This is a genomic window from Pseudomonas sp. P5_152 (assembly GCF_033989915.1).
Classification (GTDB): Bacteria; Pseudomonadota; Gammaproteobacteria; order Pseudomonadales; family Pseudomonadaceae; genus Aquipseudomonas.
This window is the reverse complement of sequence record NZ_JASFAH010000002.1, coordinates 1660078-1714341: the sequence shown is the minus strand read 5'-3', so window position 1 is coordinate 1714341 and position 54264 is coordinate 1660078. Positions and strand designations below refer to the sequence as shown.

Here is a 54264-nt window from a genome sequence, read left to right as displayed (position 1 = left end):
ACGTCACCCACGACCAGATCGAAGCCATGACCCTGGGGGACAAGGTGGCGGTGATGAAGGACGGGATCATCCAGCAGTTCGGCACGCCGAAGCAGATCTACAACGACCCGGCCAACCTGTTCGTCGCGAGCTTCATTGGTTCGCCGCCGATGAACTTCATCCCCCTGCGCCTGCAGCGCAAGGACGGCCGCCTGCTGGCCCTGCTCGACAGTGGCCAGGCGCGCGTCGAGCTGCCATTGAGCATGCAGGACGCTGGCCTCGAGGATCGCGAAGTGATCCTCGGCATGCGTCCTGAGCAGATTGTGCTGGCGTCTGGCGAAACCAACGGCTTGCCGACGATCCGGGCCGAGGTCCAGGTCACCGAGCCGACCGGGCCGGACACGCTGGTGTTCGTCAACCTGAATCAAACCAAGGTCTGCTGCCGCCTGGCGCCGGATGTGGCTCCCGCCGTGGGCGAGACCCTGACCCTGCAATTCGATCCGGCCAAGGTGCTGCTGTTCGATGCCAAGACCGGTGAGCGCCTGGGGACGGCGGGTTTGCCAAGGATTGAGGCACACAGCGCCAACGTGACCCAATTCAAAGGCCGCTGAAACACAAGACTGTCGTGAACCATGGCGTGCACCGCCTGAACAAACGCGGTGCAGTTGAGACCATCGCGACGTACAAGTGAATTCAAGCCGCAAGCGGGCGCTCGCTCCCACAGGGGATGCCAGTTAATAACAATAAAACGAGGAAGTAGGGATGAAGATCAAGAACAACGCTCAACTCATCTGCCAGCTGTCGGCGGTCGCAGCAATGTGCCTGGCAGCCAACGCGCATGCCGCTGACGCGTTCAGCGCTGACTCCAAGTGGATGACCGGCGATTGGGGCGGCGAGCGTACCCGGCTGATCGAGCAAGGCATCGACATCAAGGCCGACTACGTGGGTGAAGTCGGTGGCAACCTCAACGGTGGCTACAACGACGACAAGACCGCGCGCTATGCCGACCAGTTTGGCCTCGGCGTGGCGCTGGACCTGCAGAAACTCTGGGGCTGGGACAACACCCAGGCCAAGATCCAGCTGACCAACCGCAATGGCGAAAACATCTCCAACGACCGTATCGGCGACCCGCGCGCGGGCACCTTGAGTTCCTCCCAGGAAGTCTACGGTCGCGGCCATATGGTGCGTCTGACCCAGTTGTGGATCCAGCATCAGTTCCTCGACAACAAGCTCGACGTCAAGGCCGGTTACTTCGGCGAGGGCGAGGACTTCAATACCTTCCCGTGCGAGTTCCAGAACCTGGCGTTCTGTGGTTCCCAGGTGGGTAACTGGGCCACCAACATCTGGTACAACTGGCCGGTCAGCCAGGCGGCGATCCGCGTGAAGTACAACATCACGCCAGAGTTCTTCGCGCAGATCGGTGCCTACAACCAGAACCCGTCGCAACTGGAGCACGGCAACGGCTTCAAGCTCAGCGGCAGCGGCACCCAGGGCACCGTGTTGCCGGTCGAATTGGTCTGGTCGCCGAAGGTCAACAACCTGCCGGGTGAATACCGTGTGGGCTACTACAAGAGCACGGCTGCAGCCAATGACGTGCGCGAGGACGACAACGGCCAGGATGCCGCAACCAGCGGTGACAGCTACCGCGAGCACAGCAGCAAGCACGGTTACTGGTTCGTCGCCCAGCAGCAACTGACCAGCCACAACGGCGACGCTTCCCGCGGCTTGAACATCGCGGCCAACGCGACCTTCCACGACAAGGACACCAACGTCGTCGACAACTATCAGTCGCTGATGTTCGTGTACAAGGGCCCGTTCGATGCACGGCCAAAAGATGACGTCGGCATCGGCTTCGCCCGTATCCACGTCAACGAAGACGTGAAGAAAAACGCCGAGCTGGTCAACGCGGCCAATGGCGTCAGCGACTATGCCGATCCGCTGTTCTCGCCATTGCGGACCACCGAGTACAACTACGAGATCAACTACGGTTTCCACGTCACCAACTGGCTGACGGTGCGTCCTAACCTGCAATACGTCACCCACCCGGGCGGTGTCGATGAAGTCGACAACGCGCTGGTGGCCGGCCTGAAAATTCAGTCGGTGTTCTAACGCGGTTGCGATAAGCTCTTCTCCATGTGCGCATTTTTGCGGACAGCCCAGGCTGTCCGCTTTTTTTTGGGGTCGCGCGCCCTCTGGTTACCGCTGATTTTCAGGACCGTGGCACATGCAAGAGCATCCGCTACAACGTTTCTTCAAATCCTTGCGCGAACGTCCGGTGTTTGCGTGGGAGCGCTATCAGAAGCGCGATGTGTTGGTGATCGATCATCCGCTGTGCCAGGCGGTGTTCAGTCGCCAGGGCGCGCAGTTGCTGCATTTCCAGCCCTCGGGGCACAAGCCCTGGTTGTGGTGTGCGGCGAAGTGGCCACAGGTCGGCGCCATCCGTGGCGGCGTGCCGGTGTGCTGGCCGTGGTATGGCCGCCACCCAAGCGAAAACGCCTGGCCGTCCCATGGTTGGGCGCGGCTGATCGACTGGAAGCTGATCGACAGCAGCAGCGATGCCGACGGCGTACGCCTGCACTGGCAGTTGCAGCTGTGTGACTGGCAAGTGGACCTGCACGCGCACCTGGGCGAGCGCATGGAATTGCGCCTGAGCACTGAGCACCAGGACAGCCTGCCGTGCCAGTTGAGCCATGCTTTGCACGCTTACTGGCGTATTGGTGACGTCGGTGAGGTAGCGCTGTCTGGGCTCGATGGCGCCCAGGGTTATGACCAGCTCAAGCGGGAAAATTGCCAGCAGCAGGGCGAGTTGCGGGTCGAGGGCGGCTGTCAGCGGGTGTTCCAGCACGAGGGAGAACTGCAGCTCAAGGACCACGCCTGGCAGCGCCAGTTGTGCATCGACACCGGTGCCAGCGCTGATACGGTGGTCTGGCATCCCGGCTCACGGCCGTTGCTGGGGGTGAGCTGGAACGAGATTTCCGAATTTGTCTGTGTCGAAGCCGCCAGTGGTGGCACCGACAGCTTGTGCCTGGCGCCGGGGGAGCGGGCGCATTTGAGCCTGCAGGCGCGGGCGGTGGCTTAGTTTAAGATATTGCGGTGTCTGGACTGGCCCCTTCGCGGGCAAGCCCGCTCCCACAGTGTCCACGTCGAGCACAAAACCTGCGGCTGCCATTGAACCTGTGGGAGCGGGCTTGCCCGCGATGAGGTCTGAGCGGGCAATGAAGCTGTTGGATCAGTTGAACTCGTCACCTACCGGATAGCGGCTGGCGTTCAAGCTTTCTTTGATCTTGCGCAAATGTGGCTGGAAGTCGACGCCGCGGCGCAGGGTCATGCCGGTGGCGAGGACGTCGAGCACGGTCAGTTGAATGATCCGCGAGGTCATCGGCATGTAGATGTCGGTGTCTTCCGGCAACGGGATGTTCAGGCTCAAGGTGCTGGCCTTGGCCAGTGGCGAGCCCTCGGCGGTCAGGCCGAGGACCGAAGCGCCATTTTCCCGAGCGATGCGCGCCACTTCCACCAGTTCACGGGTGCGTCCGGTGTAGGAAATGATCACGAACAACTCGCCGGTGTGGGCCACTGAGGCAATCATCCGCTGCATCAGTACGTCGGCATGGGCGGTGACCGCCAGGTTGAAGCGGAAGAACTTGTGCTGGGCGTCCAGGGCCACAGGGGCGGAAGCACCGAGGCCGAAGAAGTGGATCTGCCGGGCCTGGATCAACAGGTCGACGGCGCGGCTGATCAGGTTCGGGTCCAGTGCCTGGCAGGCGCTGTCGAGGGAGGCGATGGCGCTGCCGAAGATTTTCTGGGTGTAGGCTTCGGGATTGTCATCGGCCTCCACCGCGCGGCTGACGTAGGCCGCGCCGCTGGCCAGGCTCTGCGCCAGTTGCAGCTTGAGCTCCGGGTAGCCGCTGACCCCGAATGAACGGCAGAAACGGTTGACCGTCGGCTCACTGACCGAGGCGGCCTGGGCGAGGGCGGCGATGCTGAAGCGAGTGGCCTGCTGTGGGTTGAGCAGGATCACTTCGGCGACCTTGCGCTCGGCCTTGTTCAGGTCGGCAAGGCGATTCTGGATCTGTTCCAGTAAGTTCCGCACGCGGTCCATATGAAATTCCTTGGTTCAGCTCTGCAAAGAGGGGGCTTGGCTATGCCAATTGAGACTTTGATCGGGCCCATAACGGTGGCCTATCCTACTGATGGCCCCGACTGACCACCACTCGGAATCTGTATTTTGGAAAAATGTTGTGGTTATTACTACATTTTTCCTTGAGTGATGCCTTGAAAAAAGGTATTTGTAGCTTAACTTGATAAAAGAACAAACATCATGCCTTCGATTACGGTTGAACCGTGCACCTTTGCCTTGTTCGGCGCCCTCGGCGATCTGGCCCTGCGCAAGCTGTTTCCTGCCTTGTATCAACTTGATGGCGCGGGCCTGCTGCATGAGGACACGCGCATTATCGCACTGGCCCGTGAAGCGGGCACGGAGCAGGAGCACCTGGCTTTCATCGCCCGGGAACTGCGGCGCTATGTAGAGGCCAAGGAGCTTGACGAAGCCGTGGTCGAGCGCTTCCTGGCACGCCTGACGTACCTGCACGTCGACTTCCTCAAGGCGGACGACTATGTCGCCCTGGCCGAACTGGCGGGCACCGCGCAGCGGATGATTGCCTACTTCGCTACCCCGGCGGCGGTGTACGGCGCTATCTGCGAGAACCTGGCGCAAGTGGGCCTGACGGAAAACACCCGGGTGGTGCTGGAAAAGCCCATCGGTTCGGACCTGGAGTCCTCGCGCAAGGTCAACGATGCCGTGGCGCGGTACTTCCCGGAAAACCGTACCTATCGCATCGACCACTACCTGGGCAAAGAGACGGTACAGAACCTGATCGCCCTGCGTTTCGCCAACAGCCTGTTCGAAACCCAGTGGAACCAGAACTACATTTCCCACGTGGAAATCACGGTCGCCGAGAAAGTCGGGATCGAAGGTCGCTGGGGCTACTTCGACAAGGCCGGCCAACTGCGCGACATGATCCAGAATCACCTGTTGCAGCTGCTCTGCCTGATCGCCATGGACCCGCCGGCCGACCTGTCCGCCGACAGCATCCGTGACGAGAAGGTCAAGGTGCTCAAGGCGCTGGCGCCGATCAGCCCGGAAGGCCTGACTACCCAGGTGGTGCGCGGCCAGTACATCGCGGGCTACAGCGCGGGCAAGCCGGTGCCGGGTTACCTGGAAGAAGAGAACTCCAACACCCAGAGCGATACCGAAACCTTCGTTGCGCTGCGGGCCGATATTCGTAACTGGCGTTGGGCCGGCGTGCCGTTCTACCTGCGTACCGGCAAGCGTATGCCGGACAAACTGTCGCAGATCGTCATTCACTTCAAGGAACCGTCGCACTACATCTTCGCCCCCGAGCAGCGCTTGCAGATCAGCAACAAGCTGATCATCCGCCTGCAGCCGGACGAAGGTATTTCCTTGCGCGTGATGACCAAGGAACAAGGTCTGGACAAGGGCATGCAGCTACGCAGCGGACCGCTGCAGCTGAATTTTTCCGATACCTATCGCAGTGCGCGGATTCCCGATGCCTACGAGCGGTTGTTGCTGGAAGTGATGCGCGGCAATCAGAACCTGTTTGTCCGTAAAGATGAAATCGAAGCCGCGTGGAAGTGGTGCGACCAGTTGATCGCCGGATGGAAAAAATCCGGAGATGCCCCCAAGCCTTACGCGGCGGGGTCCTGGGGGCCGATGAGCTCCATTGCACTGATCACGCGGGACGGGAGGTCGTGGTATGGCGATATCTGAATTAAAACTGCCCGAGGGCGTCAGCGCCCATGCATTCAAAAGCCCGGTGCTGCTGGCCGAGAGCCTGGCGCTGGCAGTGGCCCGGCAACTGGGCGACGCCATCGAAGCCCGGGGCACGGCGACCCTGGTGGTCTCCGGTGGGCGCAGTCCGGTGGCGTTTTTCCAGCATCTGGCCAAGCAGAAACTCGACTGGGCCAACGTCGTGGTCAGCCTGGCTGACGAACGCTGGGTGCCGGTCGAACACGCCGACAGCAATGCCGGCCTGCTCAAGCGTTATCTGCTGCAGGGGCCGGCCGCCAAGGCGCAGTTCCTCAGCCTGTACAGCGCCAGCGCGAACCTTGAGCAAGCCGCCGAACAGGCCGACCGCCTGCTCGCCGAGCTGCCGAAGATTGATGTACTGGTGCTGGGCATGGGTGACGACGGGCATACCGCTTCGTTGTTCCCCAACAGTCCGCACCTGGCCGAGGCCCTGCAGGTCGACGGCACGCGCCGGTGCTGGCCGATGCTGGCGCCGACCGTACCTCATCAGCGCCTGACCATGAGTCGTGCGTTGCTGGCGTCGGCGCAGGTCACGGTTCTTTCGATTTCCGGTCAGTCCAAGCTGGCCACCCTGAGTGACGCACTGGCCGGTGACGATGTCGCCGCAATGCCGATTCGTGCCTTTCTGCAACCTACGTTAGAGATTTACTGGTGCCCATGAGCCAAGGATCAGCCGCTATGAAAAACCCATCCCCGACCGTTTCCATGGCGGACAAAGTTGCCCTGATCGACAGCCTCTGCGCCAAGGCGCGGATCCTGCCGGTGATTACCATTGCCCGCGAGCAGGATGTCCTGCCTCTGGCTGACGCCCTGGCGGCCGGTGGTCTGACCGCCCTGGAAGTGACCTTGCGTTCGCAGTTCGGCCTCAAGGCGATCCAGATCCTGCGTGAGCAGCGTCCGGAGCTGGTCACCGGTGCCGGCACGGTGCTGGATCGCACCACGCTGGCTGCCGCTGAAGCTGCGGGTTCGCAGTTTATCGTCACTCCGGGGATTACCCGTGAGCTGCTGGAAGCCAGCGTGGCCAGCTCGATCCCGTTGTTGCCGGGGATCAGCAATGCCTCGGGGATCATGGAGGGTTATGCCTTGGGTTATCGGCGCTTCAAGTTGTTCCCGGCCGAGGTCAGCGGCGGTGTCGCGGCCATCAAGGCCCTGGGCGGTCCGTTCGGTGAAGTGAAGTTCTGCCCGACGGGTGGGGTGGGTCCGGGGAACATCAAGAGCTACATGGCGTTGAAGAACGTGATGTGTGTGGGCGGGAGCTGGATGCTGGATCCGGAGTGGATCAAGAACGGTGACTGGGCGCGTATTCAAGAGTGTACGGCTGAGGCGCTGGCTCTGTTGGATTGATGGTTTTTGCAGGATCGTTGTAGTTGTTCTGTGTTTTACGGCTATTTGGCGCACTTGGTCGGTGCGCCTTTTTTTTTGTTCTCGTTGGCGTCTCAGCTCAATTCGATCAACGCCTGTGCCAGCAGCCGCATGTCCCGTGCGGTGCTGGTCAGGCCCGGGGTGATGCGGATGCACGGGCCGCAGGCCGAGCCGCTGCGGGCCACGGTGAATAGGTTGTAGTCCTTGAGCAGGCGCTCGACCATCGGTTGCTGATCCGCCTGGTGGGTAAACCGTACGGAGCTGATCGCGCAGTACAGGCGCGGGTCATCCGGGGTCATGACTTCAATCCCCGGTACCTTGCGCACGGCGCTGACCCACAGGTTGCGCAGGTAGTTGAGGCGCGCGCCTTTGGCTGCGGCGCCGCCCATGGCTCGATGCTCTTCGAACACCAGGGGCAGGGTCAGCAGGGCTGGAATGTTCGGGGTGCTGTAGGGCGTGCGGCAGCGGATGTCGCTCGTGGGGAAATGGAACTCGCCCATGTCCGGATCGATCGCGCCCAGGCGCTGCGGCGCGATGTAGATGAACCCCAGGGTCAACGGGCCGCCGATCCATTTGTGCAGGTTGTAGCCGGCAAACTCGATGCCCAGTTCATCCAGGTCGAACTCGATCTGGCCGAGAGCGTGGGCGCCGTCGAGGATTACGTCGATCCCGTGTTCTCGGGCAGCGCTGGCAATGGCCTGGACCGGCAGCACCAGGCCGGTGCGGTGGGTGACGTGAGTCAGGGCCATTAGCTTGAGACGCGGATATTGCTCGAATGCCGCGCGATAGCTCGCCAACAGGGTCTCGAAACTCGCCGGGTGGTCATGCTGGATTTCAATCACTTCCACGCCACGATGGCGGGCCAGCCAGCGCATCGCACTTTTTACCGTGTCGTATTCCAGGTCGCAGAGCAGTACCTGGTCGCCCGGTTGCAGGCCGTTGTAATTGCGAATCAGCGCTTGCAACCCATCGGACGCGCAGCGGGTGAAGGCGACCGCCTCGGCGGGTACCCGCAGCAAGTCGGCCAGATGCTCGCGCACGGTCACGCTCTCGAACTGTTCGAAGCGCTGGCGCACATGCACCGAGTTACTGCGGTTGATCAGTTCGATATTGCGCTGGTACTCGTCGATCACCGTACGCGACATACGGCCGAAATAGCCGTTTTCCAAGTTGATCGGACCAGGCTGGACATCGTAGCGATCAGCGAAGGTTTGCCAGAAAGCTTCATCACGGGCGCGTAGCGTGTTATCGGGCATGGGGCGACTCGGTGCGGGTTCAGTGGCTCAGTGACGAGGTTTGGGTTTGCCGTGTTTGGCCCGCAATGGGTCCAGCAGATCGGACAACCCGTTGTGGTCGATTTCCTGCATCAATGCCAGCAGGCCGCCGAGTTCACCGTGGGGGAAACCCTCGCGGGCGAACCAGTTGAGGTAGGGGCCAGGCAGGTCGGCGATGATGCGTCCCTTGTATTTGCCAAAGGGCATTTCGCGGGTGATCAGTAATTCGAGCTTTTCAGGGTTCATCGGTCAGCGGTCCTGGTTCAGACACTTTGGAAAATACAGGCATTCTGCATGCAGGCCAATTGACAGATCATGCAAATAGCGTGGATACAGATTCCATCTAAAATACTAAGTCATTGAAAAATAACGGAAATTTATCAATTCAAAAGCTGGCACACGAGCTGCAACTCCTTATGCAACTCTCTCAACCCGCAAGGAATTGAAAAATGACCGACATTAATAAAGAAGCGATTTCAGTCCTCAACGACTTGATCGAGACCAGCAAGGACGGCCAGGAAGGGTTCAAGACCTGCGCCGAAGACATCAAGCATCCTGAACTCAAGGCGCTGTTTGTCAAACGTTCTACCGACTGCGCCACCGCCGCCGCGGAACTGCAGAGCACCGTGCGTTCGATGGGTGGCGATCCGGAAACCTCCACCAGTGTAAGCGGCGACCTGCACCGTCGCTGGGTCGACCTCAAGTCGCTGGTGACCGGCAAGGACGAGGAGGCGGTACTTAACGAAGCCGAGCGCGGCGAAGATCATGCCCTGAAGGCTTACAAAGAAGCGCTGGAGAAAATCAACAAACACAACCTGGTGAACATTCGTGACCTGGTTGAACGTCAGTACCACGGCGTGCAACGCAATCACGATCAGGTCAAAGCCCTGCGCAACCAGGCGCGTGCTCGCTCGTAAGCTTGTAGCTGTGTAAAAACGCCGCTCGTCCAGCCATGGACGGCGGCGTTTTTTTTGGCCCAGCCACTGCAATCAGGTTGGATTAAATCCGGTCCACAGCCAGACGACTTTTTCACCTTCAATCCGTGGCATCGCAGTGGCGTAGTCGAGCCAGTGTCATGGGCAGTCGGACGGGGCTGTCATGGATGTAAGGTTGTTTTAAGAAGTGGCGATGTACAGGTAGGCGCGGGCTAGCGGTTGGCCTGGATTAATCTCATGGACATAAAAAATCCGCAGGCCTTATCGGGCTGCGGATTTTTCTTGGCTGCGCGGATCTATCAACGCGGACCGCATTGCGCTCAGGCGGACACCTTTGTGGGTGTCAGGGCCTGGTGCGAGGGCGAATCAGCCGATGCTGATTGCGGGCAGGGTTGGCAGGGTCACGGTCTGCTGCTTGCGCGGGGCGAGGATCTCGGCTTCGCCATCGACCACCAGTTCATCACGCTGGTTGAACACGCGAGTGGCGATGCGTACGCGGAACTTTGGCAGTTTTTCGAGGATTTCCAGGCGCACGGTCAGGGTGTCGCCGATCTTCACCGGCTTCTGGAAACTCATTTGTTGACCGAGGTAGATGGTGCCCGGCCCAGGTAGTTCGCAGGCGACTGCGGCGCTGATCAGCGCACCGCTGAACATGCCGTGGGCGATACGTTCCTTGAACATGCTGGCGGCCGCGAATTCAGGGTCCAGGTGCACCGGGTTGTGGTCGCCGGACATCGCCGCGAACAGCTGGATATCGCGCTCTTCCACGGTCTTGCTGTAGCTGGCGGTCTGGCCGACTTCGAGGGCTTCGTACGGCGTGTTGGTAACCTGGGTCATGTGTCTTGGATCCTGTGACGAGTTAAGTGAAAAAAACCGAAGGTCATTCGGTCCTGGCGGGACGGCGATGGCTCAAGGCCCCGGCCAGCCAGGTGAGCAGGTCCGCAGTCACTTCATCGCGGTTGCTCTCATTGAACAGTTCGTGCCGGGCTTGGGGGTAGATCTTCAGCTCCAGTCCCTGGCTGCCGGCGCGGCGTAGCGCCTCGGCCAAAGAGGTGAGACGCTTGCCCTCACTCACCGGATCACATTCACCGCCGATCACCAGCAACGGCAGGCCCGGATCGATCTGGGCGAGATTGGACGCTTTGCTGATCTGCTGCAAGCCGCCCAGCATGTCGATCCACAGCTGATTGCTGCAGCGAAAGCCGCAGAGCGGGTCGCGGACGTACTTGTCGACTTCGTCGGGATCGCGGCTGAGCCAGTCGAACGCGGTGCGATTGGGCTTGAACGCCTTGTTGAATGAACCGAACGATAACCACTCCAGCAACGCACTGCGCCCGGTAGGGCCCTGGCGCCAGCGTTCGAAACGGGCGATCAGGCGCGCTGCGCGGTACAGCGCCACCGGCTGGAAATTCGAACCGCTGAGGACCGCGCCATGCAGGCTGGCGCTGTGGTGCAGCAGGTACGCCTGGGCGATGTAGCTGCCCATGCTGTGGCCCAGCAGCACGATGGGCACGCCCGGATGCTGTTGGCCGATGTGCTGGTTGAGGCTGGCCAGGTCACCCACCACTTTGCACCAGCCGTCGACGTCGGCGTAGTGCCCCAGGACTCCGTTGTTGGCAGTCTGGCCGTGTCCGCGCTGGTCCAGGGCATAGACGCCGTACCCCTGGTTACACAATTGTTCGGCCAGGCGTGCGTAGCGTGCGCTATGTTCCGCCATTCCATGGGACACCAGGATCACCGCCTTGAGCGTACCCTCCGGCAACCATTGGTTGACGAACAGTTGGCTGTGGTCGTTCGCGGTCAACCAGAACGTATCGTGGATCATGGCGATTCCTTTGCGCGGGGTCGCAGCATTGTATAGCGCAACAACCCGGGGACGGGTAATGCGCAAAGCCCGCGGCAGCAAGATTCACGCGATCAATGACGCCGGTGCTGATATTTGCCTGATTCGCCATAACTGCTAGTGTCCCAGAAGCTCCGCTCAGGCGGCCCGGATTGGCTCAGGTATAGAGGACAATAATAATGCAAGCTGATTTCTGGAATGATAAACGCCCGGCCGGCGTACCCATCGATATCGACCTGGGTGCCTACAAGTCGGTGATCGAGGTGTTCGAACGTTCCTGCAAGAAATTCGCTGATCGTCCCGCGTTCAGCAACATGGGCGTGACCCTGACCTACGCTGACCTCGAACGCTACAGCGCGGCGTTCGCCGGCTTCCTGCAAAGCCAGACTGACCTGGTGCCCGGCGATCGCATCGCGGTGCAGATGCCCAACGTCCTGCATTACCCGATTGCCGTGTTTGGTGCCATGCGCGCCGGCCTGATCGTGGTCAACACCAACCCGCTGTACACCGCGCGCGAGATGCGCCACCAGTTCAAGGACTCCGGTGCCCGGGCGCTGGTGTACCTGAACATGTTCGGGCAGAAAGTCCAGGAGGTGCTGCCCGACACCGAGATCCAGTACCTGATCGAAGCGAAGATGGGTGACCTGATGCCTACCGCCAAGGGCTGGCTGGTCAATACCCTGGTGGACAAGGTCAAGAAGATGGTCCCGGCCTACAATCTGCCCCAGGCGATCTCCTTCAAAAGTGCCTTGCGCATGGGCCGTGGGCAGAGCATCAAGCCGCTCCAGGTCGGTCTCGATGACGTCGCCGTGCTGCAATACACCGGCGGCACCACGGGTCTGGCCAAGGGCGCGATGCTGACCCACGGCAACCTGGTCGCCAACATGCAGCAGGCCCGTGCCTGCCTGGGCCAGTTCGGTCGCGACGGACAACCGCTGTTGCGCGAAGGCCAGGAAGTGATGATCGCGCCGCTGCCGCTGTACCACATCTATGCCTTCACGGCGAACTGCATGTGCATGATGGTGACTGGCAACCATAACGTGCTGATCACCAACCCTCGGGACATCGCCGGCTTTATCAAGGAACTGAAGAACTGGCGCTTCTCGGCCTTGCTTGGGCTCAACACCCTGTTCGTCGCGTTGATGGATCACCCGGACTTCAAGACCCTGGATTTCTCCAGCCTGAAGCTGACCAACTCCGGCGGCACGGCACTCGTCAAGGCCACCGCCGAGCGCTGGGAAAAGCTCACCGGTTGCCGGATTACTGAAGGCTACGGCCTGACCGAGACGTCGCCGGTGGCCTGCACCAACCCCTATGGCGACCTGTCGCGCATCGGCACCGTGGGCATGCCGGTACCGGGCACCACGCTGAAGGTGATCAACGACGATGGTGTCGAGCAAGCCATGGGCGAGCGCGGCGAGTTGTGCATCAAGGGCCCGCAGATCATGAAGGGCTACTGGCAGAAACCCGAGGCCACCGAGGAGGTGCTGGATGCCGAGGGTTGGTTCAAGTCGGGTGACATTGCGGTGATCGATCCGGATGGTTTTGTGCGCATCGTCGATCGCAAGAAAGACATGATCATCGTCTCGGGTTTCAACGTGTACCCCAACGAGATCGAAGACGTGGTCATGGCCCACCCCAACGTTGCCAATTGCGCGGTAATCGGTGTGCCGGACGAGCGTTCCGGGGAAGCGGTGAAGCTGTTCGTGGTGGCGCGTGAAGCCGGGGTCAGCCTGGAAGAGCTCAAGGCCTACTGCAAAGAGAACTTCACCGCCTACAAGGTGCCCAAGCACATCGTGCTGCGAGATTCGTTGCCGATGACCCCCGTGGGCAAGATCCTGCGGCGGGAGTTGCGCGATATCGCGTAATGAATTGTTAGCGATGCAGCAGCAAGAAGGGGCGCTCGAGTTGGAGCGCCCCTTTTTTTGTCCCAGTAAAAGCGCGCGGAGCCCTGTAGAACGGGGCTTTCACGGCATATAGAATTTTTACTCTAAAAATGACCATTGATTGGTCTTGAGTCATTATCGTGACCGTAGAGCCTTCGTTTGGCTCTAGTAGGCCCTTGGCAAAGCTGCTACTCTCGGCGCGCTTTGTGACTTCTCGGCCTTGAGTAAAAGCCAGATTCACCAAAAAACACACACCAATAATAATCGCATCAAATGCGGTGAAGAATTCGCGTTGCTGAGGAGTGGGCTTCCATGATCGAAGACTTTTGGAAGGATAAGTACCCAGCTGGGATTGCTGCCGACATCAATCCAGACGAGTATCCGAATATTCAGGCAGTGTTGAAGCAATCCTGCCAACGCTTCGCCAACAAACCGGCTTTTAGCAACCTCGGCAAGACACTCACCTACGGTGAGCTGTACGAACTGTCCGGGGCATTTGCCGCTTATCTGCAACAGCATACCGATTTGCAGCCCGGTGATCGAATCGCCGTACAGTTGCCTAACCTGTTGCAATACCCGATCGCCGTGTTTGGTGCCATCCGCGCCGGCTTGATCGTGGTCAACACCAACCCGCTGTACACCGCGCGGGAAATGGAACACCAGTTCAACGATTCCGGGGCCAAGGCCCTGGTCTGCCTGGCGAACATGGCGCACCTGGCCGAGGCCGTGGTACCCAAGACCGGCGTCAAGCATGTGATCGTCACCGAAGTGGCGGACCTGCTGCCGCCACTCAAGCGCCTGTTGATCAACAGCGTGATCAAGTACGTGAAGAAGATGGTGCCGGCGTTCAACCTGCCCAAGGCCATCAAGTTCAATGACGTGCTGAGCAAAGGCCAGGGGCAACCCATGACCGAGGCCAACCCGGCCAGCAGCGACGTCGCCGTACTGCAATACACCGGCGGCACCACCGGCGTGGCCAAGGGCGCAATGCTGACCCACCGCAACCTGGTGGCGAACATGTTGCAGTGCAAGGCGTTGATGGGCTCGAACCTGCACGAAGGCTGCGAGATCCTGATTACCCCGCTGCCGCTGTACCACATCTATGCCTTCACCTTTCATTGCATGGCAATGATGCTGATCGGCAACCACAACATCCTGATCAGCAACCCGCGCGACTTGCCGGCGATGGTCAAGGAACTGTCGAAGTGGAAGTTCAGCGGGTTTGTCGGCTTGAACACTTTGTTTGTCGCGCTGTGCAACAACGAAGCCTTCCGCAAGTTGGACTTCTCGGCGCTCAAGGTCACCCTGTCCGGTGGCATGGCCTTGCAACTGGCCGCCGCCGAACGCTGGAAAGAAGTCACCGGCTGCCCGATCTGCGAAGGCTACGGCATGACCGAGACCAGCCCGGTGGCCACGGTCAACCCGATCCAGAACATCCAGATCGGCACCATCGGGATTCCGGTCCCTTCGACCCTGTGCAAGGTTATCAACGATGAAGGCGTCGAGCAGCCGCTGGGCGAAATCGGCGAACTTTGCGTGAAGGGGCCGCAGGTGATGAAGGGCTACTGGCAGCGCCAGGACGCCACCGATGAAATGCTCGACAGCGAAGGCTGGTTGAAGACCGGTGACATCGCGCTGATCCAGCCGGACGGCTACATGCGCATTGTCGATCGCAAGAAAGACATGATTCTGGTCTCCGGTTTCAACGTCTACCCCAACGAACTGGAAGACGTACTGGCGACTCTGCCAGGCGTCCTGCAGTGCGCAGCCATCGGCGTGCCGGACGACAAGTCGGGCGAGGCGATCAAGATTTTCATCGTTGCCAAACCTGGCGTGACCCTGACCAAGGAACAGGTGATGACGCACATGCGTGCCAACGTCACGGGTTACAAGGTGCCCAAGGCTGTCGAGTTCCGCGATGCGCTGCCGACCACCAACGTCGGCAAGATCCTGCGTCGCGAACTGCGGGACGAAGAGCTGAAGAAGCTCGGTTTGAAGAAGGTCAGCGCCTGACCCATAAAAAACCCCGCCGATGCGGGGTTTTTTGTGGGTGGAACGTTACTGCTGGAACTGCGCGAAATTCACATTGGTGCCGGCCGGACGCATGTCCTGCAGGTACGAGTCCTTGTCGGCACTCAGCTCCAGGCTCAGCGCAGCCTTGCGCTTGCCTTCGTTGCGCACCACCAGGCCTTCGAGTTTTTCCCGCAGGAACACGGTTGGCACTTTCAAGTGCAGCAACTGGTCGGTGTCCGGGGTGTGCATCAGCAGGTGAATCCACTCGTACTGACCCACGGCCAGGCGGGCCACCGGGATATCGAACCACCAGATGTTGCGGTTGCGGTTCAGTTCAGTGAAGTGGCAGTTGTTGACGCCAAGCACGGCACCACCCAGTTCCTGGTTTCTGCGGGCAATGGCCTGCTTTTTATCGAGTTTCATAACGTTCCTACGGGATTGGACGTTCAGCGCCAAGGCCTGAATACGTTGCGCATTCTCCCGGCAAAGCCCACAAACATAAAGCCCAACCTGCATCTGGCGATGAAATGACGCAGTGAAAATAAATGAAACTCCGCCTGACGCCCGCCGGTCAACCTCTACGTAACGACACTGACCTTTGAATGTTCACAGGAGCAAGACCATGAGCAGCACTGGCGATAAAGCGAAAGGTTTGGCCAACGAAGCGATCGGCAACATCAAGCAGGGTGTCGGTAAAGCCACCGATAATCCCAAGCTGCAGACCGAAGGCAAGATCCAGGAAAAGAAAGGTGAGGCCCAGCAAGCGCTCGGCGACGCCAAGGACGCAGTCAAGAAAACAGTCGACAAGGCCTGATAGCCGCAAGGCAGGGCGACGGCCATCCGCGGGTGGCCGTTTTTTTGTCGACTATGGTTAAGCAACGCGTGGAAATTGTTTCAAGGTCGCCAAACAGGTTACCTTGTTGTAGAAAACGGCCCCTGAGTCGCCCCCGACTACAACCTGATTGCGGCGAAAGGAGACGCTATGATTTTCCCGGATTTGAAAGGCTTGCCCCTGCATCGCGTGATGATGCGCACGGTCACCGAGTTCGTCGACGACGAGATGTCGACCTATGCCTCGGCGCTGGCCTATCAGATGCTGTTCTCGCTGTTTCCTTTCATCCTGTTCCTGATCGCCCTGATCGGGTTCCTGCACTTGCCGGACTTCTTCTCCTGGCTGCGCCTGCAATCGGAACTGGTGTTGCCGCCCCAGGCCCTGGAGCAAGTGAACCCGGTGATTGACCAGTTGCAGCAATCCAAAGGCGGGTTGCTCTCGGTGGGTATCGTCATCGCCCTGTGGACCGCCTCGGCCGGTGTGCGGCTGATGATGAGCGCGATGAATGCCGCCTACGACGTGGTCGAAGGACGGCCGATCTGGAAGCGCTTCCCGCTGTCGATTTTCTACACCGTCGGTATCGCCGGCATGCTGCTGGTGGCCGCAGCCTTGATGGTGCTTGGCCCGCAGGTGATGGAATGGATCGCATCGCAGATTGGCATGCAGGAATTCATCGTCACGGTCTGGACCATTCTGCGCTGGCCGGTGATCGTGATTCTGCTGATGATCGCGGTGGCCTTGATCTACTACGTGATGCCCGACGTAAAGCAGGAGTTTCGCTTCATCACCCCAGGTTCGGTGCTGGCGGTGGTGGTGTGGATCATCGCTTCCCTGGGCTTTGGTTTCTACGTGAAAACCTTCGCCAACTACAACGCCATGTATGGCAGTATCGGCGCGATCATCGTGCTGTTGCTGTACTTCTATATCTCCGCTGCGGTGCTGTTACTGGGGGCGGAGATGAATGCGGTGATCGAACACATGTCGAGCGAAGGCAAGGACCCTGGCGAAAAGGTTCCGGGCGAGCACGACCACGCACATAAACACCACGTTTCGGGACTGGGACGGGACCACTCGCTCAAACCGACCACTGACGAAGCCTGACCATGATCCGTGAAATTCTCAAAATGGGCGATCCGCGCCTGCTGCGTATTGCCCCGCCGGTTCCGGCGCAGATGTTCGACAGCCCTGAGTTGTGGCAGTTGATCGACGACATGTTCCAGACCATGGAAAGCGTCGGCGGGGTCGGCCTGGCCGCGCCGCAGATTGGCGTCGACCTGCAACTGGTGATCTTCGGCTTTGAACACAGCGAGCGATACCCCGACGCGGAAGCCGTGCCGCAGACCATCCTGATCAACCCGCTGATCACCCCGCTGGAGCCCACCCTGGAGGAGGGCTTCGAAGGTTGCCTGTCAGTGCCCGGGTTACGGGGTGCGGTGCAGCGCTACCAGCACATTCGTTATGAGGGCGTCGATCCCAAGGGCGAGCCGATCGTGCGTATGGCCTCGGGGTTTCATGCCCGCGTGGTGCAACACGAATGTGATCACCTGATCGGCCGTCTGTACCCGTCGCGGATCAGCGACTTTGCCAAGTTCGGCTTTACCGAGGTGATGTTCCCCGAACTCGACCCAGCGGCGGACGACTGATCCCGATCAGTTACGCCCCATGGCAATCATCGGCTTGCTGCGGCTGTAGCGCAGCAGGCGCTCGGCCAACGCATAGGGCAGTTGCGGGCCGGCGCTGAAGCCGTTGCCCTGATAGAACTCACGCAGGTCCGGGTGGCACAACAGCCACACCGGCTGGGTGACCGTTGCCAGCGCCTCGGCCATCAATGCCGCTGCCACGCCCTGGCCGCGACAGGCCGGAGCAACCAGCAGGCCCGTCAGCCACAACCCTTCGGCCATGGGTCGCAGACACAGGCCGGCGACTATCTCATCACGTTTACCGACCCACAATTGTGCATCCCGTACCGCTTTCATCGATGACTGATGACGGCGGTAGAACTTGTTCATCAAGGGCCACAGCGCGTCATCTAGCTGTGTGTACTGGGTGTGGGGCATGAAAGAGGCCATCGGTGCGCAAAGCCGTGGATTATAAAAGAACGGGCGCTCTGCGATAGGTGTATACCTGAACTCACATCCTGTATGAGTGGAGTAAGTATCATGGCCAAAGGCATGGATTCAAAAAAAGCCGCGAAGAAAAAACCGGCAAAAAGCGCCGATGAAAAACGCGCAGACAAGAAAGCCAAGAAGGTCGGCATATTCGGCCACTAGTCAGACCCATCTCGACGGAGCCCGGCAAGCGGGCTCCGTGTTCAGTTCCAAGCCAACAACCCCTCGCTGCCGGATTTTCCTGCGCTGATGTACTGACGCCGGGCGGTCTGACTTCGCCTGCATTTTAATCCTGGCGTCTGGCAGGTGCTGAACCGATTTTGTCCTCGATGGTGGCTTATTAATGGCCTTGCATCCATGCCGAGCCTGTCTATGCTCAGCACTGATCTTCCTGATCAGGATGTCCGGGCCAGAACGTTGCCCCCACGGACTCTCCGATTACCCATCATTTATCACCTTATCTGTCCTTGCGCTGGAGGAAGGCGTGTACCTGTTCCATGGAACGTTGTGGTGGATCCGTTGAAAGACCGAAGTACTTTCATCAATCAAAAGACCGCGCTTAGGGTGATATGACCATGTTTAACCTACATCACAAGTCTGACCTGCTCGAAATCCAACGCTTCAGTTGTGCTTTGAGCGAGGCCAACGCCAAGCTGGCGGCGGTCAGTCGCTCGATGGCGATGATCGAGTTCGACCCTGCCGGGGTGATCCTCGATGCCAATGAAAACTTCTGCAAGGCAATGGGTTACTCCCTCGAAGAAATACGCGGCAAGCACCATCGGATCTTTTGCGAGGGCGATTACGCCAAGAGCGAGCAATACCAACGCTTCTGGCGTGAACTGGAGCGTGGCGAACCCAACAGCGGGACGTTCCAGCGCCTGGACAGGCATGGGCGGGAGGTTTGGCTCGAAGCCAGCTACATGCCGGTGATCGGTGCCGACCGGCAGGTGCACAGCGTGATCAAGGTGGCCACGGATATCACCGCCCGAATCATCAGGGAACATGAGAACCAGGCACTGGTGAATGCCTTGGGCCGGGCGATGGCGGTGATCGAGTTCTCCCCCGACGGCAAAGTCATCAGTGCTAACGATAACTTCCTGCAGACCATGCATTACTCCGCGGGCGAAGTGATGGGCCAGCACCACAGCCTGTTCTGTCACCGTGCGGAAAGCGAGTCGTCGGCCTACAAGGCATTCTGGGCCTCGCTCAACCGTGGCGAATATCACTCACACCGCTTCGAGCGGGTCGACAAGTTCGGGCGCATCGTGTTTCTGGAAGCCTCCTACAACCCGATCTTCGACGCCAAGGGCCGGCTGTACAAGGTGGTCAAGTTTGCCAGCGACATCACCCAGCAGGTGACCACCCTGCAATCTGCTGCTGAAGCCGCGCATTCGACCTCGGTGCAAAACGACGCCTGTGCCCAGAAGGGCTCGCAGGTGGTGCAGCAGACGGTGCAGATCATCGAGCAGATCTCCCAGGACTTGAACGAGGCTGCGCTGAGCATCGATGCGGTCAGCAAGCAGTCAGACATCATCGGCACCATCGTGCAGACCATTCGCGGCATCGCCGACCAGACCAACCTGCTAGCCCTCAACGCCGCTATCGAAGCCGCGCGGGCCGGGGAGCATGGACGCGGATTTGCCGTGGTGGCCGACGAAGTGCGCAGCCTGGCGGCGCGCACCAGCAAGGCGACCCTGGAAATTGTCGACGTGGTGCGCAAGAACCACGACCTCTCGTTGAGTGCGGTGTCGAGCATGCAATCGAGCTTGAGCCGTACCGGGTTGGGGGTGGAGTTGGCCAACGAGGCCGGCGAGGTGATCCTGGAGATCCAGCAGGGCTCACGGCATGTGGTGGATGCCATCAGCCAGTTCAATGAGACCCTGCAGTTGCACTGACGGGTGAGGGGGGCGAAGGCTGCGCAAGTGTTCGCCAGCCTTGTCCGCACCTCTGGCTTCAGGCTGGGTCGGGCAGTGCCGAGGTTGGCAAACCAAAGGTGCGGTCGAACAGCCAGTTGAAGGCAAAGGTGTAGCAGGGGATGAAGATGATCAGCGCCAGGTCCAGCAGGAAGGCCTGCACCAGGCTGATGTGCATCCACCAGGCAATTAACGGGATCAGGAATACGATCAACGTCAGTTGAAAACCGACGGCGTGGGCGATCCGCCGTTTGACGGTGCGGGTACGTGATACCTGGCGGCTTTCCCAGCGCTCGAACAGCGAGGTGTAGATGAAATTCCAGCTCACCGCGATGCTGGTGATGATCACCGCCAGCGGCCCGGTGCTGCCTGGCGAAGTGCCGGACAGCAAGGCCAGGCCGAGGGCGGAGAAGGTCATGCCGATCACCTCGTAGAGTGAAACGTAGACCAGTTTGCGTTTGACGCCTTGCATGGATTTGCCTCTTTTTCAGTGCTTGATGGCCAGTGGGGCTGGCGCAGGCGGCGAAAGATAGCTTCAATGCAGGTGACAGAAAAAGTCAGTAGCTTTCAGTTTTATTGATAGGTTGATTTAGTGAATTTCAACAGCGACAGCATCGAACTGTTTCTCGCCGTGATTGAGCGCGGCTCTTTTTCCGCGGCCGCCCGGGCCCTGGGCAGGGTCCCTTCGGCGGTGAGCATGGGCATTGCCAATCTGGAGGCAGAGCTCGGTTATCCATTGTTCGACCGCAGCCACCGCGAACCCCAACCCACCGCCATGGCCAATTCGCTGGTGCCCCACGCACGGCTGATTGCCGGGCAGCTCAAGCAATTGCAGGTGCACGCGGTGCAGTTGTCGCTGGGGCTGGAAAGCAAGCTGTCGATTGGCGTGGTCGCGGACATCGATCGGCGCCGCTTGCTGGCGGCGATCAAGGTGCTTGCCGAGCGCCATCCGTTGCTCGACATCGAAGTGCTGACGGCGCCGCAGGATGACGTGCTGGCGATGCTGCACAGCGGGCGTGTCAGCTTGTGCCTGGCGTTTGCCGGACTGAGCATGAATGTGCTGGAGCGCTTTCAATTCGTCGGCAGCGAACGCATGATCGCCACGCTGGCGGCGGACAGTCCGTTGCTGCAGGGACAGGATCTGTTTCTCGAGGACCTGGTGCACGTGCGGCAGATTTTCGTCGCCAGCCGCGATCTGCCGATCAGCGAGACCCGGCCGCTGGTGGCCGAATCCTGCTGGCGCACCGACAACCTGGAAACGGCACTGGAGATGGTCGAGGCGGGGTTGGGCTGGGGCAATTTCCCGCTGTCGGTGGTGCAGGCACGCCTGGATTCAGGGCGCTTGAAACGGCTGAATTTCCGCAATATCGAAAACGGCCTGGTGCTGCCGGTGCATGCGGTATGGCTCAAGAGCCAGCCGCTGCAAAAGGGCGCATTGGCCCTGGTCGATCTCCTCACCCAGACGGTGTAGGCGCCAGTCTCAGCTGCTTTCGCGAATCTTCAGCTCAAACCCCATGTCTTCCACCGGCCGCGCCACCTTGTTGCCCGCCATCAACGTCAGCATCTGTTCCGCCGCGCGCCGGCCAATGGCTTCGCGGGGGGTATAGATGCTGCTCAGGCGCGGCACCATGTGCTCGGACATCGGCAAGTCGTTGAAACCGAGAATCGCCACCTGCTGGGGAATCTGGATGCCATGGCGCAGGGCCTCAAGCAATGCGCCCTGGGCCAGGTCGTCGTTGCCGAAAAAGATCCCGTCGACATCCGGCTGGGCCGCCAGCAGTTGCAGGAACAACTCGCCGCCCAGGCCCACGGATGACGCGCGCGGGGTCAGTACTTCCAGGTCCGGGTCGTAGCGACCGGCCTTCTGCAAGGCCCGGCGGAACCCTTCACCGCGCAGCAAGGTGCGCTGATCCAGCTGCGCGCCGATGTACGCCAGGCGCTTGCGGCCGCGGGACAACAAGTGCTCGGCCGCCGTTTCGCCGGCGCTGAGTTGGGAAAAACCGACGCAGTTCACCCCGGCAGCGTGGTCCAGTTCCATCATGTACACGCAGGGGATGTTGCTGGCCTCGATCATCCGTCGCGAACTTTCGGTGCGATCAAAACCGGTCAGCAGCAAACCGCGTGGCTGATAGGCCATGTAGTTGCGCAGCAGGTTTTCTTCTTCGTCACGGGAGTAGTGGAAGTTGCCGATCAGCACTTCGAAGCCTTTGGGCCGCAGTACCTGGTGAATGGCTTCCAGGGTTTCGATGAACAGCAGGTTCGACAGTGAGGGCACCAGCACCACCACCGAATGGCTCTGGGCCGAGGCCAGCGCACGCGCGGCCGGGTTGACCACATAATTGAGTTCGAGGGCGGCCTGCTGGACCTTTTCCACCAGTTCGGTGGCCACCGTACTGACCCCACGCAGGGCGCGGGAAGCGGTGATCGGGCTGACCCCCGCCAGGCGAGCAACTTCATTGAGGGTAGGGCGGCCAGTGGTGCGGGGATTTTTATCGTTTTTAGTGGAGGTCATCGGGCGGCTTGCCAAACAAAATTCAAGGCACTAAGGTAGCGCTGTCTCGATGCGTCTGCAAATGAATGAGCGGGGGTTGCCTGATCCCTACAATTTGGCGTTGAGCAAGAACGTGCTGCAACCCATAAAAATGACAAGAAGACGTCGACGATGGCTGCGTTTGCACTAGAGTCTCAATGAGCAAAGGTAGCGCTGTCTTCGCGCTGAGGTGTTACATGAGTCAACCAATCTCCGCCCTGGTCATCATGGGCGTGGCCGGCTGCGGCAAGTCCAGCGTCAGCGAGGCCTTGTGCCAGCTCAGCGGCGCGACCGGCATCGAAGGCGATAGCTTTCACCCTGCGGCCAACATCGAAAAGATGAGCGCCGGTATTCCCCTGAACGACGACGACCGTGCCGGCTGGCTCGACAGCCTGTGCGCCGAATTGCGTCGCGTCGACGCCACGGGCCAGCGCCCGGTGCTGACCTGTTCGGCGCTCAAGCTCAGCTATCGCGAGCGCTTGCGTAGCGCCTTGCCGGGCCTGGGCTTCGTGTTCCTGGAACTGACCCGGGAAGTGGCCGCGGATCGGGTGTCCCATCGTCCGGGCCACTTCATGCCGTCGACCCTGATCGACAGCCAGTTCGCCACGCTCGAGTCCCCGGTCGGCGAAGCGCTGACCCTGGCGCTGGATGCTTCGACCCACAGCGTCGAGCAATTGGCCGCGCAAGCCCACCATTGGTGGCTTGGGCATGGCCTGAAGCTCGCCGTATGAGTTTTGTTTTTAAAGGTAGCGCTGTCCTGATGGCTTTCGAATTACCCGCTTTAATAACAACAACAACCAGGAGTCACCCCTAATGTTCGGCATGTCCCACGACTCGTTCCTGCTGCTTGATGCAGTGGTCACGGTGATCGGCTTGATTGTCCTGATCACCAAGTTCAAGTTCCACCCCTTCATTGCGCTGATCATCGCCGCGGCGTTCCTCGGCCTGACATCGGGCATGCCGATCGGCACCATCATCAAGGCGTTCCAGGACGGCTTTGGCGGGGTACTGGGGTTTGTCGGCATCATCCTGGCGCTGGGGACCATGCTCGGCAAAATGATGGCCGAATCGGGCGGGGCCGACCAGATCGCCCAGACCCTGATCCGCTCGTTCGGTAAAGAGCGGGTGCAGTGGGCGATGATGTTTGCCGCGTTCCTGGTGGGCATTCCGCTGTTCTTCGAAATCGGCTTCGTGCTGCTGATCCCGCTGGTGTTCATCGTGGCCCGGCGCACGGGCGTGTCGATCATCAAGATCGGTATCCCGCTGCTGGCCGGCCTGTCGGCGGTGCACGGGCTGGTGCCGCCACACCCGGGGCCGTTGCTGGCCATTGGGGTATTTGGCGCCGACATCGGTAAAACCATTCTGTACGGCCTGATCGTGGCTCTGCCGACGGCGATCATTGCCGGTCCGATCTACGGTACGTTCATTGCCAAGTACATCCCCGGTCACCCTAACCAGGAACTGGTGGATCAACTGGCCCGCGAACCGGATTCGGCCAGCCTGCCAAGCTTCAGCATCACCCTGTTCACCGTGCTGTTGCCGGTGTTCCTGATGCTGCTCAAGACCTTCGCTGACGTCGCGCTGCCGGACGGCAACTTCTTCCGCACCTGGATGGACATGATCGGTCACCCGATCTCGGCGCTGCTGCTGGCGTTGCTGCTGTCGCTGTACACCTTCGGCCATCGCCAGGGCATCGACTCCAAGCGCATCCTCAAGCTGCTGGATGCCAGCCTCGCACCAACCGCCGCGATCATTCTGATCATCGGTGCCGGTGGTGGCTTCAAGCAGATGCTGGTGACCAGCGGTGTGGGTGATGTGATCGGGCATATGGCCGTAAGCGCCCAGATTTCACCGATCCTGCTGGCATGGCTGGTGGCGGCAGTGATTCGTATCGCGACCGGTTCGGCGACTGTCGCAACCATTACCGGTGCGGGCATCGTGGTGCCAGTGGTGGGGATGATTCCAGGGGTCAACCGTGAGCTGCTGGTGCTGGCCACCGGTGCCGGCTCGCTGATCCTGTCCCACGTCAACGACGCGGGCTTCTGGCTGGTCAAGCAGTACTTCAACATGACCGTGGCGGAAACCTTCAAGACCTGGACCGCGATGGAAACCATCCTGTCCATCGTCGCGCTGGGCTTTATCCTGCTGTTGTCGTTGTTCGTCTAAGCGTTTCGCAGCCACAAAAAAACCGCAGCGATGCGGTTTTTTTGTGGCTGATCGTCTTACTTAGTGACTAACCCATCCGCGCGGAACATCCCGCGAATCCCCCGCACCGCCTGGCGAATCCGGTCCTGGTTCTCGATCAGGGCGAAGCGCACGTGGTCGTCGCCGTACTCACCAAAACCCACCCCGGGCGATACACAGACCTTGGCCTCGGCCAGCAGCTTCTTGGCGAATTCCAGCGAACCCAGGTGGGCATAGGCTTCGGGGATCTTCGCCCAGACGTACATCGAAGCTTTCGGGTTCTCGACCATCCAGCCCAGTTCATGCAGGCCCTTGACCAGCACGTTGCGGCGTTGCCGGTATTGCTCGGCGATGTCCTTGACGCACTGCTGGTCGCCTTCCAGTGCCGCGATAGCGGCGACTTGCAGCGGGGTGAAGGTGCCGTAGTCGTGGTAGCTCTTGATCCGCGCCAGGGCGTTGACCAGTTCCGGGTTGCCGACCATGAAGCCGATGCGCCAGCCCGCCATGTTGTAGCTCTTGGACAGGGTGAAGAACTCCACGGCAATGTCCTTGGCGCCTGGTACCTGCATGATCGACGGGGCTTTCCAACCGTCGTAGACGATGTCGGCGTAGGCCAGGTCGTGCACGACGAGGACGTCGTACTGCTTGGCGAGGGCGATTACCCGTTCGAAGAAATCCAGCTCCACGCACTGCGCGGTAGGGTTGGACGGGAACCCGAGGATCATCATCTTCGGTTTCGGGATCGAGCCACGAATGGCCCGCTCCAGCTCTGCGAAGAAGTCCACGCCCGGAATCAGCGGCACCGAACGCACCTGGGCACCGGCAATCACGGCACCGTAGATGTGGATCGGGTAGCTCGGGTTGGGCACCAGTACCGTGTCGCCCTGGTCGAGGGTGGCGAGCATCAGGTGCGCCAGGCCTTCCTTGGAACCGATGGTGACGATGGCTTCGTTTTCCGGGTCGATGTCGACCTCGTAGCGATCCTTGTACCAGCGGGAAATAGCCCGGCGCAGGCGGGGAATGCCTTTGGAGGTGGAGTAGCCGTGGGTGTCTTCGCGCTGGGCGACGGTAACCAGTTTGTCGACGATGTGGGGCGGGGTCGGGCCGTCGGGGTTGCCCATGCTCAAGTCGATGATGTCTTCGCCACGACGACGGGCGGCCATCTTCAGCTCGGCAGTGATATTGAATACGTAAGGGGGGAGTCGATCTATGCGCGCAAAGCGGCGCGGCGAACCTTGGTCTGCCATTGTTGCCTCTGATAACGTGAGCGCCCGGAACCGTCCGAGCGACGCCGACCACTGCGGTGGTCTGGGCGCACGATAAGGGCGCCGATGGCCGCTTGTCCAGAGGCATCCAGCAACTTTTTTCCCCGGCACTGACAGCAACAGGATAAAAAAATGGAGTTTTCCAGCGGCTTTTTACTGAGCCTTTCGCTGTGCCTGGATATCGGCGTGGCCAACATTGCAATGATCACCCTGGCCATGCAGCGCGGCTATTTCCAAGGGTTTGCCCTGGGCCTGGGCACCTGTGTCGGCGACCTGGTCTACGCGGTGCTGGCGCTGGCCGGCATGACCGTTCTGCTGCAGTACTCGGCGGTGCGCTGGGTGCTGTGGGTCGGCGGTTCGGTGCTGTTGCTGTACTTCGCGGCGAAGATGATCTACTCGGCGATCCACCACAGCGCCGCCCTGGCGCAGACAGCAGAGGTCAGTGGCGGCTCCCATCGTCGGGAGTTCTTTCGCGGGATTTTCCTGGCGATGTCCTCGCCCAGTGCCATTCTCTGGTTCGCCGCGGTGGGCGGGACCCTGATTGCCCGCGCAGGCGGCAGCAGCCTGGCCAGTGCCGGGTTGTTCCTGGCCGGGTTCTTTTGCGCCGGAATTCTCTGGTGCCTGGCCTTGTGCCTGGCTGCGACCCAGGGCGGCAAGTTGCTGGGCGATAAACTGATGCGCTATAGCTACCTGGCATCTGCAGCGATCTTCTGCTATTTCGCGGTCTACGTGATCCTATCGGGTTACCAGGAGTTTATCGGCGCGGCTGGCGTGGCAGAACTTCCTGGGCTTTGACTGGGGGAATTCGGTTTCGCTTCTATACTCCCAGCCGAACCCAATTTTCAGTGGCAGGAGGTGATTCGTGGATCAGCCAAAACAGCAGGTGGCGGCGCAGCCGCGCTTCGAAACGGGGCATTTTATGCTGATCGCCGGACTGGGCGGACGATTTGCCGTGGACGCCACCGAGGGCATTCCCAAGCTCTGGGAGCGTTTTATTCCGCACATCGGCAAGGTGCCGGGGCAAACGGGCGACTTGACCTATGGCGTGTGTTGCAACCCGGATGGCAAGGGTGGTTTCGAGTACGTCGCCGGGGTCGAAATCAGCAAGCTCGACGACCTGCCCGAGACCTATCGCTGGGTGGAAATCCAGCCCCAGCAGTATGCAGTGTTCACCCATCAAGGTGGCCTGGACAGCCTGGCGCAAACCTTTGAGTACATCTGGAAAAGCTGGCTGCCGGCCTCAGGCCGCGAGGCTGCGGATGCACCCGAGTTCGAGCGTTACAGCGCCGACTTTGACCCGCAAACCGGGCAGGGCGTGCTGGAGATCTGGGTACCCCTCAAAGCCGCTTGAGCCACGCGAGAACGGGGCGCAGGATCGATATGCGCGGCGGATTGAATTATGCTTGCGCCCCCTTTTTTCGCTGACTGGACCCCCGCCATGAACGCTCCCACGACTGTCATTCGCCAGGTCACGCCGGCTGATCTGGACCGCTGTTTCGCCATCGAAACCGAGGCCTACGAGGGCGATGAAGCGGCCACCCGGGAGAAAATCGCCACCCGCATCGAGACCTGGCCGCAGGGTTTTATCGTGGCCGAGGTCGAGGGTGTCGTCGCAGGCTTCATCAATTCCGGCGCCGCCTACCAGGTGGAAATGGCCGACGAAGCCTTCAAGGAAATGATCGGCCATGACCCCGACGGTCCACAGGTGGTGATCATGTCGGTGGTGGTGCACCCGGACTTCCAGGGGCTGGGCCTGGCCAAGCAGTTGATGAGCGCGTTTATCGCGCACATGCGCGAGCTGGGCAAGATCCGCATCAACCTGATGTGCCGCGAGCAGCACGTTGGCCTGTATGCCGGGTTCGGTTTTGCCTACCTCAAGGAGTCAGCCTCGGAGCATGGCGGGTTGGCCTGGCACGAGATGGCGCTGGACCTGTAGGCACCGTCGCCCGCTCAGTGATGCACAGCACGTGTGGTTGATTCAGAAGGCCAGGGCCATGCGCCGCTCATAGCCGATCCGGCCTTTGTAGGCGTCGCCGCTGTCGATCCAGCCCTGCTTGAGATAAAGCCCCAGCGCCGCCTCATTGTGGGTATCCACGGACAATTCCAGGCCATTGATCTCGGGCCAGGCCTGCCGCGCAACCTCGGGCAGGGCTTGTAGGCAGGCCTTGCCGTAGCCCTGGCCCTGGCAGCGACGGTCGACCTGCAAGGCATGCAGGGTGGCGGTGTCCTGGCTGGCCCAGGCCGGCAGGAAGGGCGGGCGCTTGAGCAGCAGGAAGGCCACGGGGATGTCGTCGGCGACCAGCGCAAAACCGCGGATTGCATCGCCTGCGGCTGCGCTCAGCGAGTGCAGTGCGCCATGAATATCGCCGGCGAATGACTTCTGCAACGGATCGATCTCGATGCATTCCACCTGTTGGCGTTGCAGCGCCGAAAGCTGTTGGTAGGGCACGAGGTGCGTGGCCATTGGCGGGATCCCTGCGGCGAAAAACTGAGGCTCGGATTTTAGCCAGTTTGGCGCACTCGCAATTATTTTTTTTGGCCTGTCGATTTGCCTTTGCACCAGTCGACTAAGAGTGTCTTCACAGTAAACACTCGGAGTTGCGTCATGAATGCGTTAACCGAAAACACTGAGATCCAGACCCTGATCGAACGCTACCGACAAGCGATAGTCGCCAAGGACCTTGAGGCGCTGATGGGCTTTTATGCCGACGACATCGTCTCGTTTGATGCGGTCAAGGCCCTGCAATTCAAGGGCAAGGCGGCTTACCGCGCACACTGGGAGGAGTGCCTGAACTATTGCCCGGGACCGCACCTGTTCGAGTTCGCACAACTGCAGGTGGCGCAAGGCCAGGACCTGGCTTTCGCCCACTGGCTGGTGCACTGCGGCGGGGCGGATGAGCAGGGTCAGGTCAAGGGCAGTTGGATGCGTGCCACCGCCGGCTATCAGCGGATCGGCGGGCAATGGCGAATCGTCCACGAGCATTGGTCGGCGCCCTTCGACATGGCCAGTGGCGCGGCGTTGTTCGAACTGCAGCCCTGATCGTCGGGTTTTTTACCCAACCTGCAATCTGCAGCCATAGTTGATCAGCCTGATGTGGGAGAGCCTGATGAAATATCTATGCCTGGTCTACAGCGACGAGCGTGTGCTGCACAGTTCACCTGACAGCCCCGAAGACGCTGAGTGTATGGCGTATGCCGAATCGGTCCAGGGCAGTGGGCGGATGCTCGCCGCCGAGGCCTTGCAGCCAGTGCAAAGCGCCACCACGGTGCGCCTGCGGGGCGGCAAGCTGTCGATCACCGACGGTCCGTTCGCCGAAACCAAGGAGCAATTGGCCGGTTTCTACCTGATCGAGGCCAAGGACCTCAATGAGGCGATCCAGGTGGCCGGGAAGATTCCGGCGGCCCGGGTCGGCAGCGTGGAAGTGCGTCCGGTACGCCAGCTGAATCCCTGATCACCCCCCTAAGAACAATAATCAAGCAGGAGTCTATGTATGAGCATCCCTCACGCTGGCGCTGAGCCAGCAGCCTTCGAGTTGTCCATCAGCCGCCTGATCGATGCGCCGCGCAGCAAGGTGTTCCGTGCCTGGACGGAGCCGCAGTGGCTCGCCCAATGGTGGGGGCCGCACGGCATGACCACGCCGGAGTGCGAAATGGACCTGTGGGTCGGCGGCCGGTTTCGCACCCTGATGCGCGCACCCGATGGTAGCGAGTACCCCACCAGCGGGGTGTTCCTGGAGATTCATGCGCCGCAGCGGCTGGTGTTCACCGATGCCTATGCGCCCGGCTGGATTCCTTCGGGCAAACCGTTCATGACCGCTGAAGTGACCTTTGACGACGTCGACGGCAAGACCCTCTACACCGCACGCGCCATGCACTGGAGCGAGGCCGATCGGCAGGCCCACGAGGGCATGGGTTTTCATGACGGTTGGGGCCAGAGCCTCGACCGGCTGGAGGCCCTGGTGACCAGCGGCATGCCGGACTGATGCCGGACGAGGCGGTCAAGGCGCTGGTCGAGACGGTCTACCGTAACGACTCGCGGCGCATCCTCGCCACCCTGATTCGTTTGCTGGGGGATTTCGACCTGGCCGAAGAGGCCCTGCAGGAAGCCTTCTTCGTCGCGGTCGAACGCTGGCAGCGGGACGGGGTGCCGGACAATCCGCGGGCCTGGCTGGTGTCCACCGGGCGCTTCAAAGCCATCGACGGCCTGCGTCGGCGAGCCCGGTTTGCCGCGTCCCAGGCGCAATTGGTGGCGCAACTCGAAGAACTCGAGGAGGCGCAATGGAGTGTCGAGGACGTGCAAGACGATCGCTTGCGCTTGATCTTCACCTGTTGTCACCCGGCACTGGCCGCCGATGCGCAAGTGCCGCTGACGCTGCGTGAAGTCTGCGACCTGACCACCGAAGAAATTGCCCGCGCCTTTCTCGCCGCGCCGGCCACCATTGCCCAGCGAATCGTGCGGGCCAAGGCCAAGATTCGCGACGCCAAAATCCCCTATCAAGTGCCGTCCCTGGCTGAGTTGCCCGAGCGCCTGGACAGCGTTCTGCGGGTGATTTACCTGGTGTTCAACGAAGGTTACTCGGCCTCGGTGGGCAGTGAACTGACCCGCGAAGACCTGACACGCGAGGCGATTCGCCTGGGGCGCCTGCTTCTGGAGTTGCTGCCGGAGCCGGAGGTGATGGGGTTGCTGGCCCTGATGCTGCTCAACGAGTCGCGGCGCCCGGCGCGCACTTCGGCCAGCGGAGAGTTGATCGTGCTCGATGAACAGGACCGTTCGCTGTGGGACACGCAGATGATCGCCGAGGGCTGTGCCTTGATCGAGCATGCGCTGGGCCGGGGGGAGATCGGCCCGTATTGCCTGCAGGCGGCGATCTCGGCGGTGCATGCCGAGGCACCCACCGCCGGGGACACGGATTGGGCGCAGATCGTCGGTTTGTACGACGTCTTGCTGCAGGCGCTGCCTTCGCCGGTGATTGAACTCAATCGGGCCGCTGCGCTATCCCGGCGTGACGGGCCCTTGGCGGGGTTGACCCTGGTCGATGGGATTTTGCAGCGTGGCGAGTTGCTCGATTACCACCTGGCGCATTCGGCGCGTGCCGAGTTCTGTCGGCAATTGGGTCGCGTTGCGGAGGCGAGGGCGGCCTATCAGCGTGCCCTGGAACTGACCCAGCAAGTGCCGGAACGCCGCTTCATCGAGCGGCGCCTGGCCGAGTTGGCGCGCACCTGAGGCGGGCGTCACTCGAGCATCCTGTCCAGCAACCAGCGGCCTGCCGGACCCGGCGGGTGCAAGCGTGACCAGAGCGCATCCACCGAGACCGGTCGGGGCCAGCCGCGAACCTTGAGTTCCTGTAGGGTGCCGGCGCCAAAACGCTCGACCAGCCAGCGCGGCAGGGGTGCCCAACCGAACCCACCCTGGGCCATTTCCAGCAGCATCAGGTAACTGGGGGCCGACCAGACCCGCCCCTGGGCCCGGACCTCATACGGATTGATGATGGTCGCCAGGCGCAATTCGCGGTGTTGTTGCAGGGTTTGCCGATCGATTTTCTGCAGGCTCGCCAACGGGTGTGTGGGCGCGACGAACAGGGCGATCTCGGTGTGCTCATCGACGGTGGCGCTGTCCAGGTCCGGCGGGTAGCGCTCCTGCATTTCGGCGAACGCCAAGTGCGCGCGCCCGCGTTGCACCAAGGCGATCAAGTCGTCGCATTCGGCGATCAGGCATTCCAGCTCGAGGTCCGGATAACGCTGTTCGAAAGCCTGCAAGGCGGCTTCGAAGCGATCCGATTGGTAGGTGTCGGAAAGCGCGATGGTGAGCTTCGGTTCAACCCCCAGGGACAATTGCGCGGCGCTCATTTCCAGGCGGCTGGTGGCGGCGAGGATGTCCTCGGCGCGTTGCAACAACACATGCCCGGCCAAGGTCAGGGCGGGCTTGCGGCTGCTGCGGTCGAACAGTGTCAGGTCGAGGTCGATTTCCAGGCTGGCCACCGCCGCGCTGATGGTCGACTGGCTCTTGCCCAGCTTGCGCGCCGCCGCGGAAAACGAGCCTTGGGTGGCTGCCTGGACGAATGCCAGCAGGACTTCATGTGAGGCCATGAACTATCGCCTTGATCGATGGTTAATGGTTATGAAGTATCGGTGCTGTGCCGGATGATGGCAACACATTCACCCACCGGAGCCGGCTCATGAGTCCTCATAAATCCCTCACTGAACATGTGTTGCAAGCCATCGGCTTTGAACTGTTGGCGGTCATGCTGTGTACGCCTTTGCTGGCGTGGCTGATGGACAAGCCGCTGGTCGACATGGGCGTCGCGACCATTGCCATCGGCCTGATTGCCCTGGCCTGGAACGTGTTGTTCAACGGACTGTTCGACCGCTTGCTCAAGCGTCTGGCGCTGGTGCCCAGTGCCGCGACCCGGGTGTTGCATGCCTTACTGTTCGAGGGCGGCCTGGTGGCAATCAGTGTGCCGCTGATTGCCTGGTGGCTGAACGTCAGCCTGCTGCAGGCGCTGATTCTCGACATCGGGGTGCTGCTGTTTTTCCTGCCGTACACCTATGTCTACCACTGGGTTTATGACGTGCTGCGGGAGCGGATGTTGCTGGCACGGGCAGTGCGGTGATTGACCTGATCTTGCAAGTGCGTCCCAACTCAGCGTCTGCTCGACAGTTGTTGCGGGGCCAGGAACGCATCGTGGAAGTAATCCCGGAACGCCTGCATCGCCGGGGTAAATTCCCGCTCGCGGTGCCAGGCCAGGCCCACGCTCATGGGGGTCACTGGATCGGTGATGGTGAGGGTCTCGATGCGCTTGCCCTCCAGTGACCAGGGGCGGTGCACCAGGTCCGAGAGGATCGCCACGCCGCTGCCATTGGCGACCATGCTGCGCACCGCTTCCACGGAGCTGGTGCGCACCCGCACTTTCGGTTGCTGGTGGGCGTGTTCCCAGTAGCGCATTGCCGCCTGCTCGGCCTCGTCGACGGTCAGCAGGATGTAGGGCTCCTGGGCCACATCAGCCAGGCTGACAGCCGAGCGCTCGCACAGGGGGTGATGGCTGGGCAGCCACAGGCGCCGCTCGGAGTTGAACAGGATTTCCGAGACGATATCGGGGTGCGTGAGGTTCGCGGTCAGCACCACCGCCATGTCGAAACGTCCCTCCAGCAAGCCTTGTTCGATGGCCTGGCGCTCCTGTTCGTGGACTTCGATGGCGACATCCGGGTGCCAGTGTTCCAGGCGTTGCAGATGGTGGGGCAGGAAGTAGCCGATGACCGTGTAGCTGGCTGCCAGGCGCAGCCGGCCGCTGGCACGCACATCCGGCAGCGGGCTGTTGAGGGCATCATCGACGCTGCGCAGAATCACGTAGGCGCGGTTGAGAAAGTGCCGGCCGGCATCGGTCAGGCTCATGCCCTGGGCCGAGCGCTGGAACAGCAGGGTGCCGAGCATGCCCTCCAGCTCCTTGATCGCGGTGGTCACCGCTGACTGGGAGATGTTCAAGTGAATCGCCGCTTGGGAAATCTGCCCGATCTCGGCGGTGGCGACGAAATAGCGGACCTGGCGCAGGGTCAGTGACATTGAGACTCCGATCGAACAGGTATCTGTTTTTCAGAAGATACCCTATCTGTTAATAGATCTTCCCAAGGGGGGTGAGCGGAATTTAACGTGGCCTGCATGAAGTCACAAGCGTCAGGAGCACGTGTCATGCAGGCAGTAGATTTCAATTCGGACATGGGTGAAGGCTTCGGCCCATGGACCATCGGCGATGGTGTCGACACTGAGCTGATGGGGTTCATCAGTTCGGCCAATATCGCCACCGGTTTCCATGCCGGCGACCCCGGCACCATGCGCCGCACCGTCGAACAGGCCAAGCGCCTCGGCGTGGCCATCGGCGCACACCCGGGGTTCCGCGACCTGGTAGGTTTCGGTCGCCGGCACATCAATGCACCGGCCCAGGAACTGGTCGACGACATGCTCTATCAACTCGGCGCCCTGCGCGAACTGGCGCGAGTCCAGGGCGTGGCCCTGCAACACATCAAGCCCCACGGCGCGTTGTACATGCACCTGGCGCGGGACGAGGAAGCGGCTCGGTTGCTGGTGGAAAACCTGCAGCGCCTGGAGCCCGACCTGCTGCTGTATTGCATGCCCGGCTCAGTCATCTGGCGCGTCGCGACAGAACTCGGCCAGCCGGTGATTCGCGAGTTCTACGCCGACCGCGAGTACGACCTCAGCGGCTCCATTGTCTTTACCCGCAATGTGCGCGCCCACGATCCGGACCAGGTCGCCGCGCGGGTGCTGCGTGCCTGCCAGGAAGGCCTGGTGCGCACGGTCGAGGGCCAGGACCTGGCGATCGACTTCGACTCAATTTGTCTGCACAGCGATACGCCGGGTGCCCTGGCGTTGGTCGAGGCGACACGCAAGGCGCTGGACGCAGCCGGGATCACGGTGCGCGCCCCTCGCTGAAGCTGGGTTTGGTACCGGGCGCTACAGACGTCCGGGCTGCCCATCGATGAATTTTTTGCCTGCCTTTCTACAACTATTCCAAAAGGAACAGACATGGCCGAACACACAGTTATCACCCCACTCCCAGGGACCTTCTATCGCAAAGCCACGCCGGAGTCGGCGAACTTCGTCGAGGTCGGTGCGCAGGTCAGCGCCGACACGGTGATTGGCCTGATCGAGGTCATGAAGCAGTTCTCCGAACTGACCGCCGGGACGGCCGGTCGCCTGAGTGCATTCCTGATAGAAGACGGCGATCCGGTGGAACCGGGTCAGGTCGTCGCAACACTCGACGACGAGTGAGGGCACGATCATGACCCAAGGCATCACGAAACTGCTGGTCGCCAACCGTGGCGAAATCGCCGTGCGGATTATCCGCGCCGCCCAGGAACTGGGAATTCCCACCGTTGCCGCGTGCAGTGAGGCAGACCTCGATTCCCAGGCCGCGCGTTTGGCCGACGAAGTGCACCTGCTCGGCCCGGCCCGTGCCGACAAAAGCTACCTGAATGTCGAGGCCCTGCTGGGCGCCTTGAAGGCCACTGGGGCCAACGCGGTGCACCCAGGCTATGGGTTTCTCTCGGAGAACGCCGACTTCGCCGAAGCGGTCCAGGCCGCCGGGGCAATTTTTGTCGGGCCCAGCCCGCAAACGATCCGCCGTATGGGCGACAAGGCCGAGGCGCGACGCACCGCACAAGCGGCTGGCGTGCCGGTGGTACCGGGTTCACCTGGTGAGTTGTTTGACGTCGAGGCCGCCCTCGCGGCAGCCGAGCTGGTGGGTTTCCCCCTGCTGATCAAAGCCTCGGCCGGTGGAGGTGGACGGGGTATTCGCCTGGCGGAGAGTCCCGCGCAACTGCGTGAAGAGTTCCCCCGTTCCCAGCGCGAAGCCCAGGCGGCCTTTGGCAATGGCGCGGTGTACCTGGAGCGTTTCATCAGCCGTGCCCGGCACATTGAAGTGCAGGTGCTGGGCGACGGTAAACACGCGGTGCACCTGTTCGAGCGCGAGTGTTCGCTGCAACGGCGGCGGCAGAAGATCTTCGAGGAAGCGCCGTCGCCGGCCCTCGATCAGCAACAGCGCGAAACCCTCTGTGCCAGCGCCGTACGCTTGACCGAGTCCCTCGGCTATCAAGGCGCCGGGACCCTGGAGTACCTGTATGACGACGCCAGCGGCGAGTTCTTCTTCATCGAGATGAACACGCGGATTCAGGTCGAGCACCCGGTCAGCGAGCTGATCACCGGCATCGACCTGGTTCAGGCGATGTTGCGAATCGCCGGCGGCGAGCCATTGGGTTTGCGCCAGAGTGATATCCGACTCAATGGCGCGGCCCTGCAAATGCGCCTGAATGCCGAAGACCCGGCGCGGGACTTCTTCCCCAGCCCAGGCCTGGTCGAAGAGTTGTCGTGGCCGCAAGGTCCGGGCGTGCGGGTCGACAGCCATCTGTATCAAGGCTATCGGGTGCCGCCGTATTATGATTCGCTGCTGGCCAAGCTGATTGTCCACGGTTGCGACCGTGCCCAAGCGTTGGCCCGGGCGCGGGTTGCCGTGGCCCAGACCCGCTTGAGCGGCATGGCGACGACCCTGGGGTTGCATGCCGAGCTGCTGGAGCAACCCTGGCTGCACGACGCCGACTTCCACACCGGCACCCTGGAAACCTGGCTGGCCGCGCGCCGCAGTGGAGGTGCAGCATGAACAAGCCGATCCGCTACAGCTTTGGCGCCGATGAACATCTGTTCGCCGAAGTCAGTGACAGCATGTCCCTGGAAGCATTCTTCAAGGGCATGGCCGTGACCCGTGCGGTCGAGCGCCTGGCCCTGGATGGCGTGCTGGATGTGTGCCTGGCCAACGCCTCGTTCCAGATCCGCTTCGATCCGGACCGCATCGCGCCCCATGACCTGCTCGAAGCGGTCAAGGGCGCAGAGGCCGAAGCGATTGCCGAACGCACCCTGCACACGCGGATCATCGAGATTCCGGTGCTCTACAACGACCCCTGGACCCACGAGACCCTGATGCGTTTTCGCGACCGGCATCAGGACCCGAGTGCCACGGACCTGGAGTACGCGGCGCGAATCAATGGCTTGGCGGACGTCGATGCGTTCATTGCCGCCCACAGTGGTGCGCCCTGGTTCGTCTCGATGGTCGGCTTTGTCGCCGGCCTGCCGTTCATGTTCCAGATGGTCGAGCGCGAGCGCCAGTTGCAGGTGCCCAAGTACCTGCGGCCGCGCACCGACACGCCGAAGCTGACCCTGGGCCACGGCGGCTGCTTCGGCTGTATCTACTCGGTGCGTGGCGCCGGTGGTTATCAGATGTTTGGCGTGACGCCGGCACCGATCTACGATCCGCAGCAGAACCTGGCGTACCTGAAAGAGCACATGGTGTTCTTCCGCCCCGGCGACATCGTGCAGTTCAAACCCATGGACCGCGCGGCCTATGACCAGGCCGTGGCCGAAGTGGATGCGGGGCGCTTCGACCTGCGGATTCGACCGGTGGAGTTTTCCCTGGACGCGTTCCTCGCCGACCCCGTTGGTTATCCCAAGTCGTTGCAGGAGGTGCTGGCATGATCAAGGTACTCAAACCCGGTCTTGCCACCTCGGTACAGGACCTGGGCCGCGAAGGTTTTTACCACCTGGGGATTCCGCCCTCCGGTGCGCTCGACCAATACGCCTTGAGCGCCGCCAACCAGTTGGTCGGCAACCCAGCCGGGGCGGCGGCGCTGGAGTGCACGCTGCTGGGGCCGGAGCTGGAGTTTGCCGAAGACGCGTTGGTGGCGGTGTGCGGTGCGCACATGACACCACGGGTCGATGGCGTGGAAATGCATGCCGACACCGCGTTCACGGTCAAGGCCGGCCAAGTGCTGCGTTTTGATTTCCCCAAGGCCGGTGCCCGCGCGTACTTGGCGGTGGCCGGTGGCATTGATGTGCCGCTGGTGTTGGGCAGTCGCTCAACCTATGCGTTGGGAGCGCTGGGCGGGTTCCAGGGTCGCCGCTTGGTGGCCGGTGACGAGTTGCCGGTGGGTGTTGCCAGTGGCAAGAGCCGTGCGGGGGCCAGTCTGCCCATGGCCTTGCGGCAGTCGCTGGGGGGCGAAATCAGCTTGCGGGTGGTGCCGGGCCTGTACTACGAGCGCTTGAGCGAAGCAGCGGCCAGCAGCTTTTTCGCTGAACCCTGGACGGTCGGCTCGGAGGCGGACCGCATCGGCTATCGCTTCAAGGGTGGCAGCGCCTTGAGTTTCCAACCCCGGGAGCAGCCGTTCGGGGCCGGCTCCGATCCGTCGAACATCGTCGACAGTTGTTACCCGATCGGCTCGATCCAGGTTCCGGCCGGGCTCGAACCGATCGTGCTGCACCGCGATGCGGTGTCCGGTGGTGGCTACGCGATGATTGGTACGGTGATCAGTGCCGACCTCGACCTGATCGGCCAGATGCAGCCCAACCAGAAGGCGCGGTTTGTCGCGGTGACCCTGGAGCAGGCGCTGGAAGCACGACGTTCCTACAAGAAAAAACTCAGCTGCCTGAGCAAGCTGTTCCCTTCCTGATTCTGCCCGCCGCATCGCGCGGGCCATGCCAAACGGTACGCCAACGCCGCACTTCGGTGCGGTGACGGCTGCCCGCGCTTCAACCTTTGACTGGTTCTGGAGTTCACGCATATGGCTGCTTTATCGCAATCGAGTCAAACCGGGCAGGACCCGGCCAACCACCCAGTCCCCGCTGGCGCACGCATGGGCCGACTGTCCCTGACCATGGCCTGGTGGGCCGTGTGCAGCGCCATGTTCTACATCGTGGTCGGCGCGTCGCTGGCTTTATCCTATGGCACCCGCAATGCGCTGATCGGCATGCTCCTGTCGGTGCTCAGCTACGGGCTGATCAACAGTGTGCTCAGTCGGTTTGCGATTCGCAGCGGCCTGTCCGTGGCGCTGTTTTCGCGGTTGTTGTTTGGCAGCACCGGTGCCTGCCTGGCGACGCTGATCTTCTTTTCTACGGCGATCTACTACGCGGTGTTCGAGGGTTCGGTGATCGCCGTGGCGCTCAACCACTTGTACCCGGAACTGGTCTACCCGCTGGCCGCCTTGCTGGTGGTGCTGTACAGCGTGCCGATGATCCTGGGGAGCGTGCAGCACTGGCTGGACAAGCTCAATGGCGTGTTGTTGCCGATCTATCTCGGCGGTCTGCTGGTGGCGGTGGGCTTGTCCATCAGTCGCTACGGTTACCAGCCGCAGTGGCTGGATTTCGGGCCGGCCAATCCCAGTGCGTTTGGCTGGTGGGATTGCTTCGTCGCGTACATGGGCGTCTGGGTGTTGATGCTGTTCACCTTCGACTATGCCCGCTTCGGCAAGCCCGAGGATCAGACGTACCACGGCCGTTGGAACTTCGGCATGCCGTTCTACGCGGTGACTTTTTTGCTCAATGGCGCGGCGGGAATTTACCTGGTCAGCAGCATTCCCCATGAGGGCGCGTTGAACGAAGTCTCGGTGGTAATGGCAATCCTGCAACTGATGGGGCTGTGGGGCTTGTTGTTTGTCTGGGCCACGCAGACCCGGATCAACACCGCCAACTACTACCTGGCGACGCTGAACATGCAGGCGTTTTTCGGCCGGTTCGGTGTACGGGGTTCGTACCTGGTGTGGGCGCTGGCGGTGGGGGTGATCGTCTACGCCCTGATGCTGGCCGATGTGTTTGCCTACCTGCTGAAGGCTCTGGCCTATCAAGGGATTTTTGTGGTGGCCTGGGTCGGCGTGGCGCTGGCGCAGATCCTCTATGGGCGCAGTGATGTGGCGTCGCTGGCGCGTGTCTCGGCCTACAACCCGGCAGGTTTGGTGGCGTGGTTTGGCGGCACGGCGCTGGGGCTGATGCTGATGTTTGCCGGTCCGGGGCTGAGCAGCTTCTCCGCGCCGTTGACCGGGGTGCTGGCGTTCGGGCTGCAGTTCGCACTCTCGCGCAGGCAAGCGGCAACCGTGGTGACCCCAACCTTGTAGCAGCTGTCGAGCCCGCGAGGCTGAATTAACGGCCGCAGTGCACAGACGGCGTCAGTAATCCCCACGCTTGCGAAACGCCCAGCGTCCGGCAATCACGGTAAAGCTGGCGACCAGCGCCACCAACACCCAGAACCCGTGCGGGTCGCCAGACAGCGGTACGCCGCCGACGTTCATGCCGAAGAAGCCGGCAATGATATTGATCGGCAGGGCCAGTACGGTGACCACGGTCAGGGTGAACAGGGTGCGGTTGCTCTGTTCGTTGAGGTTGGCGGCGATTTCCTCCTGCAGCAGCTTGATCCGCTCGCCCAGGGCCGTGAGGTCATTGATGATCAGCGCAAATTCTTCGGTGGATTTGCGCAGCTCCTTGACGTCGTCCTTCTGCAACCACTGCGGCGGACGGTTGAGCAGGCGCAGCAGGGAACCGGGTTCCAGCGCCAGCAGGCGTTGCAGGCGCACCAGCACGCGACGGTTGGCACCGAGTTCGGCGCGGTTAGTGGACAGTCGCGAGGACAGCAACTGGTCCTCGACCTGATCCACGCTGAGGCTGGTCTTGCGCACGATCTGGGTCAGCACCTCGCCCTGGTCGCGCAGCAGATGCACCAGCAACTCCAGGGGTGAGCGAAAGCACTCACCGGCCTTGACCGAGGAGCGCAGTTTGTCCACCGAGTGCAGCGGTTGCAGGCGTGCGCTGATGATCAGCCGACTGCGGGCGCAGACCCACAGAGTCGAGACATCCGATGACACCAGGTTGCTGAGGTTGAACACCACATCGTTGACCACCGCCAGCAAGGCCGAGTCGACGTGCTCGATGCGGGTCGAGCGCGAGCCCTCATGCAGGGCTTCGAAGAATTCTTCGGGTAACGCCAGGTGCGCTTTCATCCAGCGCTCGCAGGCCGCGTGGGCCAGGTTCAGGTGCAGCCAGAGAAACTCATCGGCACTGTCGGGCTGTTGCAGGCGCTGCAGGGCCTGGGCCGAGGTGATTTCCCGAGCGGGTTCGCCGGGGCGAAAGCTGAACCCGTAGAGCAGGCCAAAAAGATCGGCGTCGCGGTGGCGTTGGTCGATGCTGTGGTTCATGGCGTCTCCGGCCGCCATGCAATTCACAGCGGCGCTTGAGCGGCATCATGGCAAGCCAATCTGACCGTTTCGTGACGCTTTGACGAACGGCGGCAGAGGCTCTAAACCGCTGGTCAGCGCGATTCAAGAAATCCTCGTCAGGGCCGATGACGGCTAGGCTGGTCTGCGCACTTCGGTGTCCGCCTTATTCCTGTCATGAGATATCACTCGATGTTTTTGCAAAAATCCCTGAGAGCCAAAATCCTCGCGTTGCTGAGCGGTAGCCTGTTGGCGATGTTGTTGATCGCCCTGGCCAGCTTTCACTTCCTCTCCGCCGGAGTGCAGAGTTACCGCAACCTGATCGAAGGTCCCCTGCATACCTCGCAGTTGATCGACGAGGCCAACCTGCAATTCAAGGTGCAGGTCCAGGAGTGGAAAAACGTGCTGTTGCGCGGCAAGCAACCGGCTGAAGGGGACAAGTACTGGGCGCAGTTCCAGGCGCGCCAGGGCGACGTGCAGAACATCCTTGGCGAACTGGTGCGCCAACCCGGGCTCGAGCCCGCGCTGAAGGCGCGCATCGATAGTCTGCGCGAGGCCCATCGAGTCCTGGGTGGCGCCTACCAGCAAGGTCGCGCGGCGTATCTGGCGGCGGGTGCCGATCCAGCCGCCGGCGACAATGCGGTCAAGGGGGTGGACCGTGCCACCAGCGAGCAGATGAGCGAGTTGGTCAGTGAGTTGCGCCAGCGCGGCAACCAGCAATCACTGCAGATCAGCGCCAGTGCCGAGCGCACCGTGCTGCTGGGGATGGTGGTGATGCTGGTCTCGGCGCTGCTGATCGGGCTGTTCAGCCTGTGGCTGGTCAATCGTCATCTGGTGGAGCCGATCCGCCAATTGATCGACTATGTTGCCCAGTTGAGCCAGGGCCGATTCAGCGCCCGGGTTGCCAGTGATCGACAGGATGAGCTGGGTCGCCTGGCGGTCGCCGCCAACACCCTGCGCGATTTTCTCGCTGAAACCTTTGCCCGCCTGCAGCGCAGTGCCACGGACCTGGACAGCGCCAGCGGCGAACTCAATTCCATCGCCGGGCTGATGTCCCAGGGCACCAACGAGCAGTTCAGCCGCACCGATCAGGTGGCGACCGCGATGAACGAAATGTCCGCCACCGCCCAGGAGGTTGCGCGCCATGCCGCCGCTGCCGCGCGCGCGGCGGATGATGCGGACCAGTCGGCCCAGCAGGGGGAGCTGGTGATGCAGAGCACCATTGATTCGATCACCCAGATGCGCGGGGAAATTGCCAACACCGCCACCGTGATCCGCCGCCTGGAAACCGACAGCGGGCGTATCGGCAAGGTCCTGGAAGTGATCCGCGGGATTGCCGAACAGACCAATCTGCTGGCGCTCAACGCGGCCATCGAAGCGGCGCGCGCCGGTGAAGCCGGGCGCGGTTTTGCCGTGGTCGCCGATGAAGTACGCAGCCTGGCCCAACGCACGGCGGCCTCGATCATCGAGATCAACCAGATCATCCAGAGCGTGCAGACCGGTGCCGTGGACGCGGCGCTGGCGATTGAAAGCGGTCAGTCGCGCAGCAACGAGAGCGTCGAGCAGGTGACCCAGGCCGGGCTGATGCTGGAGCGCATCACCGAGTCGGTGGAAGCGATTCGCGACATGAACCGCCAGATCGCCACCGCAGCCGAGGAGCAGACCTCGGTGGCCGAGGATATTTCACGCAACCTGACCGAGATCACCAGCATCGCCAGCACCAACCTGGACAACGTGCAGCGCACTGAAGCGGCGAGCAATAACCTGCACGGTTTGTCTGGCCAACTCAATGCAGTGACGGCGCGCCTGAGTGCCTGAGGCGTTGGCCGCTCAGTGCTGGGCAGTGAGCGGCAGGCTGAAGGTGAACAGGGTGCCGTCCTGTTCAGAGGAGGTCACCTGGAGGTCACCGGCATGGGAGCGGGCGATCTGGCTGGCAATGTACAAGCCCAGGCCGAGGCCGGCCTGGGGCGCTCCGCTGGCCGGTCTGGAGTAGGGCTGGAACAACTGGGGCAGGACTGATTCGGCAATCTGGCCCTGGTTTTTTACCCGGAGCACAAAACGCCCCTGTTCGATCTGTGCGCTGACTTCAATGGTGCCATCGGCGGCGCCATGGACGACCGCGTTGGCGACCAGGTTGGAGAGCAGTTGTGCGACTCTTTCGCGGTCACAGTGAATGGCTGTCAGCTCGCCAAAACGGGCGACGATCTGGCGCTGCGGATGGACGCAACGCACTTCGCGGATCACCTGCTGCAGGGTTTGTTCGAGGTCCGGGCAGGCGGCGATCACCACCGGAATCCCGCCACCCATGCGCCCACGGGCAAAGTCGAGGATGTCCTCGACCAGTTGCGAGGCCCGGCGTCCGCTGTCGAGGATGTGTTGGAGCAGGGTGTCGGTGGTCGGGTTGGGATGTTTGTGCAACACGCGTTCGGCAGCCATGGTGATGGCAAACAGCGGGTTGCGCAGGTCATGGCCGAGCACGGCGATGAACTGTTCACGCAACTCGGCCGAGTGGCGTTCCTCGCGTAGCTGGGCCTCGGTTTGCTGCAGGTTCTCTTCGGCCTCGATCTGCAACGACAGCAGGCGCGCAAAAGATTCCACGGTGCTCTGGATGGTGCTGGACCTGAGCTCGGCGGGATTGGGGTCGAGTGCGCAAATGGTGCCGAAGAAACGTCCATCGGTGCGGAACACCGGCACCGAGATGTAACTTTCGAACTGGTACAGCCTGGGGGTGTGGTGCTGGCAATACAGGGGATCGTCACTGGCCTTGTCGATCACCACCGGCAGATGGCTGGCGCGAACCTGGTGGCAGAGGGTGCTGGCAATGTCCAGTTCGCCGCCCACCAACAGGCCGAAATCCAGCTGGTCGAGCACCGCACAGGCGGTCCAGGAGGTTCCGGTGACCCGCGCCACCGCCGCGAAACGCAGGCCCGTCATGTCTCGAATGACCTGGAGCATGGCGGGCACTGCACTGATGCGACCGATGGTCGCGATATCGGCTGCCACTGTTGGGCTCATGGGCCAAGGGTCTCTGCAAAGGGAGGCTGGTCGGAGTCTAGCCAACCAGCGTACGCCTTGTGCAGTTTTGAGGTGTGGCTATTTCGTCCACGTAAAAAAGCCGCACATCCCAAAGGTTGTGCGGCTTTTTTGCAGCGTGTTTTTACTTGTCTTGCACGTTGCTCAGGACTGCGCCGGTCTTGGCGTCGAGCTTGACGTCCCACTCGACATTCTTGGTATCACGGATTTCCACTTCGTAGACATAGGCGCCGGTGGTGGCGTTATGGTCCAGCTCGGTGTCGGTGATGTTGGCCGCGGTGGTGCCTGGGTGTTGGGCGAGGGCCGCCTGGTTGAGCTTTTCAAAGTCCATGACGGTGCCGGCCTTGAGCAGCCCCGGGATCTGGTCCGGGCGCACGTCAGCCATGGCGAAACCGGCGGTCAGGGTCAGGGCAGCGGCGGTGAACAGGGTGGTCAACTTTTTCATGGGGTCATTCCTTGGTTGAGCTGTTTAAGTGGGATCAGGTTAACCGGCGCAACTTAATTGATCCTTAATCCACGCCGGCCGCGCTTTGCGCCATTTGTTCAATCCTCGCATATCAAAGCGTTTCATGCTGGACCCACGTCAAGGGAGGTTCATATGAAACGCTGGTTTACAACGCTGTATGCCCCGGTTTTCCTGGGTGGATTCCTCGCTCTCGGTATCGCTGTAGTCGGTGTCGCAGGCCGTTCGCCCGGGTGGCTGCTGGTGATTTTTCTCTGTGCCCTGCTGGTGTCGTTCCTGGCCGAACGGGCGCTGCCGTATGAACCGCAGTGGAACCGCAACCAGGGTGATGGCTGGCGCGATGTGGCCCATGCACTGGTCAACGAAGCCTGCAATGGGCTGGCGTTGCTGATTTTACCGGGGCTGGTGGCGCTGTTGTCGTTCGAGGGCCTGTGGCCCGGCAGTTGGCCGCTGTGGGGGCAGTTGCTGCTGGCGATCGGGATTGCCGATGCGGGCGTCAGCCTGACCCACTACGTCAGTCACCACGTGCCCTGGATGTGGCGGTTGCATGCGGTGCATCACAGTGTCCAGCGGCTCTATGGCTTCAACGGCTTGATGAAACATCCGCTGCACCAGATGCTCGAGGCGGCGGTGGGGTTTTTGCCCTTGATCGTGCTGGGTATTCCGCTGGACGTGGCCTTGCTGCTGGCGTTCGCCATCAGTCTGCAGTTGCTGTTGCAGCACTCCAACGTCGACATGACCCCGGGAGTGTTGTCCCAGGTGTTCGCCTGGGCGCCGGTCCACCGCCTGCACCATATGAAGTACGGTGCAGCGGGCAATGTGAATTTCGGTCTGTTTTTCAATCTGTGGGACCGTTTGCTGGGCACCGCCCTGCACGCCAGCGCGTATTCGATCAGGCAGGGTGAATTGGGGATTGGCAATCGGGCGGATTATCCCCAGGGGTATGTCGAGCAACTGCTGGAGCCGTTCAAGCCCGAGCAATTCACTGACGAGCCGCAGGTGCCAGAGGCGTTGCGTCGCTAACGGCTCAGTCGAGCAGGCGGATATCCAGGCCGTGCAAGCCCTGGCTGGCGGTCACCCCGAAGATTTTCTTCAGGCTGCGCGACAGGTGCGCGGCGTCGGCGAACCCCGCATCATGGGCGGCCACTGTGAGATTGCTGCCAGACAGCATCAGCGCCATGGCCAGGCGCAGACGGCGCCAGAGCACCAGGCGCCGAACGGGTAGGCCAACCTGGCGGGCGAACAGCCGCTCCAGTTGGCTCAGGGATACATGGGCCTGCGCGGCCAGGGACGCCGCCGAGACCTTGCCTGCCAGCAAGCCATCCAGGGCCTGCAGGGCACGGCCGATGCGTGGGTCGTTGAAAGGGCGCCGTGGGCACTGCAGCACAGCCTGGGCAATGGCCGGCAAGGACGGCTCGACGTCGGCCAGGCAGTCTTGCAGGGCCTGGGCCTCGAACATCAAGGGCTCGGCGTAGATACACACGACGTTGTCCGAGCCGTGCATGATGGCGTGCGTGCGCAGTGATTCGATAAACAGTCGGTCGGTGACCTGGGGGGTACCCTCCAGGCTGACCTGCAGCGGTTGGCCGCCAGCGATGATCAACTGATGGGCGTAGTGCGCATGGGGCGCGGTGCGCCCCAATCTGCCGTGGACCAGGCCATAGTCGCGGCCCAGCCACAATTGGCCTTTCCACTCGTGCTGGTTGCTCACTCAGTAGCCGTTGCGTTCAAGCAACTGGGCCACGCTGCCGGTTGCCGGGCGCTGGTAGTACTTGAGCAGTTCGCTGGCGCGGTTGGTGAAGATGCCGTCGACTCCAGCGTCCATCACTTTCTGGAAGTCGACGTCTTCGTCGATGGTGTAGACGTGCACCAGCAGGCCTTGGTCGTGGGTGTACTGGTTCATCCAGGGCTGTACGAGGTTGGCATAACTCTGGTCACCGAGGTGCGTCAGGGTCGCGGACGGGCCCGTGCCGATTGCGCCCTGGGCCTTGGCGTAGTCGACCCATTGCTCGAAGGCGGCGTTGTCCTTGGGTTGCTGCCTGGCATAGAAGGTGGCCTTGTCCTTGTCCCCGGACTCGGCGAACTTGACCTTGGACTTGGGCTCGATGCTGCCCTCGGCGACCCACAGCAGCAGGATCTTCGGCACCTGCGGCATTTCCTGGTGCAGCATCTGCAGGCTGTTCTTGTCGAAGGTCTGCAGCACGACCTTGCCTTTGCCCTGGCCCACACCCAGCGCGCTCTTGGCCAGCTTGGAGCCAGCAGGGCTGAGCCAGCCGCGGTCTTGCAGCTTGTCCTTGAGGTCGCGTTCGATCCCCGGGAATTGCTGGGGCTCCTTGGTCTCGATGTACAAGCCGGGTTTGTGCAGCGGGTTGCCTTGGGCGATGTCGATGACTTCGTCCAGAGTCAGGATTTTCAGGCCTGCATACGCAGGGCGGGCGCGGTCCGGGTAGGCGCTGTTGAACCAGCTGCCAGCATCGAGGGTTTTCAGCTCGGCGAGGGTGAAGGCGTTGGCCGGGCTGTCCTTGCGATCAGGGAATTTTCTGGCAACGTCGGTGGTGCGTTGCAGGTCGTCGTCGTGCAGGGCGAACAACACGCCGTCCTTGCTGCGTTGCAGGTCCAGTTCCAGGTAGTCGGCCCCCAGGTCGCGCGCCAGTTTGTAAGCGGCGGCGGTGGATTCCGGGGCATCGAAGGAGGCGCCGCGGTGGGCGATCACGGCCGGGTGCGGGATGCCGTTGGCGGTGGCCAGCGCGTTCGGACCGGGTTGGCTGAGAGCCTGTGCCTGGCCGACGCCGAGCATCAGGCTCAGCAGCAGGGCGCTGTGGGTGAAGTTGACAGGCATGGTCGAGGTCCTTTCGTCAGTCGTTTTGCAAAGGACTACCTTTTAACAACTGAGCGACAGTTGTGCTATCGCAGCACCGACATAAACCCCGCTCCAGACGCTTTTTCCGCGCTTTTGTGCGCGACTTTGCAGTATTCTTGGCCCCGGCAGTTTCCCCGGCAGAGGGAAACCCGGATGCTTGCCCTGCGTGTAAACCATTGATCAGCGGTCCATTGGGACCTTTCGTGAGGTTTATCATGCGCATCACTTCGCAACTCATCTGCCAGGCCGCCGACCAACTCCACGGCTTTGTCGGCCTCAACCGCAAGACCGGCCAGTACATCGTGCGCTTCAGCGAAGACTCGTTCGGCATGGACGTCGCCGATGACGGCATCATCCCCACCAGCGAGTTCGTCTGGGCCCCAGGCCCGGATCAGGCCATGACCCTCAAGCGCCCATTGATCCAGCTGTTGCTGGATCAGAACATCGACGACCGAATCAACATCAGCGAGCCTCTGCGGGTATACATGCGCCGCGCCGATGTGCCGGAGATTTCGGCGCTGCGCCAGCGGGTACCGGCTTAGGTTGCGAAGGCATACGAGCGCTCGACCTTGCACACCCGGGTGTGAAACGCCTGATACCAGGTGGCGCGGCCTTGCTCGCGGACGGCGCTGTGTTCGGCGTGGCGCTTCCAGGCGAGGATCGCCGCTTCGTCGCTCCAGTAGGAAACCGTGATGCCCAGGCCATCCTCACCACGTGCTGATTCCACGCCGAGAAACCCCGGTTGCTCGCGGGCCAGCTCGACCATGCGCTGGGCCGCCTGGTCGTAGCCGTGATCGCCTGCCGTGCGCAGCGAGGTAAAGATCACCGCGTAATAGGGGGCGGCTGGGGTGCTGGCGATCATCGCGGATTCCTCGCGCAGGCCTCGACAAAGGCGTTGACCAAGGGCGGTAACCGGCCCTTGAGCGCAGCCCGTTCGGGTTGAAACAGGCTGGCAACGAAGAACGGATGGCCCTGCAATTCGATGGCCCGCAGATCACCTCCAGAGTCATGGCCCGTGGCGCGCAGGCCGTGGCTCTGCAGGGCGTCGACGAACTCGGGGTTGATCCCGTAGCGGCAGCGGTAGCCTTCGCTGATGTGCTGGCTGGCGTAGGCCGCGGCAATCAGCGAGCCCTCGCGCAACTGAATGCTGTCGACGGCCTCGACCAAGGCGCAGGCCAGGGGCGTGATCACGGCGCGCGTGGCTTCGGGCGAGGTTTCGCCATGCTCGGCATCGGTCCAGCCCAGGACATGGCGGGCGAACTCCAGCACCGCGTGTTGAAATCCACCGCAGGTGCCAAGGAACGGCCGCTGCGCTTGCCGGGCAAACTGAATCGCCCGCAACGCGCCGTCGGTGTTGCGGTAAGGGCTGGCGGGCACGCACCAGAAGCCGTCGAAGTCGCTGAAGCGGGTCTGGCTGTCGATCCGCTCGGTGGCCAGCCACTGCGACTGTACGTCCCGCCCCAAGTGTTGGGCGGCCAGGTTCAGGGCCAGGGGAATGGCCTGGTGGGCGGTGACCTGCGGATCGTAGTCGCCGATCAGGGCAATGCGCAGGTGGGCTGGATTGGACATGGCGTCTCCAAGACTTGTCGGTGGTTGGGGGGCACTATAGATTGGCGTTCACGCAATCAATATTGGCGTTTACCCAAGTGATCAATGCAGCTACGCACTATCAACTGGACTACCCCGACCTGGTGCTGGTCCTGGCGTTGGTCCGCGGCGGTTCGCTGGCCCGAGCCGCCGCGTTGCTCAAGGTTGACGTCTCGACGGTGTTTCGTGCGGTCCGGCGCCTGGAAGCCGGCTTGGGCCAGGCGCTGTTCGAGAAAAGCCGTGCCGGCTACCTGCCCACCAGCCTCGCGCAAACCCTGGCCGAGCAGGCCGAACGTGCCGAACAGGCGCTGGATGCGGCGCGGGTCGGGGTGGAGCAAGGCGGTGAAGTCATCAGCGGCACGGTGCGCCTGACTTGCACCGACTCGGTCCTGCACGCCTTGTTGTTGCCAGCCCTGGCGCAGTTCATGCCGGGCTATCCGGCGTTGACCCTGGAGCTGAGCACCTCCAACGACTTTGCCAACCTCAGCCGCCGCGATGCCGACATTGCCCTGCGCCTGACCCGGGCGCCACCGGAGCATCTGGTGGGCCGACGCCTGGCGACCGTGTCCTATCGGGTGTGCGCCAGCGTGAATTACCTGCAGTCGGTCGATCCGGGCGACCTCGCACGCTTGAGCTGGATCGCGCCGGATGACTTCCTCCCAGACCATCCCACCGTCACCTGGCGACGCCAGCAACTACCGGGCGTGCAGCCGAGCTATCGCTGCAACAGCATGCTCGCGGTGACTGAGTTGGTGCGGGCGGGGTTGGGGGTCGCGGCCTTGCCGGACTTTCTGATCGATCCAGGCCAGGGGCTGCGCCCGCTGACCGAACCCTTGATGGGCTACGACACCAGCCTGTGGTTGCTGACCCGTCCGGACTGCCGCGCGCTGCGCTCGGTAGTGACCCTGTTCGATGAGCTGGCGCGGGCCATTCGTTTGCCCGCCTAGGGTGGCGTCAGGCTTGGGGTGGTTGCTGGCCCAGGACGTGCTGATGCACCTGTGAGGTGAGGTTTTCAATGCGCTCGGTCAGGGTCTTGGTCATTTCTGTGAGTCGGGTGTTCTGTTCCAGCAGTTCCAGCAATTGGGCGGCATTCTGCGCCGCTTGCGCCTGGCGTTCGGCATTGGCCACGGCCAGCGCTTCTCGGTGTTGCGCGTCGGCATCGGACTGGGCCTTGTCGCGCGCGGCCTGACGGGTTTGCGCCAGCAGGATCAAAGGCGCGGCGTAGGCCGCCTGCAGGCTGAATGCCAGGTTGAGCAGGATGAATGGGTAGACATCGAAGGTGGTCACCCCGGTAACGTTGAGGACGATCCAGGCGGCGACGATCAGGGTCTGGGCACCGAGAAAGGTCGGTGTGCCGAAAAAGCGCGCAAAGGCCTCGGCTTTCAAGGCGAAGGTGTCGTTACCGAAGGTCGCGGCCAGATGCGCGTGGGGACGGTGAAAACGCAGGTGGTCGACGGGTGCTGCGGGGGATGTCGGCGTTTTGGTTGGGTTCATGAGGGTCTCTGCAAGGCCGGGGGGACTGAGGTTCACTATAACCCCCACGGCGCTGCACTCATGCCGGATCTGTGGTGCTGGCGTGGGCGCTGCTGGTTCTGTTGCGACCATTGCTCTTGGCACTGTACAGCGCCTTGTCGGCAGCCTCGAGCCACTGCCCGGCCTCGCTGAAATGCGCCTGATAGGTGGCCAGGCCAATGCTCAGGCTGACCTTCAACTGCGCGATGGCAGGGTGGCGATAGTCGGCGAAGACCAGGCGTAGACGCTCCATCACCTCGATGGCCTGGTCCTGGGGCAAGCTCGGCAGAATCACACAGAATTCATCACCGCCGTAGCGTCCCGCCAGGTCGTTTTGCCGCAGGTTGTGCTTGAGTTCGGCGCTGAGTTGGCGCAATACGCTGTCGCCGACAATATGCCCGTAGGTGTCATTGATGGCCTTGAAGTGATCGATGTCGATCAGGCCAATGGTGGCCTGAACTTGTTGTCGTTGGCACTCGTGGAAGCTGTCTTGCAGCAGGTCTTTCCAGGCGCCGTGATTGAGCAGGCCGGTCAGGCTGTCTGTGCGGCTCAAGGCACTCAGGGCGCGTTTGTGCTCGGACAACTTGATCGTCAGTCGATAGCAGACCATGCCTACCGCAAGCGGGTAGAGGGTCAGCATCGGCAGGCAGGCATACACCTGGAGCTGGCTGACTTGCGCTGAGAAGCCGGACCCCAGCAGCGCCCATGAAATGCCGATGCCCAGCAGTTGGGCGAGGCTGCCCTGGACCAACAGGCGCACCCCACCGGCGGCCACATTGTTCATGGCCATCATCGAGAGGATGGTCACGGTGGCCAGCGGGTTGAAGTGCATGGTCGCGGCCCAGAAACCGCCCAGCAACGAGTCAATCAGCAGGTTGCGACGTTCCGCCTGGTAGGGGAACGCGGAGCGGGTCGCCAGTTGATAGGCCAGGTGCGCCCAGCACACGGCATTGAAGCCCAGCAGTACCCAGACCCAGGTGGGCACTCCCAAGGGATAAAGCGCCGCAGCGACACTGATGCAGCCAATGCCCAGGCCAATAATCCGCGGTTTATAGATACGTTTGGCAAATGACAGGCCTTTGCCACGTTGATTTTGCATAGCTCACTGCGCTCATGTCGCCCTGAAACACTTTGTGGTGTTTTACCCTGGGCTGCGATCCATCGAAGAAACAGGTCAATAGTGTCATTTATTGCAGATGCGATCATCAGCCAGATGATGGCCAGGTGCACGCCCCCGGCACTTGCCCGCGACATGACAGCGTAGTTCAGGGTAGCTGGCGCGGCGGATCAGCGCTGATAACAGGCCAGGAACATGTCCAGCGCCGACTCGATGACAGTGCTCTGCATCTCGGCGGACAGGACTGGCTGGTTCATGGAGATCTGTGGCCAGAAGGCGAAAGCCTTGAGCATCCCATGCAACTGCTGGGCGGCGAAGTCGGGATCGACCGGCTTGAGTGTGCCATCAGCCTGTGCCGCACGAATCCAGGCGGTCAGGGCTTCCTCGCGTTCGCCGATGCGCAGGACAATGTCCTGGGCACGCTCGGGTGAGTGGATAGTGGCGGCGATAGCCACTCGAGCCAGGTCGAGGAAGCTGTTGTCTGCCAACAGCGCCAGCTTGCCGTGCAGTAGCTGCCCGAGTTGCTCACGCAGCGGTTGTCCGGGACTGTAGACGCTGTCTTCCTGGGCGCAAATGTTGGTCCACAAACGCTGGAGAATTTCGCCGAACAACTCTTCCTTGCTGGCAAAGTGGTTGTACACGGTGCGCTTGGATACCCCCGCTGTCGCCGCAATCTTGTCCATGCTGGTGATATCGAAACCGTTGCTACGGAATTCGCTGATCGCCGCCTGGACAATGGCTTCGCGTTTACGGTCGGTCAGGCGCTGGGGAGCTGTCATAAATACGCTTCGGCAGAGTGGGTGAGCACTTACACTCAGCAGTTTACTTATTCCAGGGTTTGTTGCAATCTTGAAACTACACCGTGCAGTGTAGTTGCGCGGTTAAAATTAGAGTTTGCGGCTGACGCGTGCGTGCATTGGCCCTTTATTGTCCGAAAAAGAAAATCACCGGCTACAGCGGTTTTTCTGGAGTCATTTGAACATGGCCACTTTCTCTTACCAGGCGGACAGCGCCACAGAACTGAAAACCTCCCGCCAGGAGCAGGGCCGCTACCGCAACCCTACAGCGGTACGCCAACCTGGCTTGCGCAAGACTGTGCAAATCTTCTGGGACATGTTGTTCAACAAGCCGCGTAACACCCGGCCAGTCGGAGCGATTCCGGTGCAAGGCCTGACCCGCGAGCAGTTGCACAGCGCGCCCAACCACAGCGTGTTCCGGCTAGGCCACTCCACTGTCCTGCTGAAGTTGCGCGATAAGTTCTGGCTCACCGACCCGGTCTTCGCCGAGCGTGCTTCCCCGGTTCAGTGGGCCGGACCCAAGCGCTTTCATCAGCCGCCGATCAGTCTTGATCAGTTGCCTGAAATCGAAGCAGTAATCCTGTCCCACGATCACTACGATCATCTCGACCATCAGACCGTCATCAAGCTGGCAGACAAGACCCGCCACTTCATCACACCGTTGGGCGTAGGTGATACCTTGATCAAGTGGGGTGTCGATGCCAACAAGGTGCGTCAACTCGACTGGTGGGAAGGCACGCAGATCGACGGGATTCACTTCATCGCCACACCGTCCCAGCATTTTTCCGGTCGTGGCCTGTTCGATGGCAACAGTACCCTCTGGGCTTCATGGGTGATCATCGACGGCGACAAGCGCATCTTCTTCAGCGGTGACACCGGCTATTTCGACGGCTTCAAGGCGATCGGTGAACAGTTCGGACCCTTCGACCTGACGCTGATGGAAACTGGCGCCTACAACGTCGACTGGCCACTGGTCCACATGCAACCGGAACAAACCCTGCAAGCCCACTTCGACCTCAAGGGGCGTTGGCTGTTGCCGATTCACAACGGCACCTTCGATTTGTCGATGCACGCCTGGCACGAACCTTTCGACCGTATCCTGGCCCTGGCCTGGGAACACAATGTGTCCATCACCACCCCACAAATGGGTGAAGCCTTCAACCTCAACCAGCCGCAACACGGGCAGGCTTGGTGGCTTGAGGTTGAAGAGCAGGGTGAGCAGGCAGTTGCCAATGGCTAGGGCTGGCAATACTTGAGTTGATCACTCGATCATCGCGAAATCCGCTCGCCCCACCGGATCCGGTGCCGATCCCCTGACGCTCATGCCCCGACCTGGGGAAAAACCGGGAAAGAACACCAGGCCCTCGGCCTCCAGCCTGTAGGCCAGGGCCAGGCGGGTGACGTCGAGCACTTCGGCGCCGGCTTCGAACCGCGCTATCGCTTCTACGCTGACCCCGGACTCGCGGGACAATTGCTCCAGTGACCAACCCAGCATCGCACGGGCCTGGGCGCTGTGTTTGGGGGTGAACTGGAACAGGGCGATACGTTCCAGGGTGATTTTCATCGCAATAGAGGCCATGGGCTTTCTCCGGGCTCGAGAGTGGCAAATCAATTAGCACTGTGTTTTTGTACAGTTGTTTTGCGCCCGGATCAAACTCATTTTTTTGATTGATGCGATATCGTGCGGTCGAGGCAGGCGCTAGACGCTTGTGCCGGTATTCGATGAATTGAGCGTCACGCCACGATTACTTGGCGTGCAACTGCGGCGCTTGCCGAATGATGAAGTGATCCAGATTCTCGATGTTGGCACTGAACACCCCGAACGTCTGCTCGGGGTTTTTCTTGCTTGGCACCTGCTTCAACTCCGGCGTCACGCCGTAGAAAAAGCAATACAGCTCCTGCTCGCTCTCGATGGCGTGCTTGATCTCCTCGAGGAACGCCTGGCGCTTGCGGTAGCTGTCGATCAGCTTCTTGCCCAGGTACAGGGTCACCGAGTAGGGCTTCTTCTCGAGCCAGGCCTTTTTCTCGAAGTCGATGCGAAAGCTCTGGGTGTAGTCCTTGATCTCCTTGATCCTGCCCCAGTAAATCAGGCCCTTGTTGTCCTGCAGGTATTCGATCTTCTTGAAGAACGAGGCGTAGGACGCCGTGTGCTCGCCAATCTTCAGCGGCATGCGCTTGAGCAGGTCCTTGTTCTCGAAATTGGAAACGAAACACTCCACCGGATGGGCAAACACGCTGGTCTTGTCTGGCGTTGACTCTGCTATCGGGTGCTCGCCCTGGCTGATGTACGGAGTCGCTGGCATCTGATCCTGCACCCTGTCGGCAGTCTCCTCGGTGCTAACGGGCATGCGCACATACTGACGCCGGGTCAGCAACAGTTCTGACGGGAAATGCTCCTCAATCCCGTCA

General features: G+C 61.5%; 60 protein-coding genes and 2 pseudogenes (2 of these 62 cut by a window edge). 37 read left to right on the top strand and 25 right to left on the bottom strand.

All coding sequences use genetic code 11. The features are described from left to right. The 3 genes from QMK50_RS07680 to QMK50_RS07670 form a co-directional block, all read left to right on the top strand. Positions 1-590: the 3' portion of an ABC transporter ATP-binding protein gene (locus tag QMK50_RS07680; RefSeq protein WP_159997595.1), read on the top strand. 571 nt of this gene lie to the left of the window's left edge; 590 of the gene's 1161 nt are visible here — the last part of the coding sequence; its start codon lies off the left edge, out of view; its stop codon occupies positions 588-590. Between the two features lie 151 nt (positions 591-741). Further along, entirely contained in the window at positions 742-2088 is a 1347-nt protein-coding gene (locus QMK50_RS07675; RefSeq protein WP_095169819.1) for a carbohydrate porin, read from the top strand. A 115-nt stretch (positions 2089-2203) separates the two neighbouring features. After that, positions 2204-3058 carry a D-hexose-6-phosphate mutarotase gene (locus tag QMK50_RS07670; RefSeq protein ID WP_320332884.1) on the top strand — a complete coding sequence of 285 codons (855 nt, stop codon included), beginning with the start codon at positions 2204-2206 and terminating at the stop codon, positions 3056-3058. Between the two features lie 150 nt (positions 3059-3208). On the opposite strand, the gene QMK50_RS07665 is transcribed toward QMK50_RS07670, so the two are convergent. Then, entirely contained in the window at positions 3209-4069 is an 861-nt protein-coding gene (locus tag QMK50_RS07665) for a MurR/RpiR family transcriptional regulator (RefSeq protein ID WP_174244630.1), read from the bottom strand. A 228-nt stretch (positions 4070-4297) separates the two neighbouring features. Here QMK50_RS07665 and zwf point away from each other — a divergent pair, with 228 nt between their 5' ends. From zwf to QMK50_RS07650, 3 genes are read left to right on the top strand one after another with little or no spacing between them, the layout of a single operon-like run. Next, positions 4298-5767, top strand: a complete 1470-nt coding sequence (gene zwf / locus QMK50_RS07660) for a glucose-6-phosphate dehydrogenase (protein ID WP_095169816.1) — start codon at positions 4298-4300, stop codon at positions 5765-5767. Continuing rightward, a complete protein-coding gene (pgl, locus tag QMK50_RS07655; RefSeq protein ID WP_095169815.1) occupies positions 5754-6467 on the top strand; it encodes a 6-phosphogluconolactonase in 714 nt (237 codons plus the stop codon). Before zwf ends, pgl begins: the two co-directional genes overlap by 14 nt. Before the next feature lie 17 nt (positions 6468-6484). Beyond that, positions 6485-7150 (top strand): bifunctional 4-hydroxy-2-oxoglutarate aldolase/2-dehydro-3-deoxy-phosphogluconate aldolase, encoded by a 666-nt coding sequence (locus QMK50_RS07650; RefSeq protein ID WP_095169814.1) that lies wholly within the window; start codon positions 6485-6487, stop codon positions 7148-7150. 92 nt (positions 7151-7242) lie between these two features. Here the strand turns inward: QMK50_RS07650 and QMK50_RS07645 are convergent, their stop codons facing one another. Continuing rightward, the gene (locus QMK50_RS07645; protein WP_320332883.1) at positions 7243-8424 is read right to left on the bottom strand and encodes an aminotransferase class V-fold PLP-dependent enzyme; all 1182 of its coding nucleotides are present in this window, start codon (positions 8422-8424) and stop codon (positions 7243-7245) included. A 27-nt stretch (positions 8425-8451) separates the two neighbouring features. Then, positions 8452-8688: a DUF3820 family protein gene (locus QMK50_RS07640; protein WP_095169812.1), complete on the bottom strand. Its 237-nt coding sequence runs from the start codon at positions 8686-8688 to the stop codon at positions 8452-8454. 203 nt (positions 8689-8891) lie between these two features. Here QMK50_RS07640 and QMK50_RS07635 point away from each other — a divergent pair, with 203 nt between their 5' ends. Next, positions 8892-9359, top strand: coding sequence for a ferritin-like domain-containing protein (locus QMK50_RS07635; protein WP_095169811.1), 468 nt, complete (start codon positions 8892-8894; stop codon positions 9357-9359). A gap of 384 nt (positions 9360-9743) precedes the next feature. On the opposite strand, the gene QMK50_RS07630 is transcribed toward QMK50_RS07635, so the two are convergent. Together QMK50_RS07630 and QMK50_RS07625 are read right to left on the bottom strand one after the other, a co-directional pair. Further along, positions 9744-10214, bottom strand: coding sequence for a MaoC family dehydratase (locus QMK50_RS07630; protein ID WP_093425453.1), 471 nt, complete (start codon positions 10212-10214; stop codon positions 9744-9746). Positions 10215-10257: 43 nt separating this feature from the next. Beyond that, on the bottom strand, positions 10258-11202 hold the full coding sequence (locus QMK50_RS07625; RefSeq protein ID WP_320332882.1) for an alpha/beta hydrolase: 945 nt from the start codon (positions 11200-11202) through the stop codon (positions 10258-10260). Between the two features lie 197 nt (positions 11203-11399). Here QMK50_RS07625 and fadD2 point away from each other — a divergent pair, with 197 nt between their 5' ends. Both fadD2 and fadD1 read left to right on the top strand, forming a co-directional pair. After that, a complete protein-coding gene (fadD2, locus tag QMK50_RS07620) occupies positions 11400-13088 on the top strand; it encodes a long-chain-fatty-acid--CoA ligase FadD2 (RefSeq protein ID WP_095169809.1) in 1689 nt (562 codons plus the stop codon). Positions 13089-13418: 330 nt separating this feature from the next. Continuing rightward, positions 13419-15119: a long-chain-fatty-acid--CoA ligase FadD1 gene (fadD1, locus tag QMK50_RS07615; protein ID WP_320332881.1), complete on the top strand. Its 1701-nt coding sequence runs from the start codon at positions 13419-13421 to the stop codon at positions 15117-15119. A 45-nt stretch (positions 15120-15164) separates the two neighbouring features. Here the strand turns inward: fadD1 and QMK50_RS07610 are convergent, their stop codons facing one another. Further along, positions 15165-15542 (bottom strand): hypothetical protein, encoded by a 378-nt coding sequence (locus QMK50_RS07610; protein ID WP_095169807.1) that lies wholly within the window; start codon positions 15540-15542, stop codon positions 15165-15167. Between the two features lie 199 nt (positions 15543-15741). On the opposite strand from QMK50_RS07610, the gene QMK50_RS07605 reads away from it, so the two are divergent. The 3 genes from QMK50_RS07605 to def all read left to right on the top strand — a co-directional run bounded on the left by QMK50_RS07605 (position 15742) and on the right by def (position 17594). Then, the gene (locus QMK50_RS07605; protein ID WP_095169806.1) at positions 15742-15933 is read left to right on the top strand and encodes a CsbD family protein; all 192 of its coding nucleotides are present in this window, start codon (positions 15742-15744) and stop codon (positions 15931-15933) included. Between the two features lie 168 nt (positions 15934-16101). Then, positions 16102-17052: a YihY/virulence factor BrkB family protein gene (locus tag QMK50_RS07600; protein ID WP_159997587.1), complete on the top strand. Its 951-nt coding sequence runs from the start codon at positions 16102-16104 to the stop codon at positions 17050-17052. A 2-nt stretch (positions 17053-17054) separates the two neighbouring features. Next, positions 17055-17594, top strand: a complete 540-nt coding sequence (def, locus tag QMK50_RS07595; protein ID WP_095169804.1) for a peptide deformylase — start codon at positions 17055-17057, stop codon at positions 17592-17594. Between the two features lie 6 nt (positions 17595-17600). On the opposite strand, the gene QMK50_RS07590 is transcribed toward def, so the two are convergent. Further along, positions 17601-18008: a GNAT family N-acetyltransferase gene (locus tag QMK50_RS07590; protein ID WP_159997585.1), complete on the bottom strand. Its 408-nt coding sequence runs from the start codon at positions 18006-18008 to the stop codon at positions 17601-17603. A gap of 620 nt (positions 18009-18628) precedes the next feature. On the opposite strand from QMK50_RS07590, the pseudogene QMK50_RS27345 reads away from it, so the two are divergent. Together QMK50_RS27345 and QMK50_RS27340 are read left to right on the top strand one after the other, a co-directional pair. After that, positions 18629-19411: pseudogene (locus QMK50_RS27345) on the top strand (PAS domain-containing protein); the annotation flags it as partial. A 3-nt stretch (positions 19412-19414) separates the two neighbouring features. Beyond that, positions 19415-19954, top strand: coding sequence for a methyl-accepting chemotaxis protein (locus tag QMK50_RS27340; RefSeq protein ID WP_371917601.1), 540 nt, complete (start codon positions 19415-19417; stop codon positions 19952-19954). 58 nt (positions 19955-20012) lie between these two features. On the opposite strand, the gene QMK50_RS07580 is transcribed toward QMK50_RS27340, so the two are convergent. After that, positions 20013-20444, bottom strand: coding sequence for a PACE efflux transporter (locus QMK50_RS07580; protein ID WP_159997581.1), 432 nt, complete (start codon positions 20442-20444; stop codon positions 20013-20015). Positions 20445-20564: 120 nt separating this feature from the next. Between QMK50_RS07580 and QMK50_RS07575 the strand changes: the two genes are divergently transcribed. Next, positions 20565-21443, top strand: a complete 879-nt coding sequence (locus QMK50_RS07575; RefSeq protein WP_320332879.1) for a LysR family transcriptional regulator — start codon at positions 20565-20567, stop codon at positions 21441-21443. A 9-nt stretch (positions 21444-21452) separates the two neighbouring features. Here the strand turns inward: QMK50_RS07575 and QMK50_RS07570 are convergent, their stop codons facing one another. Further along, entirely contained in the window at positions 21453-22484 is a 1032-nt protein-coding gene (locus QMK50_RS07570) for a LacI family DNA-binding transcriptional regulator (RefSeq protein WP_095169801.1), read from the bottom strand. A 215-nt stretch (positions 22485-22699) separates the two neighbouring features. On the opposite strand from QMK50_RS07570, the gene QMK50_RS07565 reads away from it, so the two are divergent. Both QMK50_RS07565 and QMK50_RS07560 read left to right on the top strand, forming a co-directional pair. Continuing rightward, a complete protein-coding gene (locus QMK50_RS07565) occupies positions 22700-23233 on the top strand; it encodes a gluconokinase (RefSeq protein ID WP_095169800.1) in 534 nt (177 codons plus the stop codon). An 82-nt stretch (positions 23234-23315) separates the two neighbouring features. Further along, positions 23316-24668 (top strand): GntP family permease, encoded by a 1353-nt coding sequence (locus QMK50_RS07560; protein WP_095169799.1) that lies wholly within the window; start codon positions 23316-23318, stop codon positions 24666-24668. A gap of 56 nt (positions 24669-24724) precedes the next feature. Here QMK50_RS07560 and alaC read toward each other — a convergent pair whose 3' ends face one another. Further along, positions 24725-25933 (bottom strand): alanine transaminase, encoded by a 1209-nt coding sequence (alaC, locus tag QMK50_RS07555; RefSeq protein WP_095169798.1) that lies wholly within the window; start codon positions 25931-25933, stop codon positions 24725-24727. 150 nt (positions 25934-26083) lie between these two features. Between alaC and QMK50_RS07550 the strand changes: the two genes are divergently transcribed. The 3 genes from QMK50_RS07550 (at position 26084) to QMK50_RS07540 (ending at position 27887) form a co-directional block, all read left to right on the top strand. Continuing rightward, positions 26084-26746 (top strand): LysE family translocator, encoded by a 663-nt coding sequence (locus tag QMK50_RS07550; RefSeq protein ID WP_320332878.1) that lies wholly within the window; start codon positions 26084-26086, stop codon positions 26744-26746. Between the two features lie 67 nt (positions 26747-26813). Next, entirely contained in the window at positions 26814-27302 is a 489-nt protein-coding gene (locus tag QMK50_RS07545; RefSeq protein ID WP_095169796.1) for a GyrI-like domain-containing protein, read from the top strand. Positions 27303-27389: 87 nt separating this feature from the next. Next, entirely contained in the window at positions 27390-27887 is a 498-nt protein-coding gene (locus tag QMK50_RS07540; RefSeq protein WP_095169795.1) for a GNAT family N-acetyltransferase, read from the top strand. 42 nt (positions 27888-27929) lie between these two features. Here QMK50_RS07540 and QMK50_RS07535 read toward each other — a convergent pair whose 3' ends face one another. Next, complete coding sequence (locus QMK50_RS07535; protein ID WP_095169794.1) at positions 27930-28415, bottom strand: GNAT family N-acetyltransferase; 486 nt, start codon at positions 28413-28415, stop codon at positions 27930-27932. Between the two features lie 141 nt (positions 28416-28556). Here QMK50_RS07535 and QMK50_RS07530 point away from each other — a divergent pair, with 141 nt between their 5' ends. The 4 genes from QMK50_RS07530 (at position 28557) to QMK50_RS07515 (ending at position 31175) form a co-directional block, all read left to right on the top strand. Beyond that, positions 28557-28991, top strand: a complete 435-nt coding sequence (locus QMK50_RS07530) for a YybH family protein (protein ID WP_095169793.1) — start codon at positions 28557-28559, stop codon at positions 28989-28991. A gap of 67 nt (positions 28992-29058) precedes the next feature. Beyond that, the gene (locus tag QMK50_RS07525) at positions 29059-29403 is read left to right on the top strand and encodes a YciI family protein (RefSeq protein ID WP_159997554.1); all 345 of its coding nucleotides are present in this window, start codon (positions 29059-29061) and stop codon (positions 29401-29403) included. A gap of 39 nt (positions 29404-29442) precedes the next feature. Continuing rightward, a complete protein-coding gene (locus tag QMK50_RS07520; protein WP_159997552.1) occupies positions 29443-29934 on the top strand; it encodes an SRPBCC family protein in 492 nt (163 codons plus the stop codon). Then, positions 29934-31175: an RNA polymerase sigma factor gene (locus QMK50_RS07515; protein WP_320332877.1), complete on the top strand. Its 1242-nt coding sequence runs from the start codon at positions 29934-29936 to the stop codon at positions 31173-31175. Before QMK50_RS07520 ends, QMK50_RS07515 begins: the two co-directional genes overlap by 1 nt. 8 nt (positions 31176-31183) lie before the next feature. Here QMK50_RS07515 and QMK50_RS07510 read toward each other — a convergent pair whose 3' ends face one another. Beyond that, positions 31184-32038 carry a LysR family transcriptional regulator gene (locus QMK50_RS07510; protein WP_320332876.1) on the bottom strand — a complete coding sequence of 285 codons (855 nt, stop codon included), beginning with the start codon at positions 32036-32038 and terminating at the stop codon, positions 31184-31186. A gap of 89 nt (positions 32039-32127) precedes the next feature. Between QMK50_RS07510 and QMK50_RS07505 the strand changes: the two genes are divergently transcribed. Then, positions 32128-32562, top strand: coding sequence for a multidrug/biocide efflux PACE transporter (locus QMK50_RS07505; protein ID WP_320332875.1), 435 nt, complete (start codon positions 32128-32130; stop codon positions 32560-32562). Positions 32563-32591: 29 nt separating this feature from the next. Here QMK50_RS07505 and QMK50_RS07500 read toward each other — a convergent pair whose 3' ends face one another. Next, positions 32592-33509, bottom strand: coding sequence for a LysR family transcriptional regulator (locus QMK50_RS07500; RefSeq protein ID WP_095169788.1), 918 nt, complete (start codon positions 33507-33509; stop codon positions 32592-32594). 126 nt (positions 33510-33635) lie between these two features. Here QMK50_RS07500 and QMK50_RS07495 point away from each other — a divergent pair, with 126 nt between their 5' ends. The 6 genes from QMK50_RS07495 (at position 33636) to QMK50_RS07470 (ending at position 39394) form a co-directional block, all read left to right on the top strand. Beyond that, positions 33636-34394, top strand: a complete 759-nt coding sequence (locus tag QMK50_RS07495; RefSeq protein WP_095169787.1) for a 5-oxoprolinase subunit PxpA — start codon at positions 33636-33638, stop codon at positions 34392-34394. Between the two features lie 93 nt (positions 34395-34487). Beyond that, positions 34488-34733, top strand: coding sequence for an acetyl-CoA carboxylase (locus QMK50_RS07490; protein WP_095169786.1), 246 nt, complete (start codon positions 34488-34490; stop codon positions 34731-34733). Between the two features lie 10 nt (positions 34734-34743). After that, entirely contained in the window at positions 34744-36117 is a 1374-nt protein-coding gene (locus QMK50_RS07485; protein WP_320332874.1) for an acetyl-CoA carboxylase biotin carboxylase subunit, read from the top strand. Beyond that, positions 36114-36986: a 5-oxoprolinase subunit B family protein gene (locus tag QMK50_RS07480; RefSeq protein WP_095169784.1), complete on the top strand. Its 873-nt coding sequence runs from the start codon at positions 36114-36116 to the stop codon at positions 36984-36986. The genes QMK50_RS07485 and QMK50_RS07480 overlap by 4 nt, the downstream gene beginning before the upstream one ends. Further along, entirely contained in the window at positions 36983-37957 is a 975-nt protein-coding gene (locus QMK50_RS07475) for a biotin-dependent carboxyltransferase family protein (RefSeq protein ID WP_095169783.1), read from the top strand. Before QMK50_RS07480 ends, QMK50_RS07475 begins: the two co-directional genes overlap by 4 nt. Before the next feature lie 111 nt (positions 37958-38068). Continuing rightward, positions 38069-39394 (top strand): allantoin permease, encoded by a 1326-nt coding sequence (locus tag QMK50_RS07470; RefSeq protein ID WP_320332873.1) that lies wholly within the window; start codon positions 38069-38071, stop codon positions 39392-39394. Between the two features lie 51 nt (positions 39395-39445). On the opposite strand, the gene QMK50_RS07465 is transcribed toward QMK50_RS07470, so the two are convergent. Beyond that, positions 39446-40468 (bottom strand): transporter, encoded by a 1023-nt coding sequence (locus tag QMK50_RS07465; protein ID WP_320332872.1) that lies wholly within the window; start codon positions 40466-40468, stop codon positions 39446-39448. A 195-nt stretch (positions 40469-40663) separates the two neighbouring features. Between QMK50_RS07465 and QMK50_RS27335 the strand changes: the two are divergent. Then, positions 40664-41371: pseudogene (locus QMK50_RS27335) on the top strand (methyl-accepting chemotaxis protein); the annotation flags it as partial. 165 nt (positions 41372-41536) lie between these two features. Continuing rightward, the gene (locus QMK50_RS27330; RefSeq protein ID WP_371917600.1) at positions 41537-42304 is read left to right on the top strand and encodes a methyl-accepting chemotaxis protein; all 768 of its coding nucleotides are present in this window, start codon (positions 41537-41539) and stop codon (positions 42302-42304) included. Positions 42305-42316: 12 nt separating this feature from the next. Here the strand turns inward: QMK50_RS27330 and QMK50_RS07455 are convergent, their stop codons facing one another. Next, positions 42317-43501, bottom strand: a complete 1185-nt coding sequence (locus QMK50_RS07455) for a GAF domain-containing sensor histidine kinase (RefSeq protein ID WP_320332870.1) — start codon at positions 43499-43501, stop codon at positions 42317-42319. 142 nt (positions 43502-43643) lie between these two features. Continuing rightward, positions 43644-43964: a PepSY domain-containing protein gene (locus QMK50_RS07450; protein ID WP_159997535.1), complete on the bottom strand. Its 321-nt coding sequence runs from the start codon at positions 43962-43964 to the stop codon at positions 43644-43646. Between the two features lie 153 nt (positions 43965-44117). Here QMK50_RS07450 and QMK50_RS07445 point away from each other — a divergent pair, with 153 nt between their 5' ends. Beyond that, positions 44118-45005, top strand: coding sequence for a sterol desaturase family protein (locus QMK50_RS07445; protein WP_320332869.1), 888 nt, complete (start codon positions 44118-44120; stop codon positions 45003-45005). A 4-nt stretch (positions 45006-45009) separates the two neighbouring features. Here the strand turns inward: QMK50_RS07445 and QMK50_RS07440 are convergent, their stop codons facing one another. Both QMK50_RS07440 and QMK50_RS07435 read right to left on the bottom strand, forming a co-directional pair. Next, positions 45010-45693 carry an AraC family transcriptional regulator gene (locus tag QMK50_RS07440; RefSeq protein WP_320332868.1) on the bottom strand — a complete coding sequence of 228 codons (684 nt, stop codon included), beginning with the start codon at positions 45691-45693 and terminating at the stop codon, positions 45010-45012. Beyond that, entirely contained in the window at positions 45694-46821 is a 1128-nt protein-coding gene (locus QMK50_RS07435) for a glycerophosphodiester phosphodiesterase (protein WP_320332867.1), read from the bottom strand. It abuts the gene before it with no gap. 236 nt (positions 46822-47057) lie between these two features. Between QMK50_RS07435 and QMK50_RS07430 the strand changes: the two genes are divergently transcribed. Next, a complete protein-coding gene (locus QMK50_RS07430; protein WP_159997527.1) occupies positions 47058-47384 on the top strand; it encodes a DUF2025 family protein in 327 nt (108 codons plus the stop codon). Here the strand turns inward: QMK50_RS07430 and QMK50_RS07425 are convergent. After that, positions 47381-47704 (bottom strand): antibiotic biosynthesis monooxygenase family protein, encoded by a 324-nt coding sequence (locus QMK50_RS07425; protein WP_159997526.1) that lies wholly within the window; start codon positions 47702-47704, stop codon positions 47381-47383. The genes QMK50_RS07430 and QMK50_RS07425 overlap by 4 nt on opposite strands. Continuing rightward, on the bottom strand, positions 47701-48411 hold the full coding sequence (locus QMK50_RS07420; protein WP_320332866.1) for a CTP synthase: 711 nt from the start codon (positions 48409-48411) through the stop codon (positions 47701-47703). Before QMK50_RS07420 ends, QMK50_RS07425 begins: the two co-directional genes overlap by 4 nt. Before the next feature lie 14 nt (positions 48412-48425). Between QMK50_RS07420 and QMK50_RS07415 the strand changes: the two genes are divergently transcribed. After that, positions 48426-49376: a LysR family transcriptional regulator gene (locus QMK50_RS07415; RefSeq protein ID WP_095169771.1), complete on the top strand. Its 951-nt coding sequence runs from the start codon at positions 48426-48428 to the stop codon at positions 49374-49376. A gap of 7 nt (positions 49377-49383) precedes the next feature. Here the strand turns inward: QMK50_RS07415 and QMK50_RS07410 are convergent, their stop codons facing one another. The 3 genes from QMK50_RS07410 to QMK50_RS07400 all read right to left on the bottom strand — a co-directional run bounded on the left by QMK50_RS07410 (position 49384) and on the right by QMK50_RS07400 (position 51837). After that, positions 49384-49923, bottom strand: a complete 540-nt coding sequence (locus QMK50_RS07410; protein WP_320332865.1) for a DUF1003 domain-containing protein — start codon at positions 49921-49923, stop codon at positions 49384-49386. 58 nt (positions 49924-49981) lie between these two features. Continuing rightward, on the bottom strand, positions 49982-51040 hold the full coding sequence (locus tag QMK50_RS07405; RefSeq protein WP_320332864.1) for a diguanylate cyclase: 1059 nt from the start codon (positions 51038-51040) through the stop codon (positions 49982-49984). Positions 51041-51228: 188 nt separating this feature from the next. Beyond that, positions 51229-51837 (bottom strand): TetR/AcrR family transcriptional regulator, encoded by a 609-nt coding sequence (locus QMK50_RS07400; RefSeq protein ID WP_320332863.1) that lies wholly within the window; start codon positions 51835-51837, stop codon positions 51229-51231. A 202-nt stretch (positions 51838-52039) separates the two neighbouring features. On the opposite strand from QMK50_RS07400, the gene QMK50_RS07395 reads away from it, so the two are divergent. Further along, entirely contained in the window at positions 52040-53095 is a 1056-nt protein-coding gene (locus QMK50_RS07395; RefSeq protein WP_320332862.1) for an MBL fold metallo-hydrolase, read from the top strand. 21 nt (positions 53096-53116) lie between these two features. On the opposite strand, the gene QMK50_RS07390 is transcribed toward QMK50_RS07395, so the two are convergent. Further along, positions 53117-53434: a helix-turn-helix transcriptional regulator gene (locus QMK50_RS07390; RefSeq protein ID WP_320332861.1), complete on the bottom strand. Its 318-nt coding sequence runs from the start codon at positions 53432-53434 to the stop codon at positions 53117-53119. A gap of 166 nt (positions 53435-53600) precedes the next feature. Beyond that, positions 53601-54264: the 3' portion of a hypothetical protein gene (locus tag QMK50_RS07385; RefSeq protein ID WP_320332860.1), read on the bottom strand. Its footprint extends 296 nt past the window's final position; the window shows 664 of its 960 coding nt (coding positions 297-960); its start codon lies off the right edge, out of view; the stop codon is at positions 53601-53603.

What these genes read in the sequence shown, in the direction of transcription:
- QMK50_RS07675 (WP_095169819.1), top strand. Translation starts at nt 742, where the DNA reads ATGAAGATCAAGAACAACGCTCAACTCATCTGCCAGCTGTCGGCGGTC.
- QMK50_RS07605 (WP_095169806.1), top strand. Translation starts at nt 15,742, where the DNA reads ATGAGCAGCACTGGCGATAAAGCGAAAGGTTTGGCCAACGAAGCGATC.
- alaC (WP_095169798.1), bottom strand. Translation starts at nt 25,933, where the DNA reads ATGGCAGACCAAGGTTCGCCGCGCCGCTTTGCGCGCATAGATCGACTC.
- QMK50_RS07505 (WP_320332875.1), top strand. Translation starts at nt 32,128, where the DNA reads ATGAGTCCTCATAAATCCCTCACTGAACATGTGTTGCAAGCCATCGGC.
- QMK50_RS07565 (WP_095169800.1), top strand. Translation starts at nt 22,700, where the DNA reads ATGAGTCAACCAATCTCCGCCCTGGTCATCATGGGCGTGGCCGGCTGC.
- QMK50_RS07405 (WP_320332864.1), bottom strand. Translation starts at nt 51,040, where the DNA reads ATGCAAAATCAACGTGGCAAAGGCCTGTCATTTGCCAAACGTATCTAT.
- QMK50_RS07475 (WP_095169783.1), top strand. Translation starts at nt 36,983, where the DNA reads ATGATCAAGGTACTCAAACCCGGTCTTGCCACCTCGGTACAGGACCTG.
- QMK50_RS27330 (WP_371917600.1), top strand. Translation starts at nt 41,537, where the DNA reads ATGTCCCAGGGCACCAACGAGCAGTTCAGCCGCACCGATCAGGTGGCG.
- QMK50_RS07410 (WP_320332865.1), bottom strand. Translation starts at nt 49,923, where the DNA reads ATGAACCCAACCAAAACGCCGACATCCCCCGCAGCACCCGTCGACCAC.
- QMK50_RS07600 (WP_159997587.1), top strand. Translation starts at nt 16,102, where the DNA reads ATGATTTTCCCGGATTTGAAAGGCTTGCCCCTGCATCGCGTGATGATG.
- QMK50_RS07640 (WP_095169812.1), bottom strand. Translation starts at nt 8,688, where the DNA reads ATGAACCCTGAAAAGCTCGAATTACTGATCACCCGCGAAATGCCCTTT.
- QMK50_RS07500 (WP_095169788.1), bottom strand. Translation starts at nt 33,509, where the DNA reads ATGTCACTGACCCTGCGCCAGGTCCGCTATTTCGTCGCCACCGCCGAG.
- QMK50_RS07625 (WP_320332882.1), bottom strand. Translation starts at nt 11,202, where the DNA reads ATGATCCACGATACGTTCTGGTTGACCGCGAACGACCACAGCCAACTG.
- QMK50_RS07430 (WP_159997527.1), top strand. Translation starts at nt 47,058, where the DNA reads ATGCGCATCACTTCGCAACTCATCTGCCAGGCCGCCGACCAACTCCAC.
- pgl (WP_095169815.1), top strand. Translation starts at nt 5,754, where the DNA reads ATGGCGATATCTGAATTAAAACTGCCCGAGGGCGTCAGCGCCCATGCA.
- QMK50_RS07480 (WP_095169784.1), top strand. Translation starts at nt 36,114, where the DNA reads ATGAACAAGCCGATCCGCTACAGCTTTGGCGCCGATGAACATCTGTTC.
- QMK50_RS07635 (WP_095169811.1), top strand. Translation starts at nt 8,892, where the DNA reads ATGACCGACATTAATAAAGAAGCGATTTCAGTCCTCAACGACTTGATC.
- QMK50_RS07560 (WP_095169799.1), top strand. Translation starts at nt 23,316, where the DNA reads ATGTTCGGCATGTCCCACGACTCGTTCCTGCTGCTTGATGCAGTGGTC.
- QMK50_RS07450 (WP_159997535.1), bottom strand. Translation starts at nt 43,964, where the DNA reads ATGAAAAAGTTGACCACCCTGTTCACCGCCGCTGCCCTGACCCTGACC.
- QMK50_RS07470 (WP_320332873.1), top strand. Translation starts at nt 38,069, where the DNA reads ATGGCTGCTTTATCGCAATCGAGTCAAACCGGGCAGGACCCGGCCAAC.
- QMK50_RS07650 (WP_095169814.1), top strand. Translation starts at nt 6,485, where the DNA reads ATGAAAAACCCATCCCCGACCGTTTCCATGGCGGACAAAGTTGCCCTG.
- QMK50_RS07400 (WP_320332863.1), bottom strand. Translation starts at nt 51,837, where the DNA reads ATGACAGCTCCCCAGCGCCTGACCGACCGTAAACGCGAAGCCATTGTC.
- QMK50_RS07445 (WP_320332869.1), top strand. Translation starts at nt 44,118, where the DNA reads ATGAAACGCTGGTTTACAACGCTGTATGCCCCGGTTTTCCTGGGTGGA.
- QMK50_RS07580 (WP_159997581.1), bottom strand. Translation starts at nt 20,444, where the DNA reads ATGCAAGGCGTCAAACGCAAACTGGTCTACGTTTCACTCTACGAGGTG.
- QMK50_RS07610 (WP_095169807.1), bottom strand. Translation starts at nt 15,542, where the DNA reads ATGAAACTCGATAAAAAGCAGGCCATTGCCCGCAGAAACCAGGAACTG.
- QMK50_RS07490 (WP_095169786.1), top strand. Translation starts at nt 34,488, where the DNA reads ATGGCCGAACACACAGTTATCACCCCACTCCCAGGGACCTTCTATCGC.
- QMK50_RS07485 (WP_320332874.1), top strand. Translation starts at nt 34,744, where the DNA reads ATGACCCAAGGCATCACGAAACTGCTGGTCGCCAACCGTGGCGAAATC.
- QMK50_RS07525 (WP_159997554.1), top strand. Translation starts at nt 29,059, where the DNA reads ATGAAATATCTATGCCTGGTCTACAGCGACGAGCGTGTGCTGCACAGT.
- QMK50_RS07630 (WP_093425453.1), bottom strand. Translation starts at nt 10,214, where the DNA reads ATGACCCAGGTTACCAACACGCCGTACGAAGCCCTCGAAGTCGGCCAG.
- QMK50_RS07535 (WP_095169794.1), bottom strand. Translation starts at nt 28,415, where the DNA reads ATGGCCACGCACCTCGTGCCCTACCAACAGCTTTCGGCGCTGCAACGC.
- QMK50_RS07520 (WP_159997552.1), top strand. Translation starts at nt 29,443, where the DNA reads ATGAGCATCCCTCACGCTGGCGCTGAGCCAGCAGCCTTCGAGTTGTCC.
- QMK50_RS07570 (WP_095169801.1), bottom strand. Translation starts at nt 22,484, where the DNA reads ATGACCTCCACTAAAAACGATAAAAATCCCCGCACCACTGGCCGCCCT.
- QMK50_RS07395 (WP_320332862.1), top strand. Translation starts at nt 52,040, where the DNA reads ATGGCCACTTTCTCTTACCAGGCGGACAGCGCCACAGAACTGAAAACC.
- QMK50_RS07530 (WP_095169793.1), top strand. Translation starts at nt 28,557, where the DNA reads ATGAATGCGTTAACCGAAAACACTGAGATCCAGACCCTGATCGAACGC.
- QMK50_RS07495 (WP_095169787.1), top strand. Translation starts at nt 33,636, where the DNA reads ATGCAGGCAGTAGATTTCAATTCGGACATGGGTGAAGGCTTCGGCCCA.
- QMK50_RS07425 (WP_159997526.1), bottom strand. Translation starts at nt 47,704, where the DNA reads ATGATCGCCAGCACCCCAGCCGCCCCCTATTACGCGGTGATCTTTACC.
- QMK50_RS07390 (WP_320332861.1), bottom strand. Translation starts at nt 53,434, where the DNA reads ATGGCCTCTATTGCGATGAAAATCACCCTGGAACGTATCGCCCTGTTC.
- QMK50_RS07510 (WP_320332876.1), bottom strand. Translation starts at nt 32,038, where the DNA reads ATGGCCTCACATGAAGTCCTGCTGGCATTCGTCCAGGCAGCCACCCAA.
- QMK50_RS07670 (WP_320332884.1), top strand. Translation starts at nt 2,204, where the DNA reads ATGCAAGAGCATCCGCTACAACGTTTCTTCAAATCCTTGCGCGAACGT.
- QMK50_RS07550 (WP_320332878.1), top strand. Translation starts at nt 26,084, where the DNA reads ATGGAGTTTTCCAGCGGCTTTTTACTGAGCCTTTCGCTGTGCCTGGAT.
- fadD1 (WP_320332881.1), top strand. Translation starts at nt 13,419, where the DNA reads ATGATCGAAGACTTTTGGAAGGATAAGTACCCAGCTGGGATTGCTGCC.
- QMK50_RS07645 (WP_320332883.1), bottom strand. Translation starts at nt 8,424, where the DNA reads ATGCCCGATAACACGCTACGCGCCCGTGATGAAGCTTTCTGGCAAACC.
- QMK50_RS07455 (WP_320332870.1), bottom strand. Translation starts at nt 43,501, where the DNA reads ATGAGCCCAACAGTGGCAGCCGATATCGCGACCATCGGTCGCATCAGT.
- fadD2 (WP_095169809.1), top strand. Translation starts at nt 11,400, where the DNA reads ATGCAAGCTGATTTCTGGAATGATAAACGCCCGGCCGGCGTACCCATC.
- QMK50_RS07590 (WP_159997585.1), bottom strand. Translation starts at nt 18,008, where the DNA reads ATGCCCCACACCCAGTACACACAGCTAGATGACGCGCTGTGGCCCTTG.
- def (WP_095169804.1), top strand. Translation starts at nt 17,055, where the DNA reads ATGATCCGTGAAATTCTCAAAATGGGCGATCCGCGCCTGCTGCGTATT.
- zwf (WP_095169816.1), top strand. Translation starts at nt 4,298, where the DNA reads ATGCCTTCGATTACGGTTGAACCGTGCACCTTTGCCTTGTTCGGCGCC.
- QMK50_RS07540 (WP_095169795.1), top strand. Translation starts at nt 27,390, where the DNA reads ATGAACGCTCCCACGACTGTCATTCGCCAGGTCACGCCGGCTGATCTG.
- QMK50_RS07420 (WP_320332866.1), bottom strand. Translation starts at nt 48,411, where the DNA reads ATGTCCAATCCAGCCCACCTGCGCATTGCCCTGATCGGCGACTACGAT.
- QMK50_RS07465 (WP_320332872.1), bottom strand. Translation starts at nt 40,468, where the DNA reads ATGAACCACAGCATCGACCAACGCCACCGCGACGCCGATCTTTTTGGC.
- QMK50_RS07435 (WP_320332867.1), bottom strand. Translation starts at nt 46,821, where the DNA reads ATGCCTGTCAACTTCACCCACAGCGCCCTGCTGCTGAGCCTGATGCTC.
- QMK50_RS07515 (WP_320332877.1), top strand. Translation starts at nt 29,934, where the DNA reads ATGCCGGACGAGGCGGTCAAGGCGCTGGTCGAGACGGTCTACCGTAAC.